Here is a 53,994-nt window from a genome sequence, read left to right as displayed (position 1 = left end):
TTGCCGAGCTGTCGGCGCGCGGCCGGGCGGCGGTGCCGCGCGGTGCGGGCTACGGCCCCCAGGTCATGATACTCCGTCCGTCCGATGGCCGCTTCCTGGTCCGCGCCAATTTCTGGCCCGCCGCCGAGGACGCGGTGCTGCGCGCCAGCGGCCCCGAAGCGTTCTTCTACGGCTTTCCCCATGATCACGACTTCGCGTTCCTGACCTATGGCTATCTGGGGCCGGGCTATTGGAGCGACTATTACGAGGCCGATCCGGCGCGGATCACGGGCGTCCCCGGCGCACCGGCGCACCTGCGCTTTGTCGAGCGTGCCCGGCTCGAACCGGGGCGGCTGATGCTTTATCGCGCGCACCGCGACGTGCATGTTCAGGCGCCGCCGGATGCATTCTCGGTCTCGCTCAACATCCTGCGCCACGATCCCGGCCAGCCCTGGCGCGACCAGTATCGCTTCGACATCGCCGGTAATCGGGTCGCCGCCAATCTGAGCATGACGAGTGCCGAGGCGCTGGTTGCGATCGCCGCACAGCTGGGCGGCAACGGCACCGAAATCGCAGCGTATCTGTTCCGCACGCATCCATGTGCGCGGATGCGGGTGACCGCGCTCGACGCGCTGATCGCGGCGTCGGGCGGTGAGGACGCGCTTGCCTGGGCCGAAGCCGGCGCGCGCGCGACCGACGCCCGCGTCGCCGGCCACGCCGAACGATGGATCGCGCGGGCCTTGCAACGCAACGGTTGACGACGCATCGTCGGCCCGGCTGCACGGGGAGCGGGATGATGAGCGAACAGCGCGTGACGATCGATCTGGTGGACGGCGTCGCCGATGTGCGGCTGGCCCGGCCCGACAAGATGAACGCGATCGATCCGGCGATGTTCACCGGCATTTGCGACGCGATCGACCGGCTGGGGACGATGGCGGGCGTGCGCGCGGTGGTGCTGTCGGGCGAGGGGCGCGCGTTCTGTGCGGGGCTCGACATGGCCAGCATGGCGACCGGCGGTTCGGGCATCGACCTGGATCATCGCCCCTGGGGCGATGCCAATATCGTGCAGCAGGTCGCGTGGGGGTGGCGGACGCTGGCCGTGCCGGTGATCGCTGCCGTCCACGGCCTTGCGTTCGGCGGCGGGTTCCAGATCCTGTCGGGTGCCGATATCCGCATCGCGGCGCCGGGCACGCGGCTGTCGATCATGGAGATGAAATGGGGGATCGTGCCCGACATGGCGGGCTTCGCGCTGTGGCGCACCACCGTCGCCGACGATGTCCTGCGCGAGCTTACCTACACCGCGCGTGAATTCAGCGCGGAGGAAGCGGTGGCCATGCGTTTCGTTACCCGCATCGCCGATGATCCGCATGGCGAGGCGATGGCGCTGGCACGGGCGATTGCGGCGCGCAATCCGCTGGCGATCCGCGCGGCCAAGCGGCTCGCCAATCTGGCCGCGGATGCCGATGCTCCGACGATCCTGAAGGCCGAAAGCGACGAACAGCGCCGGCTGATGCGCTCACCCAACCAGGTCGAAGCGGTGATGGCGAACATGCAGAAGCGCGCGCCGGTGTTCGCTGACTGACCCTGGCGCTGGCGGATCGGGCTCAGTAGCGGCTGAGCTCGACCGGCAGCTTGCGATAGCCGTGGACGAAGCAGGCACCGATCCGTTCGGGCGCGCCGACGACGTTGACGCGCAGCCGGCGCTTGGCCATTTCCTCAATCAAAATGCCGATCTGCAGCTCGGCCAGCCGCGCACCGACGCAGCGATGGATGCCGTGCCCGAACGCCAGATGCCGGCGCGCATTGGGACGATCGACGCGGATCGAATCGGCGTCGTCGAACACGCTTTCGTCGCGATTGGCCGAGACGTACCACAGCGCGATCTTGTCCCCGGCCTTGATCTGTTGCCCTGCCAGCACCGTGTCCTGCGTCGCGGTGCGGCGCATGTGGCTGAGCGGCGTCTGCCAGCGGATGATTTCCTGCACCGCATTGGGGATCAGCGCCGGATCGGCCTCCAGCTTGGCGCGCTCGTCGGGGAACTGGTCGAGACCATAGGCAAAGGCAGTCATCGAGTTGCGCGTCGTGTCGTTGCCGCCGACGATCAGCAGGATCAGGTTGCCCAGAAACTCGTTGGGCTCCATTTCCGCCATCGCGTCGGAATGCAGCATCATCGAAATCAGGTCGGGCGTCGGATCCTTGCCGATCTTCGATTGCCATAGCTGGCCGAAATAGGCGGCGCATTCATACAGGTGCCTCAATCGCTCCTGGCGCTTTTCCGCATCCTTGACGATTTCGATGTCGCCCGCCCAATCGGACCAGAAGGTCAGCTTGCGCCGGTCCTCCCACGGAAAGTCGAACAGGATCGCCAGCATTTGGGTGGTGAGCTCGATCGAGACGTTGTCGACCCAGTCGAACGTCTCGCCCACCGGCAGCGCGTCGAGGATCTCGGCGGTGCGCTGGCGGACGTTGGGATTGAGGCGGATCATCTCGCTCGGGGTGAAGGCCGGGGCCACCGTGCGCCGCTGGCCGGTATGCTTGGGCCGATCCATGGCGATGAACATCGGCATCCGCACGTCACCCTCCTGCAGGTCGGCGACGGTGATCCCCGCGACCTCGGAGGAATAAAGGTCGGGCAGCGATTCCACCTCGACGATATATTTGTAGTTCGACACCGACCAGTACGGCCCGAAGTCGCTGTTCGCACAATAATGGACGGGCGCATCGGCGCGCAGCTTGCGGAACGGTGCATGCCAGGTGTCGTCGCGATACAGCTCGGGCCGCGTCACGTCGAACGGGTCCGCCGCTGTCCCGGCTTCAGTCTCGGTCGCGATCGTTGCCATGCTGCCTCTCCTCTGTGCGAAGAGAAGGGCTAGCTGACACGAATGTCAATAGCGCCGCTTTCCGAACCAGCGGATTTTCGGCCCGGCCGACTGCAATACGCCGCGACGGAACAGCGACGCGCCCAGCCAGATCGTCAGCGACACCCACAGCAGCTGCCATGCCAGCGCGGCGAAATGCGGCCACAATTGCGCCGACGCCGCTGCCTTGCCGGCCATGGCAAAGGGCGAGCTGAACGGGAACACCTCCGCCAGGGTGGCGAACCACGCGTCGGGATTGGAAACCGCCGCCGCCGACAGTCCGAACATCGCGACCTGGAAAATCGTGATCGGCAGCGACAGCATCTGGATCTCGCGCTGCGTCGACGCCTGCGCCCCGATGCTCAGGAACACCGCGCCCAGCAGCATATAGGCCATGGTGAAATAGCCGAAGAACAGCAATGCGAACGGGACGATGCCGATCGCCGGGGTCAGGTCGGCGATCCGTCGCGCCGCATCGGGCGGGACGAAACCGACGATATTCGCGCCGATCACGCTCCAGAAGCCCAGAAAGAGCACCGCCACGCCGAACATGCCGATCAGCTTGCCCAGGAACACACTCTCCAGCGGCACCGCGGCCGCCAGCACCTCGATCACCTTGTTCGACCGCTCCTCCGCCATCGTCCCGACCGCCTGGCCGGCGAGCAGCAGGGTGATGAAGAACAGCCCGAACACCGCAAAGAATGCACTGCCGTTGCGCCCGACCAGCGACGGCGTGTCGCGTTCGACCGCGCGGATCACCGGCCGCGACAGCGCGGCCTGCGTGCCGAGCCGCCGGGCGGACAGCACTTCGTCGGCCAGCCGCGCGAGATACCGGCCGTGGCGGATGCTGGGCGGATTATAGAACACCGTCGGCCGCGCGAGCGGGCCGCTCATCGTCGCGGTGACGGCGGAGTTCTTCGCGCGGAACATGGCGGTTGCCTGGGCGACCGGATCGCGCGCGGGCGTCGCAAAGGTCAGCTCGGGCGGCAGCTCGTCGGTGCGGAACAGCGTGCGCAACGCCCGGTCGGCGGCGCGCAGCTCGGCTTGGTCGGCCGGGCTGACGATCGCGACGAGCCGCAATTTGCTGCCGGCCGAATCGGCGACCGTCGCCGCACCCAGCCCGCCGATCGCGGCAAAGCCGGTCATGATCAGTGGCGCCATCAGAAAGAGCAGGAAGGTGGGGGTGAAGACGGTGGCGACGAAGTCGCGCCGCGCGACGGTCAGCGTCTGGCGGGCCAGCCGGCGAAACTTGCTCATCGCACGTCTCCCGCGGCTTCGGCCCCGACGATGCGGACGAACGCCTCATGCAGGCCGGGCCGTTCGATCGACAGCCCGGAAATGCCGAAGCCCGCATCGATCAGCTTGACCAGCGGTGCCTCGATTCCCTCGTCGGGCAAGGTGAAGCGCCATCCCTCGCCCTCGCGCTCGGCATCGGCGGGCAGCAGCGCGGCGATCGCGTCGGATGGGCGGTGGGGCACATAATGCGCGCGCATCGGCAACATGCCGCGTGCCTCGGCGACGGTGCCCTCGAAACGCCGCTTGCCGCCGGCGATGATCGCCAGCCGGTCGCACAGCCGTTCGGCATGTGCCATGACATGCGTCGAGAACAGGACGGTCGCGCCGCGGTCGCGCTCGGCAAGGATCAGCTTTTCCAGCCGTTCCTGGTTGACGGGATCGAGACCGGAAAAGGGTTCGTCGAGCACCAGGAACCGGGGCCGGTGCACCACCGCCCCCAGCAGCTGGACGAATTGGGCCATGCCCTTGGACAGCTTGCGGATCTTGCTGTCGACGGCGTGGCCCAGCCCCGCACCCTCCATCAGCTCGACCGCGCGCTTGCGCCCCGTGGCCCAGTCGAGCCCGCGCAGCGCGCCCATGAACGCGATCGCCTCCTTGGCCTTCATGCCGGGATAAAGCCCGCGCTCCTCGGGCAGGTAGCCGATCAGGTCGCTGGCATCGCGCGGGCTGTCATGGCCCAGCAGCGTGCGGTGCCCCTCGTCCGGCTCGATGATGCCCAGCAGCATGCGCAGCGTCGTGGTCTTGCCCGCGCCGTTGGGGCCCAGCACGCCATAAATGGAGCCGAGCGGCACCTGGATGTCGACCCCGTCGACCACCCGCCGGCCCGCGAAACGCTTCACCAGCCCCGATGCGCTGAGCGCAAGATGATCGTTCAAGCCATTCCCCCTTCACGCCAAGGCTGTGGTAGCGGGGGGATGTGTCCGAACACAAGCCACTGGAAGCACGAATCAGGGCGAAAGCCGCCGAACTGGGCTTTGTCGCGTGCGGAATCGCGCCGGCCGACGCCGCACCGCGCGCCGGCGAGCGCCTGCGCCGCTGGCTGACGGACGGTTGTCACGGGTCGATGATCTGGATGGAGGAACGCGCCGACCAGCGCTCCAGCCCCGCCGGCCTATGGCCGGACGTCCGATCGGTGATCGCGCTCGGCATGAGCTATGCCCCGGCGACCGATCCGCTGGCATTGGCGGGGGCGGGGGATCGCGGCCGGATCTCGGTCTATGCCCAGGGCGCGGACTATCACGACGTGGTCAAGCGCGCGCTCAAGGCGCTGGGCCGCTGGCTGGCGGATACGGCGGGCGCACCGCTCAAGATATTCGTCGACACCGCGCCCGTCATGGAAAAGCCGCTCGCCGAAGCCGCGGGCCTGGGATGGCAGGGCAAGCATACCAATCTGGTCAGCCGCGACCATGGCAGCTGGCTGTTCCTGGGCGCAATCTACACGACGCTCGATCTTGCGCCCGACTCGCCGGGCGCCGACCGCTGTGGCTCGTGCAGCGCCTGTCACGCGGCCTGTCCGACGGATGCGTTTCCCGCCCCCTATCGCCTCGATGCGCGACGTTGCATCTCCTATTTAACCATCGAGCATAAGGGGCCGATTCCCCATGAATTTCGTGCCGCGATCGGCAATCGTATCTATGGCTGCGACGATTGCCTGGCGGTGTGCCCGTGGAACAAGTTCGCGCACGCCGCCGCCGCCAACCGCGCCTTTGCGCCGCGCGCCGAGCTTGCCGCGCCCATGCTCGGCGACCTGCTCGCGCTCGACGACGCCGGCTTTCGCCAGGTGTTTGCCGGGTCGCCGATCAAGCGGATCGGCCGCGACCGCATGGCGCGCAACTGTCTGATCGCGCTGGGCAACAGCGGCGATGCGGCATCCCAGGGGGTGGCGGTGGCGCTGCTCGACGATCCCGCACCGGTCGTACGCGGTGCGGCCGTGTGGGCGTTGGCGCAGCTCGATCCGGCGCGTGCGGCGGCGGAGCGTGCGGTCCGAGCGGGGGCGGAGATCGACGCGGATGTGTTGGCGGAGTGGAATGCACTTGGGTCCTGAAACCAATCGGCGTCATGCCAGAAAAGGCTGGCATCTTGCGCGAACGACAGCGCGCCGGCGCGGCGGGAAGCCCCAGCCTTCGCCGGGGCGACGGGATTGGGGCGAAGGATGCGCCGAATATACCCCTACCGCCGGGTCAGTGCCGCGACGCAACTTGCCCGGTCGATCGGGCCGCCGCTGCGCTGGCGCGCGTCGATGTGCTTGACCACCGGTACGCCGCTGCCGTCGGCGTTGGGGGGATAGAGATAGGTGTCGAGCACGCACAGCCCGCTGCCGAACTGCAGCTTGCGGCCCACGCCCTCGCTCGTCTCCAGGATCGGCTTGCCGAACGCGCGGACCAGCGCGGCTTCGTTCTGGCCCAGCACCCGCTCAAGCCCGGCGGTGCGGTAGGTCGGCGGCGCGACCGCGCGCGGCGCAGTGGCGGGCGGGGGCACCGCCGCGCATCCGCTCATCAGCAACGCGGTGGCGATCAGGACGGAGCGGGGCGGATAATTCACGATTTCCTCCGGTGAAACAGATGCGTGGCCATCGCCGCGCCCAGGATCGGCGCTGCGAGATTGAGAATCGGGACGAGGAACAGCGCGGTGCCGATTGCGCCCAGGACCAGCCGCTCCCCGCGGGTGCGCGCCCGCCAGTCGGGCAATGCATCGAGGGGCAGGTGACGTGCCGCGATCATGTCGCCCAGGTCGCGGCCAAGCAGCCAGCTGTTTACCGCGAAGAACGCGATGGCCGGGCCGATCGCGGTGAACAGCAGGATCAGATAGACCGGCGCGAGCAACAGGTTGAAGCCGATCGCGCGCGCGGCGGATGCGATCGCCATGCGCAGCGAGGGCAGGAACGCGACATCGCGGGCGCTCGCCAGCCGGTCGGGATAATGCCGGGCCTCGACCGCGCGCACGATCTGGTCGCCGAACATGCCGATGACCGCGACCGCAACCGCCCGGAACAGCAACCATGCACCCAGCACCACCGCCAGCACCGCGACGGCGCCGGCCAGCTCCTGCCACCATCCGGTGCCGCCCGCCCAGCCGGCCGCGCGCCGTGCAAGCCACCAGCATAGCGGACCGAGTGCCGCGAACAGCGCGACCGTTACCGCGAACGACTTGAGCATCACGCTCCACACGGGACGATCGTCGAGCTGGCGCAGCGACAGGATGAGTGCGTTCAGCATCGCGCACCGTTTGGACTGGGCCGGCGGCGCGCGTCAACGCGGTTGCGCGACGCCGGCCCACTGGCTACGGCGCCGCCAACCCGAACCGACCGGAGACCCGAGTGACCGAAGCCGCCTATGATGTTGTCGCCATCGGCAATGCGATCGTCGACATCCTTGCCCAGGCCGATGACGCCTTCATCGTCCAGGAGGGGATGACCAAGGGATCCATGCAACTGGTGTTCTCGCCGGAGGAGGCCGACGCGCTCTATGCCAAGATGGGCCCCGGTCGCGAGGTATCGGGTGGTTCGGCCGCGAACACCGTCGCCGGCATCGCGACGCTCGGCGGCAAGTGCGGTTTCATCGGCCAGGTCGCCGACGACCAGCTCGGCCAGGTCTTTGCCCACGACATCCGCGCGTCGGGCATCCGCTACGACACCCCGGTGCGGTCCGGCGCGCCGACCACCGCGCGCTGCCTGATCTTCGTCACTCCCGATGGCCAGCGGACGATGAACACGTTTCTGGGCGCGTCCCAATTCCTGCCCGAGGCGGCATTGGACCGCGACCTGATCGCCAACGCGGCGATCCTGTATCTCGAAGGCTACTTGTGGGACCCTGAAGAGCCGCGCCGGGCGATGCGCGCCGGGATCGACATTGCCCGAACCGCCGGGCGCCGCGTCGCGTTCACGCTTTCGGACGTGTTCTGCATCAGCCGCCACGGCGACGATTTCCGCGCGCTGATGGCCGACGGGTTGATCGACATCCTGTTCGCCAATGAAAACGAGCTGCTCGCACTGTGCCGGACCGACGATTTCGACGCCGCCGTTGCCAGCGCGGCGGCGCAGGTGCCTACCCTGGTCGTGACCCGTAGCGAGAAGGGCGCGATCGCGGTCCAGGACGGCGCGCGCGTGGAGGTTGCTGCCGAGCCGATCGACCGGGTCGTCGACACGACGGGCGCGGGCGACCTGTTCGCGGCGGGCTTCCTTCATGGTCAGGCCCAGGGGCGCGATGTGGCCACGTCGCTGCGCATGGGCGCGATCTGCGCGGCAGAGATCATCAGCCACTATGGCGCCCGGCCCGAGGTCGATTTGAAGGCGCTGGTGGCGCAGAAGCTGGGCTGAACTGGCAGGCGCGTTTTGTCACCAACTTGGCCCGGTTAAGCCCCTCCCCTGAAGGGGAGGGGTGAGCCAGGGTGATCTGGTTCTCAACAACCAAAAAGGCCGGGGAGCGCTCCCCGGCCTTTTCGCTGTCTAGAAAATTTCGTCCTCAGTCCCAACCCGTTCATCCTGAGTAGGGGCTGGGCCTGGCGAAGACCCGTATCGAAGGACTGCAACTGACAGCATCACACGTTGGGCACATGCTCCTTCACGTCGTCCAGGTCGACGACGGTGATGATCCCCTTGCCGACATGGCTCGCCTTGTAGCTGTACGCGTAATAGATCACGAGACCGATCGCGCCCCAGGCGGGCAGCACGAGCATCGCTTCGAACGGCAGGTTGAGGAACAGGAAGATGCAGCCGGCGATCGTCAGCGGCCCGATCAGCCACAGCATCGGCGTCTTGAACCGGCGCTCGCGATTGGGTTCGGTCCGGCGCAGCATCATCACCGCGATCGCGACCATCATGAAGGCATAGAGCGTGCCGGCATTGGCGATGTCGGCAAGCTGGCCGACCGGCAGAAACGCCGCGGCGAATGCGACCACGCCGCCGGTCAGCGCGGTGACGACATAGGGCGTCTTCCACTTGGGGTGAATCTTCGACAGCCCCTCCGGCAGAAGACCGTCGCGCGACATGACGAAGAAGATGCGCGTCTGGCCGAACAGCAGGATCAGGATGACCGAGGGCAGGGCGACGAAGGCGGCGATGCCCAGCATGTTGCCGATCGACGAGAAGCCGATCTGGCGCAGCACATGCGCCAGCGCCTCGTTCGAGCAGACCAGCGCCTCGGCATATTGCGGGAGTGCACATTGGCGCGCCAGTTCCTCCGAACCGGCGGGGAAGGGGATGCCGTTGGGCCCGACGATCGGCTGGCCGCCGATGGTGCCGATCGCCCCGGCCGCGACCAGAATGTAGAAAACGGTGCAGAAGCCGAGCGACCCGATCAGCCCGATCGGTACGTTGCGCTGCGGGTTCTTGGTTTCCTCGGCCGCGGTCGACACCGCGTCGAAGCCGACATAGGCGAAGAAGATCGTCGCCGCCGCGCCCACGGCACCGATGCCGGAGCCAAAGCCGCCGAACACGCCAGCGGGCAGGAACGGGTTGAAATTGGCCATTTCCGACTTGGGCAGCGTCAGGATGATGAACACGGTCAGCGCGGTCACCTTGATCGCGACCAGGATCGCGTTGACGCGCGCCGATTCATTGGTGCCGATCATCAGCAGCCAGGTGACGAGCAGCGCGATGACGACGGCCGGCAGGTTGATCAAACCGCCCTCGACACCACCCAGCGCGAGTGGTCCGCCCGCCAGCCAGGCCGGCAGCTGTATCCCGAAAAACTGGTTCAATATCGTCCCGGTGAAATAGCCCGACCAGCCCACCGACACCGCGCTGGCCGCCACCGCATATTCAAGCACCAGCGCCCAGCCGACCGTCCAGGCGAGCAATTCGCCCATTACCGAATAGGTATAGGTATAGGCTGAACCCGCCACCGGGATCATGGCGGCAATTTCCGCGTAGCAGAGCGCGGCGACGATGCAGATCGCGCCGGCAATGGCGAAGGCGAGCATTAGGCCGGGTCCCGCCTTCTGCGCACCGGCGGAGGTGAGCACGAAAATCCCGGTCCCGATGACGCAGCCGATGCCGAACAGGGTCAGCTGGAACCAGCCCAGTGTCGGCTCGAGCGATTTCGCCTTGGCGGTCGCCAGGATGGCGTCGAGTGGCTTGACGCGCGCAAACTTCATTCAGTCAAATCCCCTTGGGTCGCGGGCGGCTCTTGCCGTCCCGTGAAATGTTGAATTGGCGAAGCCTAGACGCAAACCGCGCCCGTGCAATCCTTTTCGCGCCATTTACCGCGCCAGCATCGGCCCAAGCGGTTGCCCGGCAAAGATGTGGACGTGCAGGTGCGGGACTTCCTGATGCGCATCGCGCCCGATATTGGCGAGCAGGCGATAGCCCGGCGCAACCAGCCCGGCGGCGCGCGCCACCGCGCCGACCGCGCGGATGAACCCGGCGATCTCCGCGTCGCTCGCCCGGGCGCTGAAATCGTCCCAGCTGACGTACCGGCCCTTGGGGATCACCAGCACATGCGTCGGCGCCTGCGGGTTGATGTCGTTGAAGGCGAGCGCGTGATCGTCCTCGTACACCCGCGTCGCCGGTATCTCGCCGCGCAAGATGCGTGCAAAGATGTTGGCGTCGTCATAGGGCTGGGTGGCATCGATCGGCATGGGCGATGAATCCTCGAACTTTACGCGCTGGAGCAGGCGGCGGTCACGTTCGCGCGGCCTTTTCGACCAGGCCCGACACGCCCTCGCGCCGGGCGAGCTCGGCGCGGACATCGTCGAGGCCGAGCCCCGCATCGGCAAGCAGCACGATCAGGTGGAACATCAGGTCGGCGGCTTCGGACGTCAGCGCCGCGCGATCGTCGGCGATCGCCGCGATCACGGTCTCGACCGCTTCCTCGCCGACCTTCTGCGCGATCTTCGCCCGGCCCGCGGCGTGCAGGCGCGCGACATAGGACGTCGCCGGATCGCCGCTCATCCGGCTGCGGATCATCGATTCCAACAGGTTCAGGCGATCGTCCATGCGCGCGGCTTTGCCCGCTGCGGCGCGCCGGCGTCAATCCCGCTCGGTTTCGGACGCCCTGTCGCGACGAAAGCGATGCCGCAGCGCCCGGCGCGCGACCCAAAGGCCGATCGCCACGAAGCCGAACGTCGCCGCGTCCGAGGCCTCGAAGCCGTCTGCCGGGCTGGCGGCGTTCAGCGCGAACCAGAGCGCTAGCGCCGGAATGGGGTGGCGAACCATGCTTGGCATGCCCGCCACCCTGCAACGCGGGCAGTTAAGGAAGCGTCAGCCCTGCGCCTTGCGGCGCCGCCCGATCCAGCGACCGGCGACCAGACCGGCGATGCCCATGCCGAACAGTGCCATCTCGGCCGGCTCCGGCACAGCTGCGGGCTTGCCGCCCGAGGACCCTCCGGTCGATCCGCCCGATGATCCGGTGCGGGGAGGATGCGAGGGCGGCTTGTCATAGGCGCTCGCGAGTCCCGCGGGCAGCGCCAGCGCGGCGACGATGATGGCGGTTTGAACGAGTGGCTTCATTGATCTCTCCCTGGTCAACGGTCCATCCGCATCATGCTTAATCAAGAACGGTGCCGATTCTCGCAAAGTCGCCGAAACCGGGCGAAGCATTGGTTAATCGCGGCGGCGTGAGTGCGTGAAGTGTAAGCTCAGCCGACAATCGGCCGTCGCACGGCGATGCCTGCGGCCGCGAGCGCGGCATGGGCGTCGCCCACCGTCGCCTCGCCGAAATGGAAGATCGACGCGGCAAGCACCGCGCTCGCATGGCCGTCGCGAATGCCGGCGACCAGATCGTCGAGCTTGCCGACCCCGCCGCTGGCGATTACCGGCACCGTCACCGCATCGGCGATCGCGCGGGTCAGCGCCAGGTCATAGCCGTCACGGGTGCCGTCGCGGTCCATCGACGTGACCAGCAGCTCGCCCGCGCCCAGGCTGGCGAGGCGCACGGCATGTTCGACCGCATCGATGCCCGTCGGCTTGCGTCCGCCATGGGTGAACACCTCCCACCCGTCGCCATTCCTTCGCGCGTCGATCGCGCCGACGACGCATTGCGCGCCGAACCGGTCGGCGATGTCGGCAACCAGTTCGGGCCTGGCAACCGCGGCGGAATTGACCGCGACCTTGTCTGCGCCCGCGAGCAGCAGCGCGCGCGCGTCCTCGGGCGCGCGCACGCCGCCGCCAACGGTGACCGGCATGAAGCAGACCTGCGCGACCCGGCGCACGACATCGACCATCGTGCCGCGCGCTTCGTGGCTGGCGGTGATGTCGAGGAAGCAGAGCTCGTCCGCACCCGCTGCGTCATAGGCGCGCGCCTGCTCGACCGGATCGCCCGCGTCGCGCAACGCGACGAAATTGACGCCCTTGACCACGCGCCCGCCGGCGACGTCGAGACAGGGGATGACGCGCGCCCGGACGGTCATCCGGGGAACTCGACGCTTAACAAGATCAACGAACGGATGTGGGAGCCGAAGTCAGTTGCAGTGCCGCTCATGCTTCCTGCCCCCGCGCCACCGCAATCGCCTCGGCCAGATCGAGCCGGCCGTCATAGAGCGCGCGGCCGGTGATGACGCCTTCGACGCCGTCGCCGACATGGCGGACCAGCGCGTGGATGTCGGCCATTCCCGCAACGCCGCCGCTGGCGATCACCGGGATCGACACCGCGCGGGCGAGCGCCACCGTCGCCTCGACATTGCACCCCTTGAGCAGCCCGTCGCGACCGACATCGGTGAACAGCAGGGCCGCGACGCCCGCATCCTCGAAGCGGCGGGCCAGGTCGACCGCGGCGACATCGGACACGTCGGCCCAACCCTCGGTCGCGACCATGCCGTCGCGCGCATCGACACCGACGACGATCCGGCCGGGATACGCACGCGCCGCGGCTTTCACGAAATCGGGGTCCTTCAGCGCAGCGGTCCCGATCACCACGCGTGCCACGCCCAGCGCCAGCCAGCGCTCGACCCCGGCCATGTCGCGGATGCCGCCGCCGAGCTGTACCTTGCCGGGGAACGCCTCGATCGCGCCCGCGACCGCTTCGCCGTTGACCGATCGTCCGGCAAAGGCGCCGTCGAGATCGACCATGTGCAGCCAGTCCGCGCCCGCTTCGGCAAACAGCCGCGCCTGGGCGGCCGGATCGTCGCCATAAACGGTGGCACGCGCCATGTCCCCTTCGGCCAGGCGCACGACCTGACCGCCCTTCAGGTCGATGGCGGGAAAGAGGATGAGGGGGGTCATCATTCCTCCCCGAGCTTGCTCGGGGAGGGGGACCATTCGCGCAGCGAATGGGGGAGGGGTATTCCCTCGCCGCCCGGCTCCTCCACCCCGCGCCTTTGGCGCGCGGTCCCCCTCCCCGAGCGCAGCTCGGGGAGGATCAGGTGGTTCACGGCCGCCATTCAAGAAACCTTTCCAGCAGCGCGATGCCGTAGCGCTGGCTCTTTTCCGGGTGGAACTGCACGCCCAGTACATTGTCGCGGCCGATCGCGGCGGTGACCGGGCCGCCATGATCGGTGGTGGCGATCACCTCGTCGCCGTCGAACGCGAAGCTGTGCAGGAAATAGGCTTCGCCCGGCTGAATCAGCGCGTGCGGCGCGACCGGCACGACGTCGTTCCAGCCCATATGCGGCACGCGAAGCTCGGGCGACGGCGTGAGCGTGCGCACGCGCCCGCGCACCCAGCCGAGCCCGCGATGCGCGCCGAACTCCTCGCCGATGTCGGCCATCAGCTGCATGCCGACGCATACGCCCAAAAAGGGCGCGCCGCCTTTGATGACACGCGCCTGCAGCGCGTCGATCATGCCGGGCAACGCCGCCAGCCCGTCCATGCACGCCCGGAACGCGCCGACGCCGGGCAGGACGATGCGATCGGCCGCCAGCACGGCATCTGGATCGGCGGTGACCGCAACGGCGCGCGCACCCGCCGCGATCAGGGCGTTGTGGACCGAATGGAGATTGCCCGCGCCGTAATCGATCAGCGCGACGCTCACAGCGTACCTTTGGTCGACGGGATCGCGTCGGCCTTGCGTGCGTCGATCTCGACCGCCTGGCGCAGCGCGCGGGCCAGCCCCTTGAAGGCGCTTTCGGCAATGTGATGGTTGTTCTGGCCGTACAGTGTCTCGACATGCAGCGTCACGCCCGCGCTTTGCGCGAAGCTGTGGAAAAAATGCTCGAACATCTCGGTGTCCATCTCGCCCAGCCGCTTCTGGGTGAACTCGGTCTTGAACACGAGCCAGGGGCGCCCGGAAATGTCGATCGCGACGCGGGTCAGCGTCTCGTCCATCGGCGACAGCGCGTCGCCATAGCGGCGGATGCCCTTCTTGTCGCCCAGCGCCTGCGCGACCGCCGCGCCGATCGCCAGCGCGGTATCCTCGACCGTGTGATGCTGGTCGATATGCAGGTCGCCGACCGTCTTGACCTTGAGGTCGATGAGCGAATGCCGGGAAAGCTGTTCGAGCATATGGTCGAAAAAGCCGATCCCGGTGGAAATGTCGTAACTGCCCGACCCGTCGAGATCGACGGTCACGTCGATCTGGGTTTCCTGGGTCGATCGGTTGAGGGTGGCGGTGCGCATGAGGTCCACATAGCGTGCGTTCGCGCCGGTGCAATCTTGACCCACACGCTGGGACGGGTAGCTAGACGCAATGTCATCCAACGTACCCGACAGCCTGATTCCCTATGACGAGATCGTCCAGGAGGCATTGCGCGCGGTCGTCGGGCGCGTGCTGGGCTCGGTCGCCGAACAGGGCGGGCTGCCCGGTCAGCACCATTTCTACATCACCTTCAAGACCGGCGCGCCGGGCGTCGACATCCCCCAGCGGCTGACCGAGCGTTTCCCCGACGAAATGACGATCGTACTCCAGAACCGCTTCTGGGATCTCAAGGTCGACGACGGGCGCTTTTCGGTCGGGCTCAGCTTCAACCAGGTTCCGTCGACACTGACGATTCCGTTTTCGGCGGTGACCGGGTTCCATGATCCCGCGGTCAATTTCGAGCTGCGCTTTCATGTGTCTGACGGTCCCGAGGGCCCCGGCCCGCACGAGGAAGCGGAAAATGACGGCCCCGCGGTCAAGCCCGCCGACGACGGGTCGAACGTCGTCGCGGTGGATTTCAAGCGTAAGAAATAGGTCGGCGCGCGGCACGGCGTGCCGCCTACCCGCGCATTAGGCCTTGTGCGTTGCAACAGACGCGGGCAGCATGGTCACTCAATCCAAATCCGGCCGGCGGGAGAGCGGATGGCAGCGCGCGCAGCGTTCGACGAAATCTGGGGGACCAGCGGCCCGAACGCGCCGCGGTCCGAGCTTTCCGAACTCGCCGCATGGATGCACGAAACGCCGCCCGGCGAGCTTGAACGGCGGCTGGCGGCCGCAGAGACGATGTTCCGCCAGCTTGGCATCACCTTCGCCGTTTATGGCGATCGCGACGCATCCGAACGCATCATCCCGTTCGACATGATTCCGCGCGTCTTTCTGGCGGACGAATGGGCGCGGCTGTCGGATGGGCTGGTTCAGCGGGTCGAGGCGATCAACGCCTTCCTCGACGACATCTATGGCGCGCGGCGCATCCTGGCCGAAGGCGTGCTGCCGCCCGAGCTGATCTTCTGCAACGCCCAGTTTCGACCCGAAGTGGTCGGCATCCGCCCGCCGCGCGGCATCTGGGCGCATATCTGCGGCATCGACCTGGTGCGTACCGGCCCCGACCAGTTCTTCGTGCTGGAGGACAATGCGCGCACCCCCTCGGGCGTCTCCTACATGCTGGAAAATCGCGAGGCGATGATCCGGCTGTGCCCGGAGCTGTTCCGCAGTTTCCGGGTCGCGGCGGTCGACAGCTATCCCGACCGGCTGCTGGAAACCATGCGTTCGGTCGCGCCGCCGGGATGCAGGGGGGAACCGGCCTGCGTCGTGCTGACGCCGGGCCATTTCAACTCTGCCTATTACGAGCACAGCTTCCTGGCCGATTCGATGGGCGTCCCGCTGGTCGAGGCCGCCGACCTGATCGTCGACGACGACCGCGTGTTCATGCAGACGATCGCCGGGCCCGTGCAGGTCGACGTCATCTATCGCCGCATCGACGACGACTTTCTCGATCCACTGGTCTTTCGTCCCGATTCGATGCTGGGCGTGCCCGGCATCATGGCGGCCTATCGCGCGGGCAACGTCACGCTGCTCAACGCGCCGGGCAACGGCATCGCGGACGACAAGGCGATCTACAGCTACATGCCCGACATCGTGCGCTTTTATTCGGGGGGCGAGGCCAAGCTGCCCAATGTCGAAACCTGGCGCTGCCGCGAACCCGACGCGCTCAAATATGTGCTCGACCATCTCGACGAAGTGGTGGTCAAGCTGGTCGACGGGTCGGGTGGCTACGGCATGCTGGTCGGCCCCACCGCCAGCAAGGCGGAGATCGAGACGTTCCGTGCCGCGCTGATCGCCGAGCCGCAACGCTACATCGCCCAGCCGACACTGGCGCTGTCGACCGTGCCGACCTTTACCGATCAGGGCATCGCGCCGCGTCATGTCGACTTCCGTCCGTTCGTGCTGACCGGCAGCGGCGGGGTTCAGGTCGTGCCCGGCGGACTGACCCGCGTCGCGCTCAAGCCGGGTTCGCTGGTGGTCAATTCCAGCCAGGGCGGCGGGACCAAGGACAGCTTCGTGCTGTTGCCCGATCGCGCGCCCGCCGACGCGGTCCAGGCGCAGTTCCAGTTCCAGCAGGGGGGCGGGGCGTGACCGTGCGGCGTGCGCCATGCTGATGCTGTCGCGCGCCGCGGCCTCGCTCTACTGGCTGGGGCGCTATGTCGAGCGCGCCGACTTCATCGCCCGGCTGGTCGAGGCGACGATCCGGCTCGACGCGCTGTCCGCCCGGCCCGCGGGCGAGGCGGCGTGGCAGAGCGCGCTGACCGTCACCTATTGCGAGGAATCGTTCGCCGCGACCGATCACACGCTGACGCCCCAGAATGTCGCCCGCTTCCTGACGCTGGACGCCAGCCACCCCGGGTCGATCATCCGATGCCTGGAGGCCGCGCGCAACAACGCCCGCGCGGTGCGCACCGCGCTGACTCGCGACGCGTGGACCGCGATCAACCGCGCCTGGCTGATCTTTCACAACCGCACCAGCCCCGGCGGATCGGCCGCGACGCTCAATCTGGTCGAGGCGGTCAAGGCGGAGACGCGCGGGTTCGACGGTGCGGTGACGCGGATGATGCGCAACGAGGCGACGTGGTTCATCCGCCTTGGCGCAGCGATCGAGCGCGCCGACAACACCGCGCGGCTGATCGACGTCAAATACCACCTGCTCCTGCCCGCGGGCGAGCCGGTCGGCGGCGTGATCGATCGTGACCAGTGGACGACGATCCTGCAGACGGTGTCGGCGGTGACCGCCTATCGCTGGGTCTATACCGAGGGGCTGAGGCCCGAGCTGGTCATCGACCTGCTGCTCACCCGGCGCGAGCTGCCGCGGTCGCTGGCGGCAAGCGCGGAGGAGGCGCTGGAGATGCTGAGCCTGCTCGCCAAGGAAACCGGGCTTCAGGGCGAGGCGGGGCGCATGGCGCGCGCGCGGATGAACCGGATGCAGAAGACGCGCGGGTCCGAGGTGATCCTGAGCGGCCTTCACGAGTATCTCGAAAACTTCATCCGCGAAAACGACCTGATCGGCGACGCGATCGCGCGGCAGTTCCGGTTTCCCTGATGCGCCTGTCGCTCGCCCACCACAGCGTCCGCCGCTTCGACCAGCCGCAGAACCGGCTGATCCAGCTGCTGCGGCTGATGCCGGGCGATACCGACCACCAATCGGTCGTGGCCTGGCATCTGGACGTCAGCTGCGATGCGCGCCTGCGTCACGGTATCGACGGTTTCGGCAATCAGGTGACGATGCTCTATGCGACCGGGCCGGTCGACGCGGTCGAGCTGACCGTCACCGGCGACGTGCTGACGACGCCGTTCTCGGGCGCGGTGACCGGATCGGCCGAGCCGCTGCCGCCGATCTTCTATCTGCGCACGACGGAGGCGACGCGCTGCACCGCGCGGCTGGGCGAACTTGCCCGCGATCTGGCGGGCGAAGGCGACCCGCTCGATCGTGCGCACCGCCTGAACGGTGCGATCCATGCCGGATTCACCTTCGCGGCGGTCGACGGGCGCGCCCACGCGCGTCCCGCCAGCGAAACGGTCGAAGGCATGAGCGGAAGCACGCGGGAGGCGGCGCAACTCTTCATCGCCGCAGCGATCTGCCTGGGCCTGCCCGCGCGCTTCGTGTCGGGCTATCGCGCGATCGGCGATGGCGGCGCGACGCTGTACCCCCATGCCTGGGCGGAGGCGCATGTCGCCGGCATCGGCTGGATCGGCTTCGACCCGGAAGCCGGCGAGTCACCCGCCGAGACGCATGTTCGCGGCGCGATTGGCCTCGATGCCCATGGCGCGGCCTTCATCGCGGAGGCGCGCAGCGGCGATCATGGCACCGCCAGCGATGTGGAGCTTACCGAAGGCGACGTGGACGGCCAGGGCTGAACGACTGCGGCGATGCCGCGCGCGACTCAGGCCGGCTGGTGGGCGCGCGGCTGCACGGCGGGATCGACTGGATCGTTGAGCGCCATCCAGCCCATCGGGCCCAGCGTCTCGAGCGGACGGAAGCGCGCCTTGTACGCCATGCGCTGCGACCCCTTCACCCAATAGCCCAGATAGACATAGGGCAGGCCGGCCGCACGGGCACGCAGGATGTGGTCGAGGATGATGTAATTGCCCAGCCCCTGGCGCCGTTCGTCGTCGGCCAGGAAGAAGCTGTAGATCATCGACAGCCCGTCGCCCTGCTGGTCGGTGATGCACGCGCCGACCAGCCGGCCCGGCGTGCCGCCCACGGACGGCTCGCGATATTCGATGACGAAGCTGCGGACCGGGCTCTGTTCGACCATGTCGGCATAGTCATGCTCGTCCATCTGGGTCATGCCGCCGCCGGGGTGGCGCGCCGACAGATAACGGCGCAGCAGCTCGAACTGCTCGCCGGTCGCCCATGGGCGGCAGGCGGTGACTTCCAGGTCGCCGTGACGCTTGAGCAGCTTGCGCTGGGTGGCATTGGGCTTGAACTGGCCGGTGACGACGCGGACCGAGACACAGGCGGAACAGCCCGCACAGGACGGACGATAGGCGACCGACTGGCTGCGGCGGAAGCCGATCCGGCCGAGCGCGTCGTTCAGTTCGCCGGCGTGCGGTCCGTTCAGCTCGGTGAAGACCTTTCGCTCCTGCCGACCCGGCAGATAGGGGCAGGGCGTCGGGCTGGTCACGAAAAACCGGGGAAATCTGAACGGTGCGCTCACCCGTCAACCCTTCTGCTCAACCCCGGACGATGCCGGGCCTGCTACGCGTCGAAAGCGAATATGCGGTGAACAAAGCTTCGTGAAAAGCGTGTTTACCAATAATGATGGTTAACGCGCCCGCCGCACCCGTCCACGCGGTACCGGGGCCGAGGTCGACGCCTTCGGTTTCGCGATATTGCGCCTTATCACCCGGTAAGCAGTTTTCGTAAGCTGCGGTTACCGACGATTGCGGCTATGTATCCGTGCAGCTGCACCCCGGGGTGTCAGCATCGCAAGCCCGTGTCGAATCACGCTTTTTGTGAGGGGGTCATATGCCGATGTCGGTTTCCGGGGGCGCTCGTCGCGCCGCATTTCGCCTGCGCTTGTCCTTCGCGCCCGTCCTCCTCGCGTGCCTGGTGGCCGGCTGCTTCGAGGAGGGCGATCCGGGCGTCGTCACGACCGTCGTCGAGACACCCCAGGGCACACGGCAGGTCAGCTTCCGGACCGATGGCGAGACGACGCCCGACGATTATGCAGCAGCACTCGCGATGTGGCGCAAGGTGCGGGAGAAGGACAGCTGCGTCGCGTGTCACGGTGCCGACTTCTTCGACCTCGCCCGGATCGGGACGAGCGATTCCGAGATCGTCCGCCGCGCGATGATCGACGGCGCCAGCGAAGTCGAGGCGCGGGCGCTGGTACGCGGCGTCAAGTTCGTGCGCACCCAGTTCAGTCTGCCCGCCGAGAACCCCCGCACATTCCGCCTGCTCCAGCCCGGGGGTGCGGTGCTGCCCGGCGCGACCAGTGCCGAACGCGACCTCGCGCTCGCCGGCGAGCTGGCCCGCTTCATGCCGGTGACGACCGGTGCCGCGCCGGTCCGCACGCTGGCCGACGCCCATCGCGCCCGCGACGAATTCCTGGCGATCGACTTCGACAAGCTCCGGGTCGGTGTGCCGTTCCCGCTGTGGTCCGCCGACATCGCGCATGGCCCCGGCGAAGGCACGATGGACGACTGGATTTCAGACGTGCCGCGCATCGCCATCCCCGCGCGCGCGGCCGAATGGGAGGCGCTTCAGAACGCGTATCTCGCCGACCCGAGCGACTTCAATTTCTGGAAACTCTATTTCGGCGTCGAGACGCTGACCCAGCCCTTTGCGGGGCTCAATCCTTACGATCCGGCCGATCGCTGGCGCGTCGAGCGGATCAGCGCGCTCAAATACCGCAACGCGCTGATCGGCCAGCACCTGATGCGCAGCCAGGCGATGGGACGCACGACGTTCATGCGCGGCCAGATTGCCTTTGCCTATCTGGGCAAGGAGGCACCATTCCGCGCGGCCTTTGCCGGCAAGCGCGCCACGCTGCCGGACAGCGGCAACGGCCGTCTCCCCGAGATGCTGCCCAACACCATCTGGGAACTGGGCGACACTGCGCGCTTCGGCTTCGACCCGTCGGAGGCGAGCCGGGGGCTACCGGGCAATGTCGGCGGCAAGGATGCGATGCGCGACCGGTTGCGCCTGCTCGGCTTTCCCCAGTTCGTCATCGACAGCGTCCGTCCCGATGCGACCTTGCGCGACGAAACCGATGCGATGCAGCTCAGCTGGTTCATGCTCGGCCTGCGTTTCGATCCGGCGCTGCAGCGCGTCAACGGCTCAAATTCGACCAAGGTCGGCGAGTATCTGCTGAGCCAGCTGACCTTGAACGACTATTTCCTGCATCGCACCTTCCAGACCGGCCTCAGGCTCGTCACCCGCAGCTACCATCCCGATGCCGACCCCAAGGGGGCGACGCAGCCGTTCAACCTCAAGTTCAACTACTTCACCGCTTATAACCGCCACGTGCCGACCCGCTGGAACCGCAAGGACAATCAGGCGCTGTCGGCGACGGTGCGCGACGCGCAGCTCGCCGAATACAAGCGGATCACCGCCAACTTCTTCCGCATGAGCCTGTTGCTGCATGAGGAAGCGCTCGATCGCGGCCAGATCAAACCCTATGGCGTGTCGAACCAGGATGGCGATTATCAGGTGCTGAAGCAGTTCTTCGACTATGCCGGCCAGCCCGGCTATGCCGAGGACATCGCGCTGATCCGCCGCGTCGCCGCGAAATCAGGGACGCCGCTGAACTTCTGAGCCCGTCAGGCCAGCTCGACCTGGCTGACCTCGTAATTGGCCAGCCTGAGCGCGTCGATCAGCCGGTCGAGATGCGCACGGTCGCGCGTCTCGCATTCGATGTCGGTGATCAGGCCCTTGGCCGGCAGCGTGGTGAACACCCGCTGGTGATAGACCTCGATGATGTTGACGCCCTGCTCGTGAAAGGTCCGCGCAACCTGATAGAGCGCGCCCGGCCTGTCCTGCAGCCGCACGCGCAGCCGGGCGAGCCGGCCCGACCGCGCCAGGTCGCGCAGCAGGACGTTGGCGAGGAGGCGCGTGTCGATGTTGCCGCCGCACAGCACGATGCCGACCGTCCGCCCGGCAAAGCGGCCGGGGCGGGCGAGCAGCGCGGCGAGCCCGGCGGCACCCGCGCCCTCGACGACCGTCTTCTCGATCTGGACGAGCAGGCTGACCGCTTCCTCCAGATGGCGTTCGCCGACCAGCAGCACGTCGTCGACCAGCGCCTCGACCATCCGCGCGGTCAGCGTGCCCGGTTCCTTGACCGCGATGCCTTCGGCCAGCGTATCGCCCGCGCAGGGCAGGGTGGTGCCGTTCAGGCGGTTGTACATCGACGGGAACAGCTCGGCCTCGACGCCGACCACCTCGATCGGTCGGCCCGCGGCGCGCGCGACGGTCGCCATGCCCGAAATCAGCCCGCCGCCGCCGATCGGCACGACCAGCGTGTCGATGTCGGGCGCGTCCTCCAGCATTTCGATCGCGACGGTGCCCTGGCCCGCAATCACCCGCGCATCGTCAAAGGGGTGGACGAAGGTATAGCCGCGCTCGGCCTCCAGCTTGCGGCTGTGCGCATAGGCGGCGTCGAACGTCTCGCCCTCCAGCACGATCGTCGCGCCATGGCCCTCGGTCTGGGTCACCTTCACCGTCGGCGTCGGCTTGGGCATGACGATCGTCGCCGGAATGCCCAGCCGGCTGGCGTGATAGGCCAGGCCCTGGGCATGATTGCCCGCCGACGCGGCGATCACGCCCTTGGCGCGCTGCGTCTCGGTGAGCTGGAGCAGCGTGTTGAGCGCGCCGCGTTCCTTATAGGCGGCGGTGAACTGAAGGTTTTCGAACTTCAGATAGACGGTGGCGCCCGTCAGCTCCGACAGTGTGCGCGAAATCAGCGTCGGGGTCCGCACGATCGCGTCGACGATTCGCGCATGCGCGGTGCGGACATCGTCGATCGATACGGGCAGCGGCGCAGCGGCTGCGGCGGACGTGGGTTGGGTAGCCATAGACCATGGCACCTAACCCATCTGGCGCGGGCACGGAACACCGCTTATGCGGGCAGCCTATGGCAAAAATCGCATTTATCGGCGTGGGCGTGATGGGCGGGCCGATGGCCGGGCACCTGGCGGCCGCCGGGCACGAGGTGACCGTCTATAACCGCACCCGCGCGCGTGCCGAGGCGTGGGTGACCCGGCATGGCGGCGCGGTCGCCGCCACCCCGGCGCATGCGGCGACGGACCGGGACGCGGTCATCACCTGCGTCGGCAACGACGACGATCTGGCGGCGGTGACGCTCGGGTCGGACGGCGCGTTCGATGCGATGCGCGCGGGCGCGGTGTTCATCGATCATACCACGGTGTCCGCCGACATCGCCCGGCGACTGGCGGCGGAGGCCGAAGCGCGGGGGCTGGACGCGGTCGATGCGCCCGTTTCGGGGGGTCAGGCAGGCGCGGAGAACGGCAAGCTGTCGATCATGTGCGGCGGCACGGCGGCGGCGATGGCCGCGGCGGAGCCGGTCATGTCGGCCTATGCCGCGCGCATCGTCCATGTCGGCGCGGCGGGCGCGGGCCAGACGACGAAGATGGTCAACCAGATCGCGATCGCCGGCGTGCTTCAGGGCCTGGCCGAGGCACTGCGTTTTGCGCAGAAATCGGGCCTCGACCTCGACCGCGTGTTTGAAGCGGTCTCGGGCGGCGCGGCGCAGAGCTGGCAGATGGTGAATCGCTGGCAGTCGATGGCCGAGGACCGCTTCGACTTCGGTTTCGCGATCGACTGGATGCGGAAGGACCTGGGCCTCGCCCTCGACGAGGCGCGTCGCAACGGCGCGACATTGCCGATGACCGCAATGGTCGATCAATTCTATGCGGAGGTACAGGCGATGGGCGGCAACCGGCAGGATACGAGCGCGCTGGTGCGCAGGATCGCGAAATGAGGCGCTGGCTGCGCCCCTTCGCCGCGCTGCTCGCGCTGGTCGCCGCGCCCGTCGCGCTGGCCGATGCGTTGGTCGACAATGTCAACGGCGTCGCGCTCGACACCGAAGGCCGGGTGGTCCGCTTTACCGGCATCCTGATCGACCGCGAGGGCAAGGTGACGCGGCTGCTGCGCGAAGGTGAAAAGCGGCCCGCGCGCCCCGACTGGCGCACCGACATGAAGGGGCGCTTCGTCATGCCCGGCATGATCGACGCGCACGGTCATGTCATGGGGCTGGGATTCCAGGCGGGGTCGCTCGACCTGAGCGGCACCGCCAGCCTCGAGGAGGCAAAGGCGAAGATCGTGGCCTATGCCGCGGCCAATCCCAATCGCCCGTGGATCATCGGGCGCGGCTGGAATCAGGAACGCTGGGGGCTGGGCCGCTTTCCGACCGCGGCGGACCTGGACGCGATCGTGCCGGGCCGCCCGGTCTGGCTGGAGCGCGTGGACGGTCATGCCGGCTGGGCAAACAGCGCCGCGATGAAGGCCGCCGGGATCACCCTGCGCACGGCCGCGCCCAACGGCGGAAGAATTGAAAAGGACGCGAAGGGCCAGCCGACCGGCATCTTTGTCGACGCGGCATCGCAATTGATCGACGACAAGGTGCCGGCACCGACCCCGCGCGAGCGCAACCAGGCGTTCCTGGATGCTCAGCGCATCCTGCTGTCCAACGGCATCACCGCCACCGCCGACATGGGCACCAGCGTCGACGACTGGCTGACCTATCGCCGAATGGGCGACCAGGGCCTGCTGCGCGTGCGTATCATGGCCTATTCCGCCGGCATCGAGCCCGCGCTCCGCGTCGGCGGCAACGGGCCGACGCCGTGGCTTTACGCCGACAGGCTGCGCATGGGCGGGATCAAGCTCTATGTCGACGGCGCGCTCGGCTCGCGCGGCGCGCTGCTCAAGGCACCTTATGCCGACGCGCCGGGACAGCAGGGGCTGGCGATCACCAGCGATACCCAGCTGCGCAACCTGATGAGCCGGGGCACGATGGATGGGTTCCAGATCGCGATCCACGCGATCGGCGACCGCGCCAATGCCGGGGTGCTCGACGCGATCGAGGAACTGGCCGGGTCCTATCCCGGCGACCGGCGCTGGCGGATCGAGCATGCCCAGATCGTCGACCCGGCGGACCTCCCGCGGTTCGGTCGCCACGGCACGATCGCGTCGATGCAACCGGTGCATCAGACCAGCGATCGCACGATGGCGGAGGCGCGACTGGGCGAGGGGCGGCTGGGCGGTGCCTATGCGTGGAAATCGATGCTCGGGGTCGGATCGCGCCTCGCCTTCGGCTCCGACTATCCGGTCGAACATCCCAACCCGTTCGTCGGCTGGGCGGCCGCCTTCACCCGCCAGGACGAGAAGGGCGAGCCGATCGGCGGCTGGCGCGCGGAGGAGGCGGTGACGCGCGAGCAGGCGTGGCGCGCCTTTTCGATCGACGCGGCCTATGCGGCCTTTGCCGAAACGCGCTTCGGCACGCTGGCGCCGGGGCTGCGCGCCGACTTCATCGTCGTCGATCGCGATCCGGTGACCGCCGACGCGGCGGCGTTGCGCCAGCTCCAGGTGCTCGAAACCTGGGTCGGTGGCGAACAGGTGTGGAAGCGCGGCGATCCGGTCATGGACTCGGCCGGGGCGGCTGCGCGCTGATCCGCCCTACGGCGCGTCCAGCGCCGTTCGGCACACGTCGTCGAGTCCGATGCTGGTCAACAGCGCCAGCCCCTCGATCGTCACGAGCAGCTTCGCGCCCTCGATCGCGCGGGCCTCGGGCGTCGGGGAGTCGAGCTGCGCCGTTCCCCATTCCAGGAAGCCGCGCCCGATCTGTTCGCCGACCGCGCGGAACACCGGGTCGCCCAGCGCCGACAGGCTCGCAAGTTCGAGCCACAGCCGCATGTACGGCCACGCCTGCGGGTTGAGCAGCGACGTGCTCAGTTCCCTGACCAGGATGGCATAGGGCCGGGGTTCGGGCGCGCGCTGCGCCTCCATCATCGCCACCAGCCGCGCGGCGATCACCTCCAGCGTCGCGCCGACCAGTTCGGTCTTGTCGCGGAAATAATAGAGCAGCATCCGGTCGCTCGTGCCGACCGCGCGGGCCATTGCGCGCAGGCTCGATCCGGACAGGCCCGCCGCCAGCATGTGGTCCGCCAGCTTCTCCAGGATCTCGGCGCGACGAAGGTCGGGCTTGGTCGCGGATTGAGTCGATGCATGCGCCATGATTCAGGTTTGCATCATCCGCAGAGATTTGAAAGATTTATGTCCAGCGCGCGGATCGATGGCCGGGCGTCGCCATTTGACCGATCGCGGCGGCGGGCTAAGAGGGGCGGCATGACCCCCTCGTCCTGCGCGCACGCGGCGCTTCGCCTCATCGCCCTTGCGGCTGTCGGTCTGTCGGTCGGCTGTGACCGCGCCGCGCCCGACGACGTTCCGGCGGATAACGTGTCGGTGAATGTCGCATCGCCGGCACCGTCCACCGCGCCGGACTCCCGGGAGCCGGCGGGCGACCCCGGCACCGCCGCGACGATTCCCACGCCTTATCTCGGCACATGGGATCGCGATGCGTCGGCCTGCGCCGCACCCTTCAGCGAGATGCGGTTGGTGATCGATTCGGCACGGCTGCGCTTCTACGAAAGCGTGGCGGAGGTTCAGCGCGTGACACCGGTGGCGGCCGGCGGCGGCATCGACGTCGCGGCAGTCGTCAGCGGCGAGGGGATGACCAACGAAACCACCTATCGCCTCGCGCGCGGGGCGGGCGACGTGCTGACCGTCACGGTCGACGACGTGCGCACGCCGCGCGTGCGCTGCGGCTAGGGCGTCGATCCACTCCCGATTGCGAGCATCCTTTCCATGACCACCGTCTACGGCATCAAGAACTGCGACACGATGAAGAAGGCGCGCGCCTGGCTCGATTCCGCCGGCGTCACCTATGATTTCCACGACTACAAGTCGCGGGGTATCGACGCGGCGAAGCTGCGCGAGTGGACGCGGCAGGCCGGCTGGGAGCGGCTGATCAACCGGTCCGGCACCACCTTTCGCAAGCTGCCCGAGGGCGAGCGGCAGGAGGGGCTGGACGAGGCGCGCGCGATCGCGCTGATGGTCGCGCAACCCTCGATGATCCGCCGCCCGATCGTCGAACATGCCGGGCACCTCCTGATCGGGTTCGATCCGGACCAATATGCGGCGCAATTTGGATGAAACTGCGCTAAACGCCCTCGTGGGAACGAACGATGAGGGGGCTCATATGGTAGGGGACGGGCGGGCGAATTTGCCGACCTGGTACTGGGCGGCGGCGATTTTGATCACCTTGTGGGGTGCGACGGGCATCCTCGCATTCTACATGGACGTGGCGATGAGCGATGCGGCGCGCGCGGCGCTGCCCGACTACGACCGCCAGCTGCTTGCCCAGCGGCCGCGCTGGGTGACCTGGCTTTACGGCCTGGCGACCTGGGGCGGATTTTTCGGCGGGCTGGCGCTGCTCGCGCGGCGGCGGCTCGCGACCTATTTCTTCGCGCTGTCGCTGATCGCGGCGATCGTCCAGTTCGCCTGGGTGTTCGGCGCGACCGATCTGATCGCGGTCAAGGGCGCGGCGGCGACGGTGCCGTTTCCGATCTTCATCATCGCCGTCGCGGTGGTCCAACTGTGGCTGGCGCGCACGGCGGCCGGGCGGGGCTGGCTGCGCTGAGCGCGGTCACGGCCGGGGTGGCGCTTCCTCGCGCATCGGGCTAACAGCGGCGCACATGTCAACCACCTTCACGCTTGATACCGCGACCAGCCGCGCCAATCCGACGCCCGCACCGATGAAGCGGCTGACCGTGCCGGCGATCCGCGCGCGCAAGGCGGACGGCACGACTGCCGAGCCGGTGGTGATGCTGACCGCCTATACGGTGCGGATGGCGCAGCTGCTCGATCCGCACTGCGACATGCTGCTCGTCGGCGACAGCCTGGGCCAGGTGGTCTACGGCCTGCCGTCGACGGTGCCCGTCACGCTGGAGATGATGGCGGCGCACGGTGCCGCGGTGGTGCGCGGCAGCTATCATGCGCTGGTCGTCATCGACATGCCGTTCGGCAGCTACGAAGCCTCCCCCGAACAGGCGTTTGCCAGCGCATCGCGGCTGATGAAGGAAACGGGCGCCGCGGCAGTGAAGCTGGAGGGCGGCGTCGCGATGGCGCCGACGGTGCGCTTCCTGTCGGAACGGGGCGTGCCGGTCATGGGTCATGTCGGCTTGACGCCCCAGGCGGTCAACCTGCTCGGCGGCTATGGCGCGCGCGGGCGCAGCCAGGCCGAAGCCGACAAGATCGTCGGCGACGCACGCGCCATCGCCGATGCCGGCGCCTTCGCTATGGTCATAGAGGGTGTGATGGAGCCGATCGCGATCGACATCACCCGCGCGGTTGCCTGTCCCACCATCGGCATCGGCGCGTCGGCGCAATGCGACGGCCAGGTGCTGGTGGCAGAGGACATGCTGGGCCTGTTCGAGCGGACCCCTCGCTTCGTCAAACGCTTTGACGACCTCGCCGGCCGCATTTCTGCCGCGGTTGAAACCTATGCCGCCGACGTGCGGGCACGGCGCTTTCCCGGCGCGGAACAAATATACGTCCCCAAGGGCTGAGCCACCTTGTCTTCGCCCGCTTTGCTTTGCGATTTGGCGCGGCTAATGTCCGCCACCTTTTGACCGACCCCACCCGACGGAGCCCGAACTTGGCGTTACCCCCTGAGACCAGCGACGCATTCCTCCGCGAGGTGGATGAGGAGCTGCGCCGTGACCAGATGATCGGCCTGTGGCGGCGCTGGGGCATCGCCATCGTCGGCATCGTCCTGGTCGCGCTCGCCGCGTTCGGCGGCTGGCTTTACTGGCAGCACCGCCAGGCCGAAGCTGCCGGCGCGGAGGGTGAGCGTTTCAGCCGTGCACTGGAGGCGCTGGGCGCGGAGAAACCGGCCGAAGCGCAGCCGATCCTCGCCGAGCTCGCCAAGTCGGATCGGCCGGGTTATCGCGCGTCGGCGCTGTTCACCGAAGCCGACATCCTGCTGACCAAGGACGACCTGAAGGGTGCGGCCGCCAAGTTCGCTCAGGTCGCCAAGGACGAAGGCGTCGCCAAGCCCTTTCGCGACCTGGCGTTAATCCGCCAGACATCGGCCGAATACGATATGCTGGCGCCTCAGGCGGTGATCGATCGGCTGCGCGGCCTGGCGGTAAAGGACAGCCCGTGGTTCGGGACTGCGGGCGAAATGGTCGCCGTCGCCTATCTGCGGCTCAACCAGCCGGGACCGGCGGGTAAGCTGTTCGGCCAGATCGCGCAGGCCGAGCGCGTGCCGGCGACGATCCGGCAGCGCGCAGTGCAGATGGCGGGCGTGCTGGGCGTCGATGCGATTGATCAGACGCCGGCGGCGTCCAATGCCGCAGCGGCGCAAGGTGAGGAAAAGAATACCCAATGAAGTCAACCGTACGGGCCACCACGGCGATCGTCCTGCTCGCGGCGCTCAGCGCGTGCGGCGTCTTCAAGGGCGGGCCGAAGCGCACCCCGGTGGTCGGCCAGCGCGTGCCGATCCTGGTCACCGAAAACGAAATCAAGGCCGATCCGACGATCGCGTCGATCCAGGTCATTCCCCCCGTCCCGGTCGCCAACCCGACCTGGACGCAGCCGGGCGGCAATGCGGCGAAATCGATGGGTCATCTCGGGCTCGGCGATCCGATCGCGCCGGCCTGGTCGGTGCGGATTCCCGGCGGCACCACGCGCGTGCGGCTGGCTGCGTCGCCGGTGGTGGCGGATGGTCGCATCTACCTGATCGACAGCAACGCAACGGTCCATGCGCTGTCGGCGGACAATGGCGCCACGCTGTGGAAGCGGGCGACCGCGGGCGACGAAAATCGTGGCGCACGCTTTGGCGGCGGGGTCAGCATTGAGGGGAACCGCGTGTTCGCCGCCAACGGGCTGGGCGATGTCGTCGCGCTGAATGCCGACGACGGCGCGGAATTGTGGCGCGCGAAGCCCGGCGGGCCGCTGCGCGGTTCGCCGACGCTGGCGAGCGGCAACCTCTATGTGCTGAGCCAGGACAACCAGCTCTTCGCGCTGTCTCAGGCCGACGGGTCGGTCCTGTGGTCGCAATCTGGGTCGATCGAGCCGCAGGGCGTGTTCGGGGTGGCGGCGCCCGCCTATGCGCAGGGCACCGTCGTCGCGGGCTATTCGTCCGGCGAACTCAACGCCTATCGCTATGAAAACGGCCGTTCGGTGTGGGCCGACACGCTGTCGCGCACCAGCATCACGACGTCAGTGTCGGCGCTGGCCGATATCGATGCCGAACCCGTGATCGATCAGGGCCGCGTCTATGCCGTCGGCGAGGGCGGGCGGATGGTTGCGGTCGAGGTGGTGAGCGGCCAGCGCTTGTGGGAGCAGAATCTGGGCGGGGTGGCGACCCCGTGGCTGGCCGGCGAATGGCTGTTCGTTGTGACCGACGACGCCCGGCTGGTCTGCATCGCGCGCGCCAGCGGCAAGATCCGCTGGATCAGCCAGCTGCCGCGCTACCGCAAGGAAAAGAGCAAGAAGGGGCCGATCACCTGGCGCGGTCCGGTGCTTGCGGGCGGCCGACTGCTGCTGGTCAATTCCCAGGGCGACATCGTGTCCGCCGCGGTGACGGACGGCAGCATCACCACGACGATGAAGCGCGCCGTCGGGCCGACCACCCTGTCGCCGGTGGTCGCCAACAACATGCTCCTCATCCTCGATGACAGCGGTCGGTTGACCGCGTTCCGCTGAGCGGGGCGGGGGCGCGCGCCATGCCGATGGGCTTACCCGTGGTCGCCATCATCGGCAGGCCCAATGTCGGCAAGTCGACGCTGTTCAACCGTCTGGTCGGCAAGCGGCTGGCGCTGGTCGACGATCAGCCCGGCGTCACGCGCGACCGGCGCGAGGGCGAAGCCAATCTGCTCGGCCTCGAATTCCTGGTGATGGATACCGCCGGTTACGAGGACGAGGACGCCGCCACGCTGCCCGGCCGCATGCGCGCCCAGACCGAGGCGGCGGTCCGCGACGCCGATGTCGCCCTGTTCATGGTCGATGCGCGGGCGGGGGTGACGCCGCTCGATGCCGAAATCGCACGCTGGTTGCGCACCGCCGATACCCCGATCGTGCTGGTCGCCAACAAGGCCGAAGGGCGCGCCGGGGAACCGGGCATCTACGAAGCGATGGCGCTCGGGCTCGGCGATCCCATCCCGTTGTCGGCCGAACATGGCGAGGGCGTCGTCGACCTGTTCGAGGCGCTGCGCCCCTATGTCGAGCTTCCCGAGGATGTCGATGCCGCGCCGGTCGACCCGGAGTCGCCCGATGCCCCGCTCAAGCTCGCGATCGTCGGCCGGCCCAATGCGGGCAAGTCGACGCTGATCAACAAGCTGCTCGGCCAGGACCGGCTGATCACCGGGCCGGAGGCGGGGATCACCCGCGATTCGATCGCGGTCGACTGGCAATGGACCGATGGCCACGGCCAGCCGCGCGCGGTGCGGCTGATCGATACCGCCGGGATGCGCAAGCGCGCCAAGGTGCAGGAGAAGCTGGAGAAGCTGTCGGTCGCTGACGCGCTGCGCGCGATCGACTTCGCAGAGGTCGTCGTCCTGCTGCTCGATGCGACCAAGGGGCTCGAGGTCCAGGACCTCAAGATCGCCGACCGCGCCCTGCAGGAGGGCCGCGCGCTCATCATCGCGCTCAACAAATGGGATGTCGCGGAAAACCCCTCCAGCCTGTTCAACGGCGTCAAGGGCGCGCTGGACGAGGGGTTGGCACAGGTAAAGGGCGTGCCGCTGCTGACCGTTTCGGGCGCGACGGGCAAGGGGCTCGATACGCTGATCCGCGTCGGCTTCGAAACGCGCGAGGCGTGGTCGCGCCGCGTGTCGACCGGGGCGCTCAACCGCTGGTTCGAGCGTGCGATCGAAACCAATCCGCCGCCCGCGCCTGGCGGCAAACGGATCAAACCGCGCTACATCACCCAGAACAACACGCGCCCGCCGAGCTTCGTACTGTTCGGCACGCGCGTTGACCTGCTGCCCGAAAGCTATCGCCGCTACCTGATCAACGGCATCCGGCGCGAGTTCGATTTCGGTGCGGTGCCGGTGCGCCTCAACCTGCGCGCGTCCAAGAATCCGTTCGACCACGGATGACGCGGATCGACGCGCGGGGCCTGCGTTGTCCGTGGCCGGCGATCCGGCTCGCGCGCGCGCTCCGCGACGGCGCGGCGCTGCCCATTCACCTGATCGCCGACGATCCCGCCGCCGCTGCCGAGGTCGCAGCAGCGGCGGCGCATGCGGGGTTGCACGTCGAACATCCTGACGACCATGTGTTTATCCTGACGCAAGGGCGCTGACATCAACATCCTGTTTACCGGTTTCCGATAAGCCCGGGACGGGGTGCCAGACGGCGTTTTGGAGATCGTTATGAACGGGTCGGAGGGGGCTGCGCTGGTCGACTGGACCGCGTTTGCACAAGCGCGGACCGAGCTGGGTGCCAGCTTCGTGCGCATCCTCGGCTATTTTCGTGAAGACGGCGTCAAGTCGGTGGCGGCGATCGAGCACGCGATGCGCAATCAGAACGCCACCGCGATGGTCATTCCCGCGCACACCCTGAAGGGCGAATCGCGTCAGTTCGGCGCGGAGCCGCTGTCGGAGCTTGCGGAGACGATCGAGATGATCGCGCGCGCCTGCGTCGAGCGCCAGGACGCGCCGACCGAGGCGCTGCAATATGTCGTCCAGCTGCGCCCGCTGTTTGAAAAGACGCTGAACATGCTGGAGGCGGAAGCCAATCCGCTGGTCGCGCGCCGTCCGCAATTCGGGCGCCGCGCCGCGTTGTAAGCGCGCTGGTATCGTAGCGACCCGTTGATCCCGAAACGCCCGAACCGCATCGTCGGTGGAAATCTCCGGGTTACCCCGGGGCTCGACCCGGGGTCCTGCAATTTCTTGCGTCGGATCAGGCAGCGAGACCCCGGGTCAAGCCCGGGGTGACGGCGGGAAAATGGTCGTTCGCGGCGACGATGGTCAGTCGTCCTCCTTTTCGGGCCTGGAATTGAGCTGGATATAGTTTTCCAGCCCCATCCGCTCGATCATCTCGAACTGACGTTCGAGCGTGTCGACATGCTCCTCTTCGCTGTCCAGGATCCTGCGGAACAGGTCGCGGCTGACATAGTCGCGAACCGCCTCGCTATGCGCGATCGCGTCGCGCAGCGTGACGAGCGCATCGTGCTCGAGCGCCAGATCGGCTTTGAGCACCTCCTCGACCGTCTCGCCGATGCGCAGCCGGCCGAGCAGCTGGAAATTGGGCAGGCCGTCGAGGAACAGGATGCGTTCCGATACCCAGTCGGCATGCTTCATCTCGTCGATTGATTCGTGCCGCTCGAATTCGGCCAGGCGGCGGACGCCCCAGTGATCGAGGAGGCGGTAGTGCAACCAATATTGGTTGATCGCCGTCAGCTCGTTCTTGAGCACCTGATTGAGATATTCGATGACGCCTTCATCGCCCTTCATGGAACCGGTCCTCGATCGTTTCGACGGTTAGTCTACGCGCGCAGGCGGCTGGGGAACAGGCTAAAAATCGCAGATTTGCGGCACTTTCGCGCAAATGCGAGTGTCAAGCAGTCGCGCGTTCGGCCTCGATGATGCTGCGCGCGAATGGGACGCATTGGCCGCATTTCGCCTGGCGCCCGAGCGCACGATAGGCCTGCGCCGCGCTCATCGCGCCGCCGCGTACCGCATCGCGCAGCTCGCGTTCCCGAATTGCATTGCAGACGCAGACGACCATGGCGCTCTCTTGCTTCGATCACGCGTATGTAGAGCTAATGAGACTGGCTCGCAACGTCTATTGCATCGCGTTCGCAAAAATTCGGTCAGGCCGGGCTGGGGCGCTGCATCGGCTGAAGCTGGAGCCGCGTGAGCGACCGCCACATCCATTCGAGCGGTCCGTACTGGAAGCGATCGAGCCACGGCTTGGACCAGGCCAGCATCAGCGCCCACATCCCCAGCATGGGCAGGTAGAGCGTCGCCCGGCTCAGTTCGCCGTACAGCCCGAATCCATAGCCGTAGAACAGCGTCGTCATCAGGATCGATGTCATCAGATAGTTGGTGAACGCCATCCGCCCGGTCGCCGCGATCCGTTCGACCCACGCGCCGCCGTTGCGGGTGGCCAGGATGATCAGCGCCGCCCAGCCGACGATCATCAACGGCCGCACCGGCGTCGCCAACGCCATCACGCCCAGCGTCACGCTCAGGATCGAGAAATTCGCCGCGACCATCATCGCGGCGATCGCGGCATAGGCGGGGATGCCGATCCCGAAACCGATCGCCAGCCACTTGCGATAGCGTGCCAGCGGCCACGCGCCGGTCAGCATGCCCGATCGCAGCGCGGCCATGCCGAACAACATATAGGCGAGCGTCTCCCACCCGACGAACAGCACGGTGTTGATCGGCGTGCCGGCATGCTTGGCGACCCGCTTGGCAAGAATGTCGGCATAGGTGCCGCGATAATTGGCCAGGTCGGCCGCGATATAGTCGGCGGGAGGCACGCCGAACCCCTTCTCGAACCCCGCCAGCGCCTTCGCCATTTCGGCTGGCGCGCCCGGCTGCTGCGCGGCGAAGATGAAGGCGGGAAGCGACCCCGTCACCAGCATCTCGACCACGATCAACCCGATACCGACCGCGATCATCCGGCGGACCGACAGGTTGCGCATCAGATACGCGATCGACCCCATGATCGCATAGTGATGGAGGATGTCGCCCCACCAGATCAGATACAGGTGGGCGAGGCCGAAGACGAACAGCCAGAACATCCGGGCGAAGTGGATCCGCGCCGGGCTTTCGCCCTTTGCGGTCGCCCGATCGATCACCAGCAGCATTGAAGCGCCGAACAGGAACGAGAACAGCCCGCGCATCTTGCCGTCGAACAGCACGAAATTGAACAGATAGGCGACGAGGTCGATGCCGGTCGCGCCGCCATAGGCGCGCGGATTCATATAGGCGGTGTCGACCATCGACATGCCGACGATGTTCATGGTCAGGATGCCCATCACCGCTACCCCGCGGACGATGTCGAGCGTCCCGATTCGATCGGTCGCGTTGCCGTTCATCTTTGCCCCCCTGTATTGCGCCACCGATACACCGATCGCCCGGCAGCGAAAAGGGGCGCAAGCAGTCAGCTCACAGCCAGGACGTGATCTCCTCGATCGACTTGCGCTGGATGGCATGGAGCGGAATGGTCGCGTCGGCGGCGGCATGGCCGACGGTCACGATCATCAGCGGCTTCTCGTTCGCCGGACGCGCGCAGATCGTGTTCAGGAATCGCATGGGATTGGGGGTGTGCGTAAGCGTCGCCAGCCCCGCCTGATGCAGCGCGGCGAGCAGCAGGCCACAGGCGATGCCGACGCTCTCGGTCACATAATAATTCTGGCGGTCGTCCCCCGGCTGCGGGCCGCCGCGGCGCTGGCCGAACACCACGATCAGCCAGGGTGCCACTTCCAGATAGCTTTTGTCCGCGTCGGTCCCCAACGGGGCCAGCGCCTCCAGCCATTCCTGTCCCGCCTTGCCGGCATAGAATTCGCGTTCCTCGGCCTCCGCGCCCTCGCGGATGGCGCGCTTGGCCGCGGCCGATCCGACCACCGCGAAATGCCAGGGCTGGTGATTGGCCCCGCTCGGCGCGCTGCCCGCCGCCAGGATCGCCGCCTCGATCACCTCGCGCGCCACCGGCGTCGGTGCGAAGGCGCGGCACGTGCGGCGCGTCGCCATTGCGGCATGAAAGGCACGCGCGGCGTCCGCGCGCTCGACGTCGGTCATGTCGGGATAGGGTTGCCAGGGGATGAGGACGGGCTGGGTCATGGGCGAATTGAGCGCCGATCTAAACATCCACAACGTCCCCGTTCGTATCGAGCGAAGTCGAGATACGTGTCTCGACGATGCTCGACACGAGCGGTTTTCATAGGGTTTGGTCTCAATGGTTTCCCTTTCGTCCGGCCCACAATGCTCGCGTCACGCCTTTGCCAGCATCGCCAGCAGGTCGGCGGTGCTCGGCCGCTTCTTGTAATCGGTTTCGACCGATTTCGCCTTCACCCGTCCCTTGGCATCGAGGACGAGGACGGTGGGATAGGGGACGCCATAGGCGAAATTGCCCTCCGGATAGCGCGGGTCGCGCAGGCCCCAGGCGTTGGCCATCGCGCCACCGGCATCGCTCAGCAGCGGGAACGCGATGTTCTGCTTCGCAGCGAAATCGGCGAGCACCGCGGGATCGTCATAGCTGACCGCGACGAAGCGCACGCCCTTCGCGCGCGCCTGCGCGGCGATGTCGCCCAGCCCCTTCAGCTGCGTCTGGCAATAGGGGCACCATTTCGCCGACCTGAACAGCACGACCATGATCGGCTTGCCCGCCGCCTGTCGCTGCAAAGTCGTCGGCTTGCCGTCCTGGCCGCGCAGCGCGTGGCCGAGCGCGAGCTTGCCGCCGACCGCCGGACCCGGCACCGACTGGGCCAGCGCCGGCGCGGACGGGCTGGTCGCAAGCACGGCGATGCCCGCGGGTGCCAGCAGCAGGGCGGAGAGCGTCGGGCCGATCAGTCGGGACATGATGTTTCCTTGCAGGTTGAACGGGTCTCGTCCCGGTTCGCGGCGACGACCGTGCGGGTTACAGCGCCGCGGCGTCGCCCATCAGCGTGGGAAAGAAGCCTTCGTGCGCGGCGCGCAGTTCCTCGATCGTCACCGCCCAGTCGCCATCCTCGGTCTCGAACAGGATGCGGTCGCGGATCGTGCGGCCCAACGGATCGACCGGCACGTCGGCCGCGTGCGCCGCCGCCATGAAGTCGGCGAGACAGGTGTCGCACACGGTCACGACGTACAGCCCCTGGTCCTCGCCAAAGAAGGAGCCGGCATTGCCGAACGGCTGGGGCGAATCGATCAGCGCGCCGATGCCGCTGGCCAGCGCCATTTCGGCGACCGCGACCGCGACGCCGCCGTCGGACACGTCATGGCACGCCTTGATCGCACCGCAGCCGATCTGCCCGCGGATGAAGTCGCCGGTCCGCCGTTCGGCCTTCAGGTCGACGAACGGCGGCGGCCCATCCTCGCGCCCGTGCAGTTCGCGCAGCCACAGCGACTGGCCCAGATGTCCCTCGCGCTCGCCGACCAGCAGGATGATGTCGCCCAGCCCCTTGAACCCGATCGTCGCCGATCGCTCCCAGTCCTTGAGAATGCCGACCCCGCCGATCGCCGGGGTGGGCAGGATGGCGGAGCCACCGCCCGTCGCCTTCGATTCGTTGTAGAGCGACACATTGCCGCTCACGATCGGAAAATCGAGCGCGCGGCACGCCTGGGCCATGCCGTCCAGGCACCCGACGATCTGGCCCATGATCTCGGGCCGCTGCGGATTGGCGAAGTTCAGGCAGTTGGTGATGGCGAGCGGGGTCGCGCCGACACAGGTCAGGTTGCGCCACGCCTCCGCCACCGCCTGCTTGCCGCCCGCGACCGGGTCGGCGAAGCAATAGCGCGGCGTGCAGTCGGTGGTCATTGCCAGTGCCTTGGCCGTCCCGTGGACCCGCACCACCGCCGCGTCGCCGCCGGGGCGCTGCACCGTGTCGGCGCCGACTTGGGTGTCATACTGCTCCCAGATCCAGCGCCGGCTGGCGAGATCGGGTGTCGCCATTAGCTTGAGCAGGTCGACCGCGACGTTCGCGCTTTCCGGCGCGTCGGTCAGATCGGCGGGCGGAGGCGTCGGCACCCACGGCCGGTCATAGAGCGGCGCTTCGTCGGCCAGCGGCCCGAGCGGGATGTCGGCGACGGTCTCGCCCCGCCATTTGAGCACCATGCGGCCCCCAAGAACCGGATCCGGCTCGGTGACGGTGCCGATCACCGCGAAGTCGAGCTCCCATTTGCGGAAGATCGCCTCCGCCTCGGCCTCGCGGCCGGGCTTGAGCACCATCAGCATCCGTTCCTGCGATTCGGACAGCATCATCTCATAGGGCGTCATGCCGGCTTCGCGCTGGGGCACATGGTCCATGATCAGTTCGATGCCGACCCCACCCTTCGACGCCATTTCGACGCTGGAGGAGGTCAGGCCGGCCGCGCCCATATCCTGGATCGCCACAATGGCGTCCGACGCCATCAGCTCCAGGCACGCCTCGATCAGCAGCTTCTCCGTGAAGGGATCGCCGACCTGGACGGTCGGGCGCTTCTCGTTCGACTTCTCGTCGAAATCGGCGCTCGCCATCGTCGCGCCATGGATGCCGTCGCGCCCGGTCTTCGACCCGACATAGACCACCGGATTGCCGATGCCGGCGGCGGCGCTGTAGAAGATCTTGTCCTGCTGGGCGATGCCGACGGTCATCGCGTTGACCAGAATGTTGCCATCGTAAGCGGGGTGGAAATTGACCTCGCCCCCCACCGTCGGGACGCCGACGCAATTGCCATAACCGCCGATGCCGTGGACGACGCCGGCGATCAGGTGGCGCATCTTCGGATGATCGGGCCGGCCAAAGCGCAGCGCGTTCAGGTTCGCGATCGGCCGCGCGCCCATGGTGAACACGTCGCGCAGGATGCCGCCCACCCCGGTCGCCGCGCCCTGATAGGGCTCGATATAGGACGGGTGGTTGTGGCTCTCCATCTTGAAGATCGCCGCCTGGCCGTCGCCGATGTCGATGACGCCCGCATTCTCGCCGGGGCCGCAGATCACCCAGGGTGCCTCGGTTGGCAGCTTCTTCAGGTGGATGCGGCTGGATTTGTAGCTGCAATGCTCCGACCACATGACCGAGAAGATGCCGAGCTCGGTCAGGTTGGGCACCCGTCCCAGCGCCGCCAGCACGCGATCATATTCTTCGGGCGACAGGCCGTGCTCGGCAACGATTTCGGGCGTGATCTCGGTCATGCGCCGCGCTTTAGGGGGATGCGGCGAAGGGCGCAATTGCGCGTGCTGTGCGACGTCTGGTTTCGACCTGCCCGTGCGCGTTTGATCGGGATGCGGAGCGGGACGACAGGTGCACGATGCCGGCAGGGTGGCATGTGGCCGCATGATTGGCCCGAGACACGTATCTGGAATGGAGAATTCAGCGAATGCCAGCCGCAAATCCTCTGTCACCCCGGCCTTGTGCCGGGGTCCACGGTGCGGCGAGGCGTCGGCCTCCGGTTCGTGAGGGCAAAGCGGGCGGCAAGGTGGACCCCGGCACAAGGCCGGGGTGACGGGGCAGGTGGCAACGTGAGGCCAATCGATCGCTGCCGCTCTGGTTATCGTCCCTATCGCATCAGTTGCGCCGGCGCCCCCGTCGTCTCAGGCGCCTGAGCAGATCGCGCTTGGCCAGGCTTTCAAACATCTCCTCGGGGCCTTCGGGATCGAGGATCTTGTTGTCGGCCAGCCATTCCTCGACCGCCGTCAGGTCCGGGATCTCGTAATCGATCAGCGTTCGCCCGGGGCGGCGCAGGGCGTCGATCGTGGCGATCAGCGATCCCGTGGCCATCACCGTGCGCGCGACCGTCACCGGGTCGCAGCCCAGATGTTCGGCGATCAGGTCGTTGCGGATGCCCGCGATCGTCGCTTCCTCGTCCGCATTGCCGGGCAATGTCGCGTCGATCGTCACGTCGCATTCGGTGTCGAGCCGCATCGAGCGGTTGTTGAAATTGGACGAACCGACGCGCAGCACGAGGTCGTCGATGATCGTCACCTTGGCATGGACATAGATCGGCGTGCCCGCCGTGGTGACCGGGTGATAGATGCGCAGCCGGTTGGCATGGTCGCGCTGCTTCAGCGCCTGGAACAGGCGCGCGCGGGCGGTGTCCATCGCGATCGGCTCGAGCCAGCCGTCGGCCTTGACCGGGTTGACGATGACGAACTCGGGCGGATCGGGTTCGTCCAGCCGGCGCGCGATCGCCTCGGCCACCTTGCGTGAGGCGAAATACTGGCTCTCGGCATAGACATGGCGTTCGGCGCGCGCGATCAGGTCGACATAGAGCGCCTCGATCTCGGTCACAGCATCCAGATCGGGCATGGTCGGCGAAGAGCGCGAAATCGCGACATCGGCATCGGTGAACATCGTCGCCAGACCCTCGGGCCAGCATTCTTCCGCCGTATCCGGCGCCGCCATCGGCGCGCCGCCCGCGCGCGCCCAGCGATTGCGGCACAATTCGCCCAGCGCGCCCGCAACCGGCCCCGACAGCGCGGTGGTCGCATCGTGCCAGGGGCCATAGGGCGTGCCGTCGGGCTCGCGCCGGCGCGGCTCGTCGTCGCGATGATCGCGCGTGTCCCAGCGGTCGACCGTCATGTCGATGCCGCCGCAAAAGGCGAGGCGATCGTCGATCACCACGATCTTCTGGTGGTGCGACGCGCCCGCGGGGTGAAAGGCGTCGAGCTTCACATGGATGCGCGGGTGCCGCCACCAGCGGATCAGCGTCATCAGCGTGGTCGGCTGAAAGAAGCTCTTCAGCGCGCCGGTGTCCCAGCGCAGAATATGCACCTGAAGCGCGGGATTGCGGGCGACCAGCCAGTCGATGAACGGCCCGACTTCGGCCGGGGCATCGTCGTCATGTTCGTGGACCAGCTTGATCCGCGCGTCGAAATCCCATCCGACCAGCAGGATCTGTTGCCGGGCCTGACGCATCGCGGAGCGGACGTGGCGGAAATACTGCTCGGCATCGACGATCACGGTTGCGCGCGTCGCGCGCGCGATCCGCCAGCAGTTGCGGCCGGGATCGAGCGCATGGGGGTCGTTTTCGGCCACGCGCGCCTCCTCCATGCCGCCGTCAGCTACCCGAATGATCCGGGGGCGCAACGGTTCCGTCGAGGAATCGCGCCGCGTCGGCGGCGCTGCGATCGGCCGCCTCCTCCATCGGGATGTGGCCAATGCCGGGATAGACGATCAGCTTCGCCTTCGGGATGCGCGCCGCCAGCCACCGCCCGGACGACGCGGGGATCAACCGATCCTGCGCGCCCCACAGGATCAGCGTCGGCGCGGCGATGCGGGCGAGCGCCGCGTCGGTGGCATTGTCGGGCGGGATCGCAAACCGCTCGATCGTTGCGGCCCGGTTGCCGGGATAGCGCAGCAGCTCCCAATAACGATCGATCAGCTGGTCGGTCGCGCGCCGCGGGTCGGCATAGGCCGCGGGCAGGCTGTCGGCGATCAGGCTGCGCGGCGTGATCGAAGTCGCCAGATTGCGGATCACCGGCATGCGCGCAACGCGAAAGGCGATCGGGGCCTCTCCGCCCTGCGGGTCGGGCTGGCCGACCGAATCGACCAGGATCAGCGCGCTCACCCGGTCGGGATGCGCGAGCGCATAGCGCCACGCGACGCCGCCGCCCATCGAATTGCCCGCCACCGCCATATGCGCGATGCCGAGCGTGCGGCGCACCCGCTCGACCGTGTCGACAAAGGCGGCGGGCGCATAGTCACCGGCAGGATTGGGGCCGGTCAGGCCATGGCCGATCTGGTCGAAGCGGATGACGCGATAGCGCGCCTGCAGCCGCGTCGCCCAGGGTTCCCAGGTGTGAAGCGACGCGTTCGATCCGTGCAGCAGCATCAGCACAGGGGCGTCGCGCGGCCCGGTATCGCGCAGATGGACGGTCAGCCCGCCGCCGACATCGACGAAACGCGACGGCGCGGGCGCGTATTTCGCGCGCATTGCCGCCGGGTCGGTATCGGGGGTGTAGCCGGTTGCAAAACCGATCGCGGCGACGGCCAGCAGCGCCAGCAACGCGAACCGCCACACGGGTCGCCGCCGCCCCGGCCTGCGCATCCGCCCGATCGGGGGCAGGGTGGGAGCTATGCGGCGTCCTCCGCGTCGCGTTCCAGCCATTGTTCGAGCCACTTGATCGTGTAGTCGCCCGATTTGAACTCGGCGTCCTCGAGCAGCGCCTGATGCAGCGGGATCGTCGTCCTGACCCCTTCGATCACGAATTCCTCGAGCGCGCGCTTCAGCCGCAGGATGCAACCCTCGCGCGTGCGGCCATAGACGATCAGCTTGGCGACCATGCTGTCGTAATAGGGCGGGATCCTGTAACCGGCATACAACCCGCTATCGACGCGGACGTGCATCCCGCCGGGGGCGTGGAAATACTTCACCAGCCCCGGCGACGGCGCAAAGGTGCGCGGGTCCTCGGCATTGATCCGGCATTCGATCGCGTGGCCGCGAAACTCGATCTCTTCCTGGCGCACCGACAGCGGATGGCCTTCCGCCACGCGGATCTGCTCGCGGACCAGGTCGACCCCGGTGATCGCCTCGGTCACCGGATGCTCGACCTGCAGGCGGGTGTTCATTTCGATGAAGTAGAACTCGCCATTTTCCCACAGGAACTCGATCGTGCCCGCGCCGCGATAGCCCATGTCGGCCATGGCGCGCGCGACGATGCCGCCCATCCGCTCGCGCTCGGCATGGCTCAGCACGGGCGAGGGGGCTTCCTCCAGCACCTTCTGGTGGCGGCGCTGCAGCGAACAGTCGCGCTCGCCCAGATGGATGGCATTGCCGTTGCCGTCACCAAAGATCTGGAACTCGATATGGCGCGGATTGCCGAGATATTTCTCCATATAGACGGTGTCGTCGCCGAACGCCGCCTTCGCCTCGCTGCCCGCCTGCTGCATCAGCGTTTCGAGCTGGCTCTCGTCGGGCACCACCTTCATGCCGCGCCCGCCGCCACCCGATGCAGCCTTGATCAGCACCGGATAGCCGATTTCGGCGGCAATCCGCTTGGCCTCCGCCAGGTCACCGATCGCGCCGTCGGATCCGGGCACCAGCGGCAGGCCCAGCGCGCCGGCGGTGCGCTTGGCTTCCACCTTGTCGCCCATGATGCGGATATGTTCGGGCTTGGGCCCGACGAAGACGATGTTGTGCAGCTCGACGATCTCGGCGAACTTCGCGTTCTCGCTGAGGAAGCCGTAGCCGGGATGAATCGCGTCCGCGCCCGAGATTTCGGCGGCCGAGATGATGTTGGGGATGTTGAGATAGCTCTGCGCGGCCGGGGCCGGGCCGATGCAGATCGCCTCGTCGGCCAGCCGGACGTGCATGGCATCGGCATCCGCGGTCGAATGCACCGCCACCGTCTTGATCCCCATTTCATGACAGGCGCGGTGGATGCGCAGCGCGATTTCGCCGCGATTGGCGATCAGCAGCTTCTTGATCTGGGCCATCCGTTACTCGATCACGACCAGCGGCTGATCGAATTCGACCGGCTGGCCATTGTCGACCAGGATCGCGCCGACGGTGCCGGCGGCGGTCGCGGTGATGCGGTTCATCACCTTCATCGCCTCGATGATCACCAGCGTATCGCCGGCGGCGACCTTCTGGCCGGTCGCGATGAACGGCTTGGCGCCCGGCTCGGCCGCGAGATAGACGGTGCCGACCATCGGCGACTTGACCGCATTGGCGGCCGGTGCGGCGGGGGCGGGCGCCGCCGGTGCGGCAGGCGCGGACGACGTGGCCGGGGCCTGCGGCGCGGCGGCGATCGGCGCGGCCATCATCGCCGGTGCGGCGGTCACGGTGCGGGCGACGCGCACCTTGCGCTCGCCGTCCTGCACCTCGATTTCGGTCAGCTGCGTTTCGTCGAGTACGCCGGCCAGCTGGCGCACGAGGTCGACATCGACCCGCATCGCCCCGCCGCCGCTCGACGAGTCACCCTGTTTTTCGGTCATTCGACCCTCTGTTCGTTATGATCAAGTGCGGCGCTTTGTCAGATGCGCGCCGCCGCTTCAAGCGCGAGCACATAGGATTGCGCGCCGAAACCGGCGATCGTTCCGTGCACGCCCCGCCCGATCAGGCTGCAGTGGCGAAAGGATTCGCGCGCATGCGGGTTGGACAGGTGCACCTCGATCACCGGCGTCGTCACCGACTTGATCGCATCAAGCAGCGCGACCGACGTATGGGTAAAGCCGCCGGGATTGAGGATCACCGCGCGCGCGCCCGTCGCCTGCGCCTCGTGGATCCAGTCGATCAGATGGCCTTCATGATTCGACTGGCGCATGTCGATCGCCAGGTCGAGCACGCGGGCGCGATCCTCCAGCATCCCCGCGATGTCGTCCAGCGTGTCGGCCCCGTAGACGTCGGGCTCGCGCGTGCCGAGCAGGTTGAGGTTGGGGCCGTTCAGGACGAACACGGTTTCGGGCATGATCGGGCTTTCGGTTGCGATGCGTTGGGCCAGGCCTATATCCGCCCCTGTCGGGTTTACCAAAACCGTTCGTGTCGAGCGCAGTCGGGACACGGCCTTCAAGTTCAGCGTCCCTCGACCGCGCTCGGGACGACCGGAGATATAGCGTCTTGGCTCACTTGGACGGCACCGTCACCATTACCGTCAATGGCGAGCACCGCCGGGTGCGCGCCGGCACGACCATCGCCGCGCTGACGCGCGAGCTGGGGCTCGTCCCCGAAAAGGTCGCGGTCGAGCGCAACCTGGAGATCGTGCCGCGATCGACGCTGGCCGATGTCGTGATCGACGACGGCGACGAGCTGGAGATCGTCCATTTCGTCGGCGGCGGCGATCATGGCACACGGGTGGATGAAGACAGCTGGACGGTCGCGGGCCGGACGTTCCGATCACGGCTGATCGTCGGCACCGGCAAGTACAAGGATTTCGCCCAGAACGCCGCCGCGGTCGAGGCATCGGGGGCAGAGATCGTCACCGTCGCGGTGCGCCGGGTCAATGTCAGTGACCCCAATGCGCCGATGCTGACCGACTATATCGACCCTAAAAAGGTCACGTATCTGCCCAACACTGCCGGCTGCTTCGACGCCGACAGCGCAGTGCGCACGCTGCGGCTGGCGCGCGAGGCAGGGGGATGGGACCTGGTCAAGCTGGAGGTGCTGGGCGAGGCGCGGACGCTTTATCCCGACATGCGCGAAACGCTGAAGGCGACCGAGGTGCTCGTGCGCGAAGGCTTCAAGCCGATGGTCTACTGCACCGACGATCCGATCGCGGCGAAGCAGCTGGAGGAAGCCGGTGCGGTCGCGATCATGCCGCTGGGCGCACCGATCGGGTCGGGGCTGGGCATCCAGAACCGGGTGACGATCCGCCTGATCGTCGAGGGCGCGAAGGTGCCGGTGCTGGTCGACGCGGGCGTCGGCACGGCGTCGGACGCGGCGGTGGCGATGGAACTGGGCTGCGACGGCGTGTTGATGAACACCGCGATCGCCGAGGCGAAGGACCCGGTGCTGATGGCGCGGGCAATGCGCCTCGCCGTCGAGAGCGGCCGATTCGCGTATCGCGCCGGCCGGATGGCGCAGCGGCGCTATGCCGACCCGTCCAGCCCGCTCGCCGGGCTGATTTGACCCCCAATCGACGCGGTTTCGGTCCAATCAACCCATTTTTGGGCGTTCTGACCAGTGGACGCTGTTGCGGATCGCAATTACACGGGCACGGCAATTTGCACAGAAGGGCTAGAATCTATGAATAATGCCGATCTCGCCGACCGTCTTGCCGGTGATCATGGTCTGACCAAGACCGACGCCAAGAAGCTGGTCGATGGCGTGTTCGCCGCCATTGCCGATGCGGCCGCCAAGGGCGAGGAAATCTCGCTCAGCGGCTTTGGCAAGTTCAAGGTCAAGGAAAGCGCGGCGCGCGAAGGTCGCAACCCGTCGACCGGCGCGACGATCCAGATCGCAGCGTCGAAGAAGCTGACCTTTGCGCCGGCCAAGGCGGTCAAGGACAAGCTGAACGGCTGATCCTTGCCGATCCCGGCATGACCGGGTCCAATTCGCCGCCCCCGGTATCCGACGGTGCCGGGGGCGGTGTCATTTCCGGAGAGCGCCGCAGCCATGGTCCCGCGTGAATTGATCGGCACCGCCGACGTGCCCGGCGGCGAACCGCTCCGGCTGTTCCGGCGCGGCGACGACTATATGATCGTGCTCGACCGCAACGAATTGATGAGCACGCGGATGCGCGGGTCGGAGATCGCGCTGGCGACGATGACCTGCGCGCGGCTGCGCGACCGGGCCGCGGCGCGGCTGCTGATCGGCGGTTATGGCATGGGCTTCACGCTGCGCGCCGCGCTCGCCGAACTGGGGGCGGGCGCGCGGGTCGATGTCGCCGAGCTGGTGCCCGGCATCATCGCATGGGCACGCGGGCCGATGGCGGCGCTGACCGCCGGTTGCCTCGACGATCCGCGCGTGACCCTGATCGACGGCGATGTCGGGCGTGTCATCACGGCGGCGCGCGGCGCCTATGACGCGATCCTGCTCGATGTCGACAACGGCCCCGACGGCCTGACCCGCGCCGCCAATGATTCGCTCTATTCGATGCGCGGACTGGCGTCGGCGCGCGCGGCGCTGGCGCCGGGCGGGGTGCTCGCGATCTGGTCGGCGGCGCCCGACAATGTCTTTGCCCGCCGGCTCGCCGACAGCGGGTTTGCGGTCGACGAACAGGCGGTGCGCGCGCGGGAGAATGGCAAGGGCCCGCGCCACGTCATCTGGTTCGCAACCCGGCGGTGATCCGTTCTCTGCCGCGCTGGCCCAATGACCTAGTGGATTCGCGCGCGAATTGGCCTATGTTCGCGCCATCGTGATCCACGCGCTCGCCAATCCTGCCCGTTTCCTGAAGATCGCGCGGCCGCTGACTCCCCTGCTCGTCTGGGCGGGGCTGGCGCTGACCCTGTTCGGCGTGTGGGCCGGATTGACCCGGACGCCGCCCGACTATCTGCAGGGCGAAACGGTTCGAATCCTCTATATCCACGTTCCCGCCGCCTGGCTGGGCATGGCCGGATGGTCGGGAATCGCGGTGTCGAGCATCGCCTATCTGATCTGGCGCCACCCGCTGGCGACGGTGTCGGCCCGGGCGTGCGCGGTGCCGGGCGCGCTGTTCGCCGCGATCTGCCTTGCCACCGGATCGATCTGGGGACGGCCGACCTGGGGGACCTGGTGGCAATGGGACGGGCGGCTGACGTCGATGCTGCTGCTGTTCTTTATCTACCTTGCCTATATCGCGCTTGCCCGCGCCGATCAGGACCGCGGCGGCGACGGGCGCATCCCCGCGCTGTTCGGGATTGCCGGTTCGGCGCTGCTGCCCGTCATCCGTTACTCGGTGGTGTGGTGGAACACGCTGCACCAGGGCCAGAGCCTGACGCTGACGAAGAACACGATCGCGAGCGAGATCCTGTGGCCGCTGGGCTTCACGCTCTCGGGCTTCACCCTGTTGTTCGCGGGCATCGTCTTGATGCGGATGCGCGCCATCCTGGCGACCGGCCGGGTCGAGGCGCGGATGCGGCGGATGGCCGCGGCATGAGGCGGGCGGCATCGGCATGAATCAATGGGCCTTCGTGATCGCGGCCTATGCCGTGACCTTTGGCGGGGCTGGCGCGATCCTGCTGCTCAGCTATGTGACGATGCGCCGCGCCGAACGCGCGGCCGATGAGGTGAAGACGCGGCGATGAAGGCGAAGCATCAACGGCTGGTCCTGGTCGCGCTGGGCGTGACGGCGGTAATGGGGGCGAGCGCGCTGGCGCTTTCCGCGCTCAAGGACGAGGCCGCGTTCTTCTATGCCCCCGGCGACGTCGTCGGCAAATCGCCGCCGGTCGGTCGCGCGGTGCGGCTGGGCGGGATGGTCGAGGCGGGATCGATCCGCCGCCAGCCCGACGGCGTGTCGATCGCCTTTACCGTCACCGACGGCAAGGCGCGGGTGCCCGTCACCTTCAGCGGCATCGCCCCCGACCTGTTCAAGGAGAAATCGGGCGTGGTCGCCGAGGGTCAGTTCCGCCCCGACGGCAGCTTCGCCGCCGACAATCTGCTCGCCAAGCATGACGAGCGTTACATGCCCCCGGAAATGGCGGGCAAGATGGCCGCCGCCGAGACGCTGAAGCAATGATCGCCGAAGCCGGTCTGGCGGCGCTGTGGCTCGCCGCAGCCCTGGCGCTGCTGCAATTCGTGCTCAGCGTGCTCGGGCTTCGCCTCGCGCACATTGCCGGCGACCGCGACGACCGGCGCGAAACCGCGGCGCAGCTGATCGCGGGCGTGCGCCCGGTCGCCATCGTCCAGGGCGCGCTGGCGGCGCTTGCCTTCGTGCTGCTCATCACGCTGTTCGTGCGCTCCGACATGTCGGTGCTGCTGGTCGCGACCAACAGCCATTCGGCCAAGCCGCTTATCTACAAGATCGCGGGCGCGTGGGGGAACCACGAAGGCTCGATGCTGCTGTGGGTGACGGTGCTGGCGCTCGCGGGGGCGGGCATCGCGCTCATCGAACGGCGGCTCGGCGAAGCGACGCTGGTCGCGACGATCGGCGCGCAGGCGTTCATCGCGCTCGGCTTCTACGCGTTCCTGCTGATCGCCTCCAACCCCTTTGCGCGGCTCAACCCGGCGGCGCCCGAGGGGCAGGGGCTGAACCCGCTGCTGCAGGACCCCGGCCTCGCCTTTCACCCGCCGACGCTCTATTTCGGCTATGTCGGCCTGTCGATCGCCTTTTCCTTCGCGGTCGGCGCGCTGGTGATGCGCGATGTCGGCCCGCCCTTTGCGCGCGCGATGCGCCCCTGGGTGCTCGGCGCGTGGATTTTCCTGACGCTCGGCATCACGGCGGGCAGCTACTGGGCCTATTACGAGCTCGGCTGGGGCGGCTGGTGGTTCTGGGACCCGGTCGAGAACGCGTCGCTGATGCCGTGGCTGGCCGCGACCGCTTTGCTCCATTCGGTCAATGTGCTGGCCGCGCGCGACGGCCTCAGGTCGTGGACGATCATGCTCGCGGTCATCGCCTTTTCGATGTCGATGATCGGCACCTTCCTCGTGCGATCGGGCATCCTGACCAGTGTCCACGCCTTTGCCGTCGACCCCGAACGCGGCAGCTTCATCCTGGCGCTGCTCGCCATCTATATCGGCGGCGCGCTCGCCTTGTTCGGCCTGCGCATCGGCAGCGTGCGCCAGGGCGCGACGTTCGAGCTGGTCAGCCGCGAGGGCGGGCTGGTCTTCAACAACCTGCTGCTCTCGGTCATCCTGGGCATCGTGCTGATCGGAACGCTCTATCCGATCGTGGCACAGGCGATGGGTACGCAATTGTCGGTCGGTCCGCCCTTCTTCAACAAGACGACCGGGCCGATCGCGCTCGCGCTGATGGTAGGCATGGCGGTCGGGCCGATGCTGCGCTGGCGGCGCGACGATGGTGGCGCGGCGCTGCGCCGGGTGGTCATCCCCGCCGGGGTCGCGGCGGTGGCGGGCGTCGTGCTGCTGATCGCCGCGCCGGGTGCCGGGCCGTTCCCGATCCTGGGGCTGGCGCTCGCGGCCGGGCTGGCGGTGGCGAGCGTGCTGCCGCTGTTCCGCCGCGACCTGGCCCGCGTGCCGCTGTTCACCTATGGCATGATCCTGGCCCATCTGGGGGTCGCGGTGTCGATCGCGGGCATGGCGAGCGAGCGCGCATTTACCGTCGAGCGGCTGGTCGCGGTGCGCCCGGGCGAGACGACGCGGGTCGGGCCCTATGCGGTCACGCTGATCGGCATCGCGCCGGCGATCGGCCCCAACTGGTCGGCACTGGAGGGGCGTCTGCGTGTCCAGCGCGGGGACGGCACCCCGTTCTTGATGGGGCCGCAGAGCCGCTTCTTCTCTGCCCCGCCGACGGTGACGAGCGAGGCCGCGATCCTGACCGTCGCCGACGGCCAGCTCTATACCGTGCTCGGCCAGCTCGACGGTGCGGGCCGCGTGCAGCTCCGGCTATGGTGGAAACCGTATGTGACGCTCATCTGGCTGGGCGGCGCGATGATCGGGCTGGGCGGCCTGCTCGCCCTGATCGGCCGCTTGTGGCGCGAGCGGCGCGGCACCCGGCGTCAGGCCCGGCAGGAGGCCTGGGCGTGAGGCGGCTGCTCATCTGGCTTCCGCTGCTCGTCTTCGTGCTGCTCGTCGCGGTGGCGCTGCGTGGCCTGCTCGCCCCCGCCGACCCGATCGTGCGCTCGGCGATGGTCGGAAAGCCGCTGCCGGCGTTCGACCTGCCCCCGATTGCACCGGGCAAGCCCGGCCTGTCGAGCGCGTCGTTCCGGGGCGGCGAGCCGCGCCTGCTCAACGTGTTCGCCAGCTGGTGCGTGCCCTGCATCGCGGAGGCACCACAGCTGCTGAAGCTTAAACAGGCGGGCGCGCGCATTGACGCGATCGCGATCCGCGACAAGGGACCGGCGATCGCGCGCTTTCTTGCCGAACATGGCGATCCCTATCAACGCATCGGCGACGACCGGGAAAGCAAGGTCCAGCTGTCGCTGGGCTCGTCGGGGGTGCCGGAGACCTTCGTGATCGACGGGCAAGGGGTGATTCGCGCCCAGCATGTCGGCGACATCCGCGACGACGATGTCGGAAAGCTGCTCAAGGCGCTGGAGGAGGCGCGGTGAGGCGGGCGATCATCGCGCTCGGCCTGCTCGTCGCCGGCCCCGCGCTGGCCCAGTCGGACCAGCCGCCCGCGCGCATGGCCGACACGCAGCTCGCCGATCCGGCGAAGGAGCGCGAGGCCAAGGCGCTGATGGAAACGCTGCGCTGCCTCGTCTGCCAGGGCCAGTCGATCGCCGACAGCGACGCGGAAATGGCCGGCGACATGCGCGCGCTGGTCCGCGAGCGGATGCAGCAGGGCGAAAGCGCGGGTCAGGTGCGCGACTGGCTGATCGAACGCTATGGCGACTATGTCAGCTACGATCCGCCGGTGACGGAGGCGACCGCGCCCTTGTGGATCGCGCCGATCCTGTTGCTGATCGCCGGCGTCGCGGTCGCCGCGCGCAGCTTCAAGCGCAAGGCGCGGAAGCGTTGATGACGGGCGAGGCTCCGTTGGTATCGCGCAGGGTCTGCCGCTGATGGGCTGGGTGGCGCTGGCGGTTCTGGCACTGGCGGCGGGCGCGCTGCTGTGGTTGTGCGGTGCGCCGCGTGCGCTGACGATGATCCTGGCCGCGGCGCTCGTGCTCGGCGCCGCGGGCTATGCGTGGCAGGGGCGACCGACATTGGCGGACAGCCCGCGTACGGCCCAGGCGCGGCAGCTGGAGATGGAACCGGGGCTTGTGACCTTTCGCGCCGCCATTCTCGGCACGCGCAATCGCGGCGCGTTCAGCACCGCCGATGCCGCAATCCTGGCGGGCCGGCCGGACGAGGCGGTCGCGGTGCTGATCCGCGCCGTCCAGCGCGCGCCCGACGATTTCGCGGTGTGGACCGCGCTCGGCACAGCCTATGCGATCAACGACAATCAGCAAATGTCGCCCGCCGCCAGCTTCGCCTTCGCCCGCGCGGTCAGGCTGGCCCCGCGCGAGCCGGGACCGCCCTTTTTCCTGGGGCTCGCGCTCGTCAATGCGGGCGAGCTGGAGGCGGCCCGTGCCGCCTGGGCCCGCGCGTTGGCGCTGTCGCCGCGCGATGCGCCCTATCGCCGCGATATCGAGGAACGGGTGCGCCTGCTCGACGGCTTCATCGGCATGATGGCGCGCCCCGCGCCACGATAGGCGACGCGCTGCTGCGCGCGCTAATTTCGGCTTCCGAACCTACAGGGGGCTATCCTACGCGGGGCCGCTGGGCCTATGTCCGGGACATGGCCTTGACCGTTGTCCGCATCGCCCCGTCCGGCATCGCTGTCGCCCCGAACGATCGGGTGCGCGGGTGCGAGCATCGGCGCGCACAGCCCGCAACTTCCGCAACTTCGCGCGCATGATCGCGCACCTGACCGGGGTGCTGGCCAGCGCCGGCCTGGACAGCGCGGTGGTCGATGTCGGCGGCGTCGGCTATCTGGTCGGCGCGTCGGCGCGCACGCTGGGGGCGCTGCCGCCCGTGGGGTCGACCGTCACGCTCCACACCGAAATGCTGGTGGGGGAGGATTTCATCCGCCTGGTCGGTTTCGCCGATGCGGGCGAGCGCGACTGGTTCCGACTGCTGACCGGGGTGCAGGGCGTCGGCGCGCGCGTGTCGCTCGCTATCCTGTCGGTGCTGTCGCCCGATGAGCTCAACATCGCCGTCGCGCGTCAGGACAAGGCGATGGTCGCGCGCGCCAACGGGGTCGGGCCGAAGCTTGCCGAACGCATCGTGCGCGAGCTGAAGGACAAGGCCGGCGGGCTGGTGATCGGGCCGGCCGTTGCCGGGGCCGCGGCCGCACCCCCGGCCGGCGCGGCTGCCGATGCCGCGTCCGCGCTGCTCAACCTCGGCTTCAGGCCCGCCGAAGCCGCTGCCGCGGTGCGCGCCGCCGAGGACGAACTGGGCACCGCCGCGACGCTCGACGCCCTCGTCCGGCTGGCGCTGCGCAAGGCGGCGAAATGAACCTGCACCGCTCACCACGACGTTGGCGCGTCGCGTGTAAGCAGCTATGTTACACGTCATGACCGACTTGACCCTTTCGCTTCCGCCGGCCCTGCAAAGCTGGATCAACGCGCGTGTCGCCGACGGTCTGTATCTTGATGCCGCCGACTACCTACGCGATCTGGTTCGCCGCGATCAGGAGTCGGCGGACGCCGATACGCGCTGGGTGCGCGCCATGATTGAGGAGGGGCTGGCATCCGGTATTGTCGACCAGGATCCTCGGGATATCGTTCGCGAGCTGATTGACCAAGATCCTGATCTTCGTGACTAGTTTGCGCACGACGGCGGCGGCACGCGCCGACATTCGGAACATCCGTAGCTACAGCAAGACCGCCTTCGGTCCGCAGCTCGCACGCGACTATCTCGACGGCCTGGCTGCGGCGTTTGACCGCATTGCCGCGAAACCCCAGGTGGGTCATCCAGAAGCGGCGCTGGGAGATCTGATCCGCAGCGTGAAGTATCGGTCGCACCGCATTTATTATCGTGTCGAAGGCGACGGCATCCTCGTGGTGCGCGTCCTGCATCACGCTCGAGACAGGCCGTCGACTGTCGGAAGCAGCCAATGACCGACGACCGTCTGCTCACCGCCGCCCGCCGCCCGGAGGATGTCGACGCCGCGCTGCGGCCGCGCGCGCTCGACGACTTCGTGGGCCAGCAGGGCGCGCGCGACAATCTGCGCGTGTTCATCGCTGCCGCGAAAGCCCGCGGTGAAGCGCTTGACCACGTGTTGTTTTTCGGCCCGCCGGGGCTGGGCAAGACGACGCTGGCGCAGATCATCGCGCGCGAGATGGGTGTCGGGTTCCGCGCCACCTCCGGCCCGGTCATCGCCAAATCGGGCGATCTCGCCGCCTTGCTCACCAATCTCGAGGACGGCGACGTCCTGTTCATCGATGAGATTCACCGCCTCGCGCCGGCGGTCGAGGAAGTGCTGTATCCGGCGATGGAGGACCGCGCGCTCGACCTGATGATCGGCGAGGGGCCGTCGGCGCGGTCGGTGCGGATCGACCTGCCGCGCTTCACCCTGGTCGGCGCGACGACGCGGCAAGGGCTGCTCACCACGCCGCTGCGCGACCGGTTCGGCATCCCGGTGCGGCTCAATTTCTACACGGTCGACGAGCTGGAGCGCGTCGTCACCCGCGCCGCCGGGCTGCTCGGACTCGCGATCGCGCCCGATGGCGCGCGCGAAGTGGCGCGGCGTTCGCGCGGCACGCCTCGCATCGCCGGGCGGCTGCTCCGCCGGGTGCGCGATTTCGCCCACGCCGCCGGGCACGAGGTCGTCGATGCACGCGCCGCCGATGCCGCGCTCAACCGGCTGGAGGTCGATGCGCTCGGCCTCGACGCGATGGACCGGCGCTACCTCACGATGATCGCCGACATTTATCGCGGCGGCCCGGTGGGGGTGGAGACGCTGGCGGCGGGCTTGAGCGAACCGCGCGACACGGTGGAGGAAGTGATCGAGCCCTATCTGATCCAGATCGGCATGATTGCCCGCACCGCGCGCGGGCGCTGCCTCAACGGGCCGGCGTGGAAGCATCTGGGGCTCGATCCGCCGACCGGCGGACAGGACGGGCTGTTCGACTGACGAAACGATCGTGGTCGGGCGGCGATGCCCTGTTCATGCGCCGCCGGCTTGGTTAAGGCCCCGGCATGAATGACGCCTGCGACCTCCAGCCGGTCAGCGGCCGGTTCGTCGGGACCGAGCATCGCTACCCGGTGCGCGTCTATTTCGAGGATACCGACCTGTCGGGCGTGGTCTATCACGCCAATTACCTGCGCTTCATGGAGCGTGCGCGTTCCGACATGCTGCGTCTCGCCGGGGTCGACCAGCGCGCCGCGCATGAGGCGGGCGAGGGCGCCTATGCGGTGCGCGACGTGGCGCTGCGCTTCCACGCGCCCGCGAAACTGGACGACGCGCTGGTCGTTGTCAGCCGGCTGATCCAGCTGCGCGCCGCTTCGGTGGTCATTCATCAGAGAGTCATGCGCGGCGACACGATATTGACCGACGCCTCGGTCGAGGCGGCGTTCGTCGCGCCATCGGGTCGGCCGCGGCGCCAGCCTGCGTCATGGGTGGCGGCGTTCGAGCCGCTGGTCTGGAAGGGGAATTGATGGATTTCGCGTTGAATGCCGACCCG

General features: G+C 68.0%; 64 protein-coding genes (2 of these 64 cut by a window edge). 36 read left to right on the top strand and 28 right to left on the bottom strand.

The features are described from left to right. On the top strand, positions 1-737 hold the 3' portion of the coding sequence (locus tag GO308_RS08560; protein ID WP_240885128.1) for a transposase. 169 nt of this gene lie to the left of the window's left edge; the window shows 737 of its 906 coding nt (coding positions 170-906); its start codon lies beyond the left edge, outside the window; the stop codon is at positions 735-737. Positions 738-775: 38 nt separating this feature from the next. Continuing rightward, positions 776-1,561, top strand: coding sequence for a crotonase/enoyl-CoA hydratase family protein (locus GO308_RS08555; RefSeq protein ID WP_240885127.1), 786 nt, complete (start codon positions 776-778; stop codon positions 1,559-1,561). A gap of 22 nt (positions 1,562-1,583) precedes the next feature. Here GO308_RS08555 and GO308_RS08550 read toward each other — a convergent pair whose 3' ends face one another. From GO308_RS08550 to GO308_RS08540, 3 genes are read right to left on the bottom strand one after another with little or no spacing between them, the layout of a single operon-like run. Beyond that, on the bottom strand, positions 1,584-2,819 hold the full coding sequence (locus GO308_RS08550) for a cytochrome P450 (RefSeq protein WP_240885126.1): 1,236 nt from the start codon (positions 2,817-2,819) through the stop codon (positions 1,584-1,586). A 45-nt stretch (positions 2,820-2,864) separates the two neighbouring features. Next, a complete protein-coding gene (locus GO308_RS08545) occupies positions 2,865-4,094 on the bottom strand; it encodes an ABC transporter permease (protein WP_066476654.1) in 1,230 nt (409 codons plus the stop codon). Next, a complete protein-coding gene (locus GO308_RS08540) occupies positions 4,091-5,008 on the bottom strand; it encodes an ATP-binding cassette domain-containing protein (RefSeq protein WP_066476652.1) in 918 nt (305 codons plus the stop codon). Before GO308_RS08540 ends, GO308_RS08545 begins: the two co-directional genes overlap by 4 nt. A gap of 41 nt (positions 5,009-5,049) precedes the next feature. On the opposite strand from GO308_RS08540, the gene queG reads away from it, so the two are divergent. Continuing rightward, on the top strand, positions 5,050-6,177 hold the full coding sequence (gene queG, locus GO308_RS08535) for a tRNA epoxyqueuosine(34) reductase QueG (protein WP_066671449.1): 1,128 nt from the start codon (positions 5,050-5,052) through the stop codon (positions 6,175-6,177). A gap of 125 nt (positions 6,178-6,302) precedes the next feature. Here queG and GO308_RS08530 read toward each other — a convergent pair whose 3' ends face one another. Then, on the bottom strand, positions 6,303-6,674 hold the full coding sequence (locus GO308_RS08530; RefSeq protein WP_240885125.1) for a hypothetical protein: 372 nt from the start codon (positions 6,672-6,674) through the stop codon (positions 6,303-6,305). Continuing rightward, positions 6,671-7,348: an EI24 domain-containing protein gene (locus tag GO308_RS08525; RefSeq protein WP_240885124.1), complete on the bottom strand. Its 678-nt coding sequence runs from the start codon at positions 7,346-7,348 to the stop codon at positions 6,671-6,673. The genes GO308_RS08530 and GO308_RS08525 overlap by 4 nt, the downstream gene beginning before the upstream one ends. 101 nt (positions 7,349-7,449) lie before the next feature. Between GO308_RS08525 and GO308_RS08520 the strand changes: the two genes are divergently transcribed. Continuing rightward, complete coding sequence (locus GO308_RS08520; protein ID WP_240885123.1) at positions 7,450-8,448, top strand: adenosine kinase; 999 nt, start codon at positions 7,450-7,452, stop codon at positions 8,446-8,448. 221 nt (positions 8,449-8,669) lie between these two features. Here the strand turns inward: GO308_RS08520 and GO308_RS08515 are convergent, their stop codons facing one another. From GO308_RS08515 to hisB, 9 genes are all read right to left on the bottom strand, one after another. After that, on the bottom strand, positions 8,670-10,226 hold the full coding sequence (locus GO308_RS08515; protein WP_066476645.1) for an amino acid permease: 1,557 nt from the start codon (positions 10,224-10,226) through the stop codon (positions 8,670-8,672). A gap of 105 nt (positions 10,227-10,331) precedes the next feature. Beyond that, positions 10,332-10,709: an HIT domain-containing protein gene (locus tag GO308_RS08510; RefSeq protein WP_066476642.1), complete on the bottom strand. Its 378-nt coding sequence runs from the start codon at positions 10,707-10,709 to the stop codon at positions 10,332-10,334. A 43-nt stretch (positions 10,710-10,752) separates the two neighbouring features. Continuing rightward, the gene (locus GO308_RS08505) at positions 10,753-11,067 is read right to left on the bottom strand and encodes a phosphoribosyl-ATP diphosphatase (RefSeq protein WP_066476639.1); all 315 of its coding nucleotides are present in this window, start codon (positions 11,065-11,067) and stop codon (positions 10,753-10,755) included. Between the two features lie 33 nt (positions 11,068-11,100). Then, the gene (locus GO308_RS08500; RefSeq protein WP_240885122.1) at positions 11,101-11,295 is read right to left on the bottom strand and encodes a hypothetical protein; all 195 of its coding nucleotides are present in this window, start codon (positions 11,293-11,295) and stop codon (positions 11,101-11,103) included. Positions 11,296-11,331: 36 nt separating this feature from the next. Next, on the bottom strand, positions 11,332-11,580 hold the full coding sequence (locus tag GO308_RS08495; RefSeq protein ID WP_240885121.1) for a PEP-CTERM sorting domain-containing protein: 249 nt from the start codon (positions 11,578-11,580) through the stop codon (positions 11,332-11,334). Positions 11,581-11,708: 128 nt separating this feature from the next. Beyond that, positions 11,709-12,479 carry an imidazole glycerol phosphate synthase subunit HisF gene (gene hisF / locus GO308_RS08490; protein ID WP_240885120.1) on the bottom strand — a complete coding sequence of 257 codons (771 nt, stop codon included), beginning with the start codon at positions 12,477-12,479 and terminating at the stop codon, positions 11,709-11,711. A gap of 67 nt (positions 12,480-12,546) precedes the next feature. Continuing rightward, positions 12,547-13,290, bottom strand: coding sequence for a 1-(5-phosphoribosyl)-5-[(5-phosphoribosylamino)methylideneamino]imidazole-4-carboxamide isomerase (gene hisA, locus GO308_RS08485; RefSeq protein WP_240885119.1), 744 nt, complete (start codon positions 13,288-13,290; stop codon positions 12,547-12,549). Positions 13,291-13,435: 145 nt separating this feature from the next. After that, a complete protein-coding gene (hisH, locus tag GO308_RS08480) occupies positions 13,436-14,038 on the bottom strand; it encodes an imidazole glycerol phosphate synthase subunit HisH (RefSeq protein ID WP_240885118.1) in 603 nt (200 codons plus the stop codon). Next, complete coding sequence (gene hisB / locus GO308_RS08475) at positions 14,035-14,622, bottom strand: imidazoleglycerol-phosphate dehydratase HisB (RefSeq protein ID WP_066671527.1); 588 nt, start codon at positions 14,620-14,622, stop codon at positions 14,035-14,037. Before hisB ends, hisH begins: the two co-directional genes overlap by 4 nt. 70 nt (positions 14,623-14,692) lie before the next feature. Here hisB and GO308_RS08470 point away from each other — a divergent pair, with 70 nt between their 5' ends. From GO308_RS08470 to GO308_RS08455, 4 genes are all read left to right on the top strand, one after another. Continuing rightward, positions 14,693-15,175, top strand: a complete 483-nt coding sequence (locus tag GO308_RS08470) for a ClpXP protease specificity-enhancing factor SspB (protein WP_066476583.1) — start codon at positions 14,693-14,695, stop codon at positions 15,173-15,175. A 108-nt stretch (positions 15,176-15,283) separates the two neighbouring features. Continuing rightward, positions 15,284-16,774, top strand: coding sequence for a circularly permuted type 2 ATP-grasp protein (locus tag GO308_RS08465; RefSeq protein ID WP_066476580.1), 1,491 nt, complete (start codon positions 15,284-15,286; stop codon positions 16,772-16,774). A 22-nt stretch (positions 16,775-16,796) separates the two neighbouring features. After that, positions 16,797-17,732, top strand: a complete 936-nt coding sequence (locus GO308_RS08460) for an alpha-E domain-containing protein (protein WP_240885222.1) — start codon at positions 16,797-16,799, stop codon at positions 17,730-17,732. Further along, a complete protein-coding gene (locus tag GO308_RS08455; protein ID WP_240885117.1) occupies positions 17,732-18,547 on the top strand; it encodes a transglutaminase family protein in 816 nt (271 codons plus the stop codon). Before GO308_RS08460 ends, GO308_RS08455 begins: the two co-directional genes overlap by 1 nt. Before the next feature lie 26 nt (positions 18,548-18,573). Here GO308_RS08455 and GO308_RS08450 read toward each other — a convergent pair whose 3' ends face one another. After that, complete coding sequence (locus GO308_RS08450; RefSeq protein ID WP_066476573.1) at positions 18,574-19,350, bottom strand: arginyltransferase; 777 nt, start codon at positions 19,348-19,350, stop codon at positions 18,574-18,576. A gap of 362 nt (positions 19,351-19,712) precedes the next feature. On the opposite strand from GO308_RS08450, the gene GO308_RS08445 reads away from it, so the two are divergent. Continuing rightward, positions 19,713-21,452 carry a hypothetical protein gene (locus GO308_RS08445; RefSeq protein ID WP_240885116.1) on the top strand — a complete coding sequence of 580 codons (1,740 nt, stop codon included), beginning with the start codon at positions 19,713-19,715 and terminating at the stop codon, positions 21,450-21,452. A gap of 5 nt (positions 21,453-21,457) precedes the next feature. On the opposite strand, the gene GO308_RS08440 is transcribed toward GO308_RS08445, so the two are convergent. Further along, the gene (locus GO308_RS08440; protein WP_066476567.1) at positions 21,458-22,708 is read right to left on the bottom strand and encodes a threonine ammonia-lyase; all 1,251 of its coding nucleotides are present in this window, start codon (positions 22,706-22,708) and stop codon (positions 21,458-21,460) included. A gap of 59 nt (positions 22,709-22,767) precedes the next feature. Here GO308_RS08440 and GO308_RS08435 point away from each other — a divergent pair, with 59 nt between their 5' ends. Together GO308_RS08435 and GO308_RS08430 are read left to right on the top strand one after the other, a co-directional pair. After that, entirely contained in the window at positions 22,768-23,634 is an 867-nt protein-coding gene (locus GO308_RS08435) for an NAD(P)-dependent oxidoreductase (protein ID WP_240885115.1), read from the top strand. Beyond that, entirely contained in the window at positions 23,631-25,322 is a 1,692-nt protein-coding gene (locus GO308_RS08430; RefSeq protein WP_240885114.1) for an amidohydrolase, read from the top strand. Before GO308_RS08435 ends, GO308_RS08430 begins: the two co-directional genes overlap by 4 nt. 6 nt (positions 25,323-25,328) lie before the next feature. Here GO308_RS08430 and GO308_RS08425 read toward each other — a convergent pair whose 3' ends face one another. Beyond that, positions 25,329-25,886 carry a TetR family transcriptional regulator gene (locus GO308_RS08425; RefSeq protein ID WP_066476561.1) on the bottom strand — a complete coding sequence of 186 codons (558 nt, stop codon included), beginning with the start codon at positions 25,884-25,886 and terminating at the stop codon, positions 25,329-25,331. 111 nt (positions 25,887-25,997) lie between these two features. Between GO308_RS08425 and GO308_RS08420 the strand changes: the two genes are divergently transcribed. The 9 genes from GO308_RS08420 to GO308_RS08380 all read left to right on the top strand — a co-directional run bounded on the left by GO308_RS08420 (position 25,998) and on the right by GO308_RS08380 (position 32,503). Then, positions 25,998-26,480, top strand: coding sequence for a hypothetical protein (locus GO308_RS08420; RefSeq protein ID WP_066671491.1), 483 nt, complete (start codon positions 25,998-26,000; stop codon positions 26,478-26,480). A gap of 36 nt (positions 26,481-26,516) precedes the next feature. Further along, positions 26,517-26,864: an ArsC family reductase gene (locus GO308_RS08415; RefSeq protein WP_240885113.1), complete on the top strand. Its 348-nt coding sequence runs from the start codon at positions 26,517-26,519 to the stop codon at positions 26,862-26,864. A gap of 46 nt (positions 26,865-26,910) precedes the next feature. Then, a complete protein-coding gene (locus GO308_RS08410; protein WP_240885112.1) occupies positions 26,911-27,351 on the top strand; it encodes a hypothetical protein in 441 nt (146 codons plus the stop codon). 55 nt (positions 27,352-27,406) lie between these two features. Continuing rightward, positions 27,407-28,279 carry a 3-methyl-2-oxobutanoate hydroxymethyltransferase gene (gene panB, locus GO308_RS08405; protein WP_066476546.1) on the top strand — a complete coding sequence of 291 codons (873 nt, stop codon included), beginning with the start codon at positions 27,407-27,409 and terminating at the stop codon, positions 28,277-28,279. A gap of 89 nt (positions 28,280-28,368) precedes the next feature. Further along, entirely contained in the window at positions 28,369-29,103 is a 735-nt protein-coding gene (locus tag GO308_RS08400; RefSeq protein ID WP_240885111.1) for a tetratricopeptide repeat protein, read from the top strand. Further along, a complete protein-coding gene (locus GO308_RS08395) occupies positions 29,100-30,422 on the top strand; it encodes a PQQ-binding-like beta-propeller repeat protein (RefSeq protein ID WP_066476544.1) in 1,323 nt (440 codons plus the stop codon). The genes GO308_RS08400 and GO308_RS08395 overlap by 4 nt, the downstream gene beginning before the upstream one ends. 26 nt (positions 30,423-30,448) lie before the next feature. Further along, complete coding sequence (der, locus tag GO308_RS08390) at positions 30,449-31,816, top strand: ribosome biogenesis GTPase Der (protein WP_240885221.1); 1,368 nt, start codon at positions 30,449-30,451, stop codon at positions 31,814-31,816. After that, the gene (locus tag GO308_RS08385) at positions 31,813-32,019 is read left to right on the top strand and encodes a sulfurtransferase TusA family protein (protein WP_240885110.1); all 207 of its coding nucleotides are present in this window, start codon (positions 31,813-31,815) and stop codon (positions 32,017-32,019) included. The genes der and GO308_RS08385 overlap by 4 nt, the downstream gene beginning before the upstream one ends. A gap of 70 nt (positions 32,020-32,089) precedes the next feature. After that, the gene (locus GO308_RS08380; protein WP_066476534.1) at positions 32,090-32,503 is read left to right on the top strand and encodes an Hpt domain-containing protein; all 414 of its coding nucleotides are present in this window, start codon (positions 32,090-32,092) and stop codon (positions 32,501-32,503) included. Positions 32,504-32,686: 183 nt separating this feature from the next. Here the strand turns inward: GO308_RS08380 and bfr are convergent, their stop codons facing one another. The 11 genes from bfr to aroQ all read right to left on the bottom strand — a co-directional run bounded on the left by bfr (position 32,687) and on the right by aroQ (position 43,757). Continuing rightward, a complete protein-coding gene (gene bfr, locus GO308_RS08375) occupies positions 32,687-33,172 on the bottom strand; it encodes a bacterioferritin (RefSeq protein WP_066476533.1) in 486 nt (161 codons plus the stop codon). A gap of 103 nt (positions 33,173-33,275) precedes the next feature. Then, a complete protein-coding gene (locus tag GO308_RS08370; RefSeq protein ID WP_066476532.1) occupies positions 33,276-33,446 on the bottom strand; it encodes a (2Fe-2S)-binding protein in 171 nt (56 codons plus the stop codon). A gap of 85 nt (positions 33,447-33,531) precedes the next feature. Further along, positions 33,532-34,767: a DUF418 domain-containing protein gene (locus tag GO308_RS08365; protein ID WP_066548054.1), complete on the bottom strand. Its 1,236-nt coding sequence runs from the start codon at positions 34,765-34,767 to the stop codon at positions 33,532-33,534. 70 nt (positions 34,768-34,837) lie between these two features. Further along, complete coding sequence (locus tag GO308_RS08360; RefSeq protein WP_066476527.1) at positions 34,838-35,512, bottom strand: nitroreductase family protein; 675 nt, start codon at positions 35,510-35,512, stop codon at positions 34,838-34,840. A gap of 150 nt (positions 35,513-35,662) precedes the next feature. Beyond that, the gene (locus GO308_RS08355; protein ID WP_066476525.1) at positions 35,663-36,250 is read right to left on the bottom strand and encodes a peroxiredoxin family protein; all 588 of its coding nucleotides are present in this window, start codon (positions 36,248-36,250) and stop codon (positions 35,663-35,665) included. Positions 36,251-36,308: 58 nt separating this feature from the next. Then, positions 36,309-38,540, bottom strand: a complete 2,232-nt coding sequence (gene purL / locus GO308_RS08350) for a phosphoribosylformylglycinamidine synthase subunit PurL (protein WP_240885109.1) — start codon at positions 38,538-38,540, stop codon at positions 36,309-36,311. A gap of 373 nt (positions 38,541-38,913) precedes the next feature. Further along, entirely contained in the window at positions 38,914-40,383 is a 1,470-nt protein-coding gene (locus tag GO308_RS08345) for a phospholipase D-like domain-containing protein (protein ID WP_240885108.1), read from the bottom strand. A gap of 22 nt (positions 40,384-40,405) precedes the next feature. Beyond that, the gene (locus tag GO308_RS08340; protein WP_240885107.1) at positions 40,406-41,368 is read right to left on the bottom strand and encodes an alpha/beta hydrolase; all 963 of its coding nucleotides are present in this window, start codon (positions 41,366-41,368) and stop codon (positions 40,406-40,408) included. A gap of 53 nt (positions 41,369-41,421) precedes the next feature. Continuing rightward, positions 41,422-42,783 (bottom strand): acetyl-CoA carboxylase biotin carboxylase subunit, encoded by a 1,362-nt coding sequence (accC, locus tag GO308_RS08335; protein ID WP_066476514.1) that lies wholly within the window; start codon positions 42,781-42,783, stop codon positions 41,422-41,424. A gap of 3 nt (positions 42,784-42,786) precedes the next feature. Then, positions 42,787-43,284, bottom strand: a complete 498-nt coding sequence (gene accB / locus GO308_RS08330; RefSeq protein ID WP_066476511.1) for an acetyl-CoA carboxylase biotin carboxyl carrier protein — start codon at positions 43,282-43,284, stop codon at positions 42,787-42,789. Between the two features lie 38 nt (positions 43,285-43,322). Further along, the gene (aroQ, locus tag GO308_RS08325) at positions 43,323-43,757 is read right to left on the bottom strand and encodes a type II 3-dehydroquinate dehydratase (RefSeq protein WP_240885106.1); all 435 of its coding nucleotides are present in this window, start codon (positions 43,755-43,757) and stop codon (positions 43,323-43,325) included. 149 nt (positions 43,758-43,906) lie between these two features. On the opposite strand from aroQ, the gene thiS reads away from it, so the two are divergent. The 16 genes from thiS to tolQ all read left to right on the top strand — a co-directional run. Further along, complete coding sequence (gene thiS, locus GO308_RS08315) at positions 43,907-44,914, top strand: sulfur carrier protein ThiS (protein WP_276616336.1); 1,008 nt, start codon at positions 43,907-43,909, stop codon at positions 44,912-44,914. Positions 44,915-45,031: 117 nt separating this feature from the next. Further along, positions 45,032-45,307 (top strand): HU family DNA-binding protein, encoded by a 276-nt coding sequence (locus GO308_RS08310; RefSeq protein ID WP_240885105.1) that lies wholly within the window; start codon positions 45,032-45,034, stop codon positions 45,305-45,307. Positions 45,308-45,400: 93 nt separating this feature from the next. Next, complete coding sequence (locus GO308_RS08305) at positions 45,401-46,072, top strand: spermidine synthase (protein ID WP_240885104.1); 672 nt, start codon at positions 45,401-45,403, stop codon at positions 46,070-46,072. Positions 46,073-46,121: 49 nt separating this feature from the next. Continuing rightward, positions 46,122-46,862 carry a heme ABC transporter permease CcmC gene (gene ccmC / locus GO308_RS08300; protein ID WP_231726179.1) on the top strand — a complete coding sequence of 247 codons (741 nt, stop codon included), beginning with the start codon at positions 46,122-46,124 and terminating at the stop codon, positions 46,860-46,862. A gap of 16 nt (positions 46,863-46,878) precedes the next feature. Next, positions 46,879-47,010 carry a hypothetical protein gene (locus tag GO308_RS18605; protein ID WP_269450176.1) on the top strand — a complete coding sequence of 44 codons (132 nt, stop codon included), beginning with the start codon at positions 46,879-46,881 and terminating at the stop codon, positions 47,008-47,010. After that, the gene (ccmE, locus tag GO308_RS08295) at positions 47,007-47,441 is read left to right on the top strand and encodes a cytochrome c maturation protein CcmE (protein WP_066476496.1); all 435 of its coding nucleotides are present in this window, start codon (positions 47,007-47,009) and stop codon (positions 47,439-47,441) included. The genes GO308_RS18605 and ccmE overlap by 4 nt, the downstream gene beginning before the upstream one ends. After that, on the top strand, positions 47,438-49,408 hold the full coding sequence (locus tag GO308_RS08290) for a heme lyase CcmF/NrfE family subunit (protein WP_240885103.1): 1,971 nt from the start codon (positions 47,438-47,440) through the stop codon (positions 49,406-49,408). Before ccmE ends, GO308_RS08290 begins: the two co-directional genes overlap by 4 nt. After that, on the top strand, positions 49,405-49,932 hold the full coding sequence (locus GO308_RS08285; protein WP_066476617.1) for a DsbE family thiol:disulfide interchange protein: 528 nt from the start codon (positions 49,405-49,407) through the stop codon (positions 49,930-49,932). The genes GO308_RS08290 and GO308_RS08285 overlap by 4 nt, the downstream gene beginning before the upstream one ends. Next, a complete protein-coding gene (locus GO308_RS08280; RefSeq protein ID WP_240885102.1) occupies positions 49,929-50,342 on the top strand; it encodes a cytochrome c-type biogenesis protein in 414 nt (137 codons plus the stop codon). The genes GO308_RS08285 and GO308_RS08280 overlap by 4 nt, the downstream gene beginning before the upstream one ends. Positions 50,343-50,385: 43 nt before the next feature. After that, positions 50,386-51,018: a tetratricopeptide repeat protein gene (locus GO308_RS08275; protein ID WP_240885101.1), complete on the top strand. Its 633-nt coding sequence runs from the start codon at positions 50,386-50,388 to the stop codon at positions 51,016-51,018. A gap of 202 nt (positions 51,019-51,220) precedes the next feature. Further along, positions 51,221-51,823, top strand: coding sequence for a Holliday junction branch migration protein RuvA (gene ruvA / locus GO308_RS08270; RefSeq protein ID WP_240885100.1), 603 nt, complete (start codon positions 51,221-51,223; stop codon positions 51,821-51,823). A 58-nt stretch (positions 51,824-51,881) separates the two neighbouring features. After that, on the top strand, positions 51,882-52,133 hold the full coding sequence (locus GO308_RS08265) for a type II toxin-antitoxin system ParD family antitoxin (protein WP_231726181.1): 252 nt from the start codon (positions 51,882-51,884) through the stop codon (positions 52,131-52,133). Beyond that, positions 52,105-52,428 carry a type II toxin-antitoxin system RelE/ParE family toxin gene (locus GO308_RS08260; RefSeq protein ID WP_240885099.1) on the top strand — a complete coding sequence of 108 codons (324 nt, stop codon included), beginning with the start codon at positions 52,105-52,107 and terminating at the stop codon, positions 52,426-52,428. Before GO308_RS08265 ends, GO308_RS08260 begins: the two co-directional genes overlap by 29 nt. Then, positions 52,425-53,444 carry a Holliday junction branch migration DNA helicase RuvB gene (ruvB, locus tag GO308_RS08255; protein ID WP_066671521.1) on the top strand — a complete coding sequence of 340 codons (1,020 nt, stop codon included), beginning with the start codon at positions 52,425-52,427 and terminating at the stop codon, positions 53,442-53,444. The genes GO308_RS08260 and ruvB overlap by 4 nt, the downstream gene beginning before the upstream one ends. Positions 53,445-53,509: 65 nt before the next feature. Continuing rightward, entirely contained in the window at positions 53,510-53,968 is a 459-nt protein-coding gene (gene ybgC, locus GO308_RS08250; protein ID WP_066548079.1) for a tol-pal system-associated acyl-CoA thioesterase, read from the top strand. Beyond that, positions 53,968-53,994: the start of a protein TolQ gene (tolQ, locus tag GO308_RS08245; RefSeq protein WP_066476473.1), read on the top strand. It continues 660 nt past the right edge of the window; only the first 27 of its 687 coding nucleotides appear in the window; its start codon is at positions 53,968-53,970; its stop codon lies off the right edge, out of view. Before ybgC ends, tolQ begins: the two co-directional genes overlap by 1 nt.

Origin of the sequence: Sphingomonas sp. SFZ2018-12 (genome assembly GCF_022496715.1) — a bacterium.
Classification (GTDB): Bacteria; Pseudomonadota; Alphaproteobacteria; order Sphingomonadales; family Sphingomonadaceae; genus Sphingomonas.
Note: the sequence above shows the minus strand (reverse complement) of the source record. Positions and strands in the feature narration are given on the sequence as shown.

Bases quoted from the DNA above. Each gene is read 5' to 3' on its own strand.
- GO308_RS08555 (WP_240885127.1), top strand. From the start codon at position 776: ATGAGCGAACAGCGCGTGACGATCGATCTGGTGGACGGCGTCGCCGAT.
- GO308_RS08550 (WP_240885126.1), bottom strand. From the start codon at position 2,819: ATGGCAACGATCGCGACCGAGACTGAAGCCGGGACAGCGGCGGACCCG.
- GO308_RS08545 (WP_066476654.1), bottom strand. From the start codon at position 4,094: ATGAGCAAGTTTCGCCGGCTGGCCCGCCAGACGCTGACCGTCGCGCGG.
- GO308_RS08525 (WP_240885124.1), bottom strand. From the start codon at position 7,348: ATGCTGAACGCACTCATCCTGTCGCTGCGCCAGCTCGACGATCGTCCC.
- GO308_RS08515 (WP_066476645.1), bottom strand. From the start codon at position 10,226: ATGAAGTTTGCGCGCGTCAAGCCACTCGACGCCATCCTGGCGACCGCC.
- GO308_RS08510 (WP_066476642.1), bottom strand. From the start codon at position 10,709: ATGCCGATCGATGCCACCCAGCCCTATGACGACGCCAACATCTTTGCA.
- GO308_RS08505 (WP_066476639.1), bottom strand. From the start codon at position 11,067: ATGGACGATCGCCTGAACCTGTTGGAATCGATGATCCGCAGCCGGATG.
- GO308_RS08500 (WP_240885122.1), bottom strand. From the start codon at position 11,295: ATGCCAAGCATGGTTCGCCACCCCATTCCGGCGCTAGCGCTCTGGTTC.
- GO308_RS08495 (WP_240885121.1), bottom strand. From the start codon at position 11,580: ATGAAGCCACTCGTTCAAACCGCCATCATCGTCGCCGCGCTGGCGCTG.
- hisF (WP_240885120.1), bottom strand. From the start codon at position 12,479: ATGACCGTCCGGGCGCGCGTCATCCCCTGTCTCGACGTCGCCGGCGGG.
- hisA (WP_240885119.1), bottom strand. From the start codon at position 13,290: ATGACCCCCCTCATCCTCTTTCCCGCCATCGACCTGAAGGGCGGTCAG.
- hisB (WP_066671527.1), bottom strand. From the start codon at position 14,622: ATGCGCACCGCCACCCTCAACCGATCGACCCAGGAAACCCAGATCGAC.
- GO308_RS08470 (WP_066476583.1), top strand. From the start codon at position 14,693: ATGTCATCCAACGTACCCGACAGCCTGATTCCCTATGACGAGATCGTC.
- GO308_RS08465 (WP_066476580.1), top strand. From the start codon at position 15,284: ATGGCAGCGCGCGCAGCGTTCGACGAAATCTGGGGGACCAGCGGCCCG.
- GO308_RS08460 (WP_240885222.1), top strand. From the start codon at position 16,797: ATGCTGTCGCGCGCCGCGGCCTCGCTCTACTGGCTGGGGCGCTATGTC.
- GO308_RS08455 (WP_240885117.1), top strand. From the start codon at position 17,732: ATGCGCCTGTCGCTCGCCCACCACAGCGTCCGCCGCTTCGACCAGCCG.
- GO308_RS08440 (WP_066476567.1), bottom strand. From the start codon at position 22,708: ATGGCTACCCAACCCACGTCCGCCGCAGCCGCTGCGCCGCTGCCCGTA.
- GO308_RS08435 (WP_240885115.1), top strand. From the start codon at position 22,768: ATGGCAAAAATCGCATTTATCGGCGTGGGCGTGATGGGCGGGCCGATG.
- GO308_RS08430 (WP_240885114.1), top strand. From the start codon at position 23,631: ATGAGGCGCTGGCTGCGCCCCTTCGCCGCGCTGCTCGCGCTGGTCGCC.
- GO308_RS08425 (WP_066476561.1), bottom strand. From the start codon at position 25,886: ATGGCGCATGCATCGACTCAATCCGCGACCAAGCCCGACCTTCGTCGC.
- GO308_RS08420 (WP_066671491.1), top strand. From the start codon at position 25,998: ATGACCCCCTCGTCCTGCGCGCACGCGGCGCTTCGCCTCATCGCCCTT.
- GO308_RS08415 (WP_240885113.1), top strand. From the start codon at position 26,517: ATGACCACCGTCTACGGCATCAAGAACTGCGACACGATGAAGAAGGCG.
- GO308_RS08410 (WP_240885112.1), top strand. From the start codon at position 26,911: ATGGTAGGGGACGGGCGGGCGAATTTGCCGACCTGGTACTGGGCGGCG.
- panB (WP_066476546.1), top strand. From the start codon at position 27,407: ATGTCAACCACCTTCACGCTTGATACCGCGACCAGCCGCGCCAATCCG.
- GO308_RS08395 (WP_066476544.1), top strand. From the start codon at position 29,100: ATGAAGTCAACCGTACGGGCCACCACGGCGATCGTCCTGCTCGCGGCG.
- der (WP_240885221.1), top strand. From the start codon at position 30,449: ATGGGCTTACCCGTGGTCGCCATCATCGGCAGGCCCAATGTCGGCAAG.
- GO308_RS08385 (WP_240885110.1), top strand. From the start codon at position 31,813: ATGACGCGGATCGACGCGCGGGGCCTGCGTTGTCCGTGGCCGGCGATC.
- GO308_RS08380 (WP_066476534.1), top strand. From the start codon at position 32,090: ATGAACGGGTCGGAGGGGGCTGCGCTGGTCGACTGGACCGCGTTTGCA.
- bfr (WP_066476533.1), bottom strand. From the start codon at position 33,172: ATGAAGGGCGATGAAGGCGTCATCGAATATCTCAATCAGGTGCTCAAG.
- GO308_RS08370 (WP_066476532.1), bottom strand. From the start codon at position 33,446: ATGGTCGTCTGCGTCTGCAATGCAATTCGGGAACGCGAGCTGCGCGAT.
- GO308_RS08365 (WP_066548054.1), bottom strand. From the start codon at position 34,767: ATGAACGGCAACGCGACCGATCGAATCGGGACGCTCGACATCGTCCGC.
- GO308_RS08360 (WP_066476527.1), bottom strand. From the start codon at position 35,512: ATGACCCAGCCCGTCCTCATCCCCTGGCAACCCTATCCCGACATGACC.
- GO308_RS08355 (WP_066476525.1), bottom strand. From the start codon at position 36,250: ATGTCCCGACTGATCGGCCCGACGCTCTCCGCCCTGCTGCTGGCACCC.
- purL (WP_240885109.1), bottom strand. From the start codon at position 38,540: ATGACCGAGATCACGCCCGAAATCGTTGCCGAGCACGGCCTGTCGCCC.
- accC (WP_066476514.1), bottom strand. From the start codon at position 42,783: ATGGCCCAGATCAAGAAGCTGCTGATCGCCAATCGCGGCGAAATCGCG.
- accB (WP_066476511.1), bottom strand. From the start codon at position 43,284: ATGACCGAAAAACAGGGTGACTCGTCGAGCGGCGGCGGGGCGATGCGG.
- aroQ (WP_240885106.1), bottom strand. From the start codon at position 43,757: ATGCCCGAAACCGTGTTCGTCCTGAACGGCCCCAACCTCAACCTGCTC.
- GO308_RS08310 (WP_240885105.1), top strand. From the start codon at position 45,032: ATGAATAATGCCGATCTCGCCGACCGTCTTGCCGGTGATCATGGTCTG.
- GO308_RS08305 (WP_240885104.1), top strand. From the start codon at position 45,401: ATGGTCCCGCGTGAATTGATCGGCACCGCCGACGTGCCCGGCGGCGAA.
- GO308_RS18605 (WP_269450176.1), top strand. From the start codon at position 46,879: ATGAATCAATGGGCCTTCGTGATCGCGGCCTATGCCGTGACCTTTGGC.
- ccmE (WP_066476496.1), top strand. From the start codon at position 47,007: ATGAAGGCGAAGCATCAACGGCTGGTCCTGGTCGCGCTGGGCGTGACG.
- GO308_RS08290 (WP_240885103.1), top strand. From the start codon at position 47,438: ATGATCGCCGAAGCCGGTCTGGCGGCGCTGTGGCTCGCCGCAGCCCTG.
- GO308_RS08275 (WP_240885101.1), top strand. From the start codon at position 50,386: ATGGGCTGGGTGGCGCTGGCGGTTCTGGCACTGGCGGCGGGCGCGCTG.
- ruvA (WP_240885100.1), top strand. From the start codon at position 51,221: ATGATCGCGCACCTGACCGGGGTGCTGGCCAGCGCCGGCCTGGACAGC.
- GO308_RS08265 (WP_231726181.1), top strand. From the start codon at position 51,882: ATGACCGACTTGACCCTTTCGCTTCCGCCGGCCCTGCAAAGCTGGATC.
- ruvB (WP_066671521.1), top strand. From the start codon at position 52,425: ATGACCGACGACCGTCTGCTCACCGCCGCCCGCCGCCCGGAGGATGTC.
- ybgC (WP_066548079.1), top strand. From the start codon at position 53,510: ATGAATGACGCCTGCGACCTCCAGCCGGTCAGCGGCCGGTTCGTCGGG.